The sequence below is a fragment of the Rhizobium sp. CG4 genome (assembly GCF_023701965.1).
Classification (GTDB): Bacteria; Pseudomonadota; Alphaproteobacteria; order Rhizobiales; family Rhizobiaceae; genus Agrobacterium.
The window spans coordinates 173,015-230,685 of sequence record NZ_JABAEG010000006.1 but is presented as its reverse complement, the minus strand read 5'-3'; the positions used below and the strand labels follow the sequence as shown (position 1 = coordinate 230,685).

Here is a 57,671-nt window from a genome sequence, read left to right as displayed (position 1 = left end):
ATGGTCGGCACGACCCGCTTTGCGGCCAATCGCGACTACCTGCAGATGAAGGGTGCTGACCATATTGTTGTTACCGATGGCACAGGCGCATCCGTTGCTGAACAACTCTTGGAAATGACCGGTGGCAAGGGCATCGATGCCGCATTCGATCCGGTGGGCGAAACCATGATTGCGCAATATAGTCCGGCATTGGCCCGAGACGCGCGGATCTATTTTTACGGCACGCTCGACACTAAGCCGCCTGTCTTACCAATGAAGGACATGTTCCAGAAAAACGCGACCTTTCAGCCTTATTCACTGTTCAACTACGTTGAAAATCCTGACATGTGCGCGCGCGGCAAGGCTTTTGTCTATCAGCATCTGAAAGACGGGCGCATCAAACCTTCCATTGACCGGGTCTACCCGATGGAAGAGTACATAAAAGCCTGGGATTATCTGCGCAAACCGCGCACCAGCCACGGCAAGGTGGTTATCAAGACAGGTCTTTGACCTGTCTCAGCCTGCCCGGAAACGATCAAAAGCGGTCAGACGCCGAATGGGAGGATCGGCCTCCCAGCGATAAATCTCGTTCCGCAGGAAATGCATCTCGTCGTCGAATTTCTCTTCCGGCAATTCCACCCACCAGGATTTCGGGCGACCGTCAGAGCCATCCGACCACCGGTAACCGCGTGCCTTGAGATGGTCCTTCATGTCGAAGGGCGAGTTTTCGGCATAGATACGAACACGCGACAACTGGCTGGCGGCATGAAGTTCCGAAAATGGTGTGCTCGCGGCGGGTGCGCGCTGCAGGGCAAGCACTTCAAGCAGGGCAAAACAGTCATCGACGGCACGGTGCCCATCGTGGAAGTAACCCGACTGTCCAATCAGATAGCCCAGTTTGCTGCCTTCGAAACCCCGGGCCGACCAGTCGACTTCAGCAACCGAACAGCCCCAGGCCTTATGAACAAAAACCGGTGAAAAGGCTTCACAGAACGGCCGATCAAAACCGGCATTATGCGCGATAATCAGATCAGCCGGTTCAATCAGAGAATTCATACGATCCCGGTCAATCACCTGGCCGGCAACCATATCGTCGGTGATCCTTGTCAGCCGTGTAATCTCTGGCGGTATCGAAACGCTCGGCTGTTGAAGACCGCCATAAATATCCGTGACATCGCCGATCTGGCCGTCATCGTTAAAGGTGAAAGCCACCAGCCCGATCTCGATAATCTCATCGGAACGGTAATTCAGACCGGTTGTCTCGGTATCGAGAACAATGCCACGACGCGGGAATTCCGGGCGCGGATGTTTAACGATCGGCGGCGCCTGAAGCTTGCGCAAAATGCGATAATCACCGGTGGATTCGAGATGTCGGGCCATGGCCTCGCTATCGACTGGAACCTCTTCCTGGCGTCCCCGCGCACGCGCCGGGGACCTGGCAATGCTCACGCTTGCAGTTTTGCCGGACGATGCAAAGAAGTCGAGTTGTGAAGTCATGCTGTTCCAATCCGTATACGGCAACCTTGGGGCTAACAGAGTCGCCATTGCAGGGCAAGCAACGCCAGGTTCTATCGGAAGTCGCGCGTCTTGACCCGGATTTCACCCCGATGGCTGTGAGGGGTAAGGATGGTGCCCGATTTTGGCCGGCCTCTTGGATCCGGCAGCGGCATGCCATTATGGAACTCATCCAACAACCTGAACCACCTCCCCCTCCCGCTGAATATAACCTTTGATGCCCATCATGCTAGCACCGAGGACGATACTGCACTGTTTCTCATACACTTTGGACCATACGACCACATTGGCGACACCCATTTCATCTTCTATAGTGATGAACATCACACCCTTGGCCGATCCAGGCCGCTGGTGCACCAAATATGATCCCGGCAACCTCGACCCAACGTTTGTAAGGAGACGCCACCGCATCTGCGCAGGGTCAGCCCGACATGACTGTAGTCTTCAACAACCTCACCGCCCGCCGATATTGATCTCAAAGCGACAGTCGGCTCATTCTGATCCACCACGGAAACCGCTTCCAGTCTTGTGGCAGCCAAAAAGTGGCAGCGGCTCATCGCGGTGCAGGCCACGCCTATAGTTCCAGACGAAGGGCCGCAAGCGGCAGACGACAATGCGATGGCAGGCTTCAACCTGATGACACAACAAGGGTTGTTCTGGTTGTGGAGCGCGCAAAAGCATGCGCCGCCCGTCTTGTGTCAGCAATGTCCGCACGCGCCTCTAGGCCGGCAGTTGCGAACCGCTGGACCATCGACGTCAGCAGGAGAAAACCCGCAACGCCCAAAAAGCAAGTCGCTCGAGCGCCTCACCATCTCCCCGACTGTCCGTATCCGCAACGACCAGCTCCGGCACAAGTGCCTGCGCTTTGGCCAGAGCCATGCCGACGGAAAGGCCAAGCCTTCAGGCATTGGCGTCGAGAGCCGCGACAGAACGACGTCGGCCGTCACGGTCAGCAAGCCACCAGCGGTTTATCGATTGGCGGCGTAGCGGTGCACGAAAGCCGTCTCAGACGGTCTGTTGGCCAACGGGGCGGGTACAACGACACAACCATGACCATAGCAGACATGGGCAAGCTCTTGTGGCGCAAGGTCATGCCATCTGCCTGACCTTGGTTTTTTTCGCATGGCGGATCAAAATGCCAATTGCACTTTCATTGACTTTGTTCTGTCTGCGGCTGTTTCGAATGCGGTGACGGCTTCGTTGAGCGGGAAAGTTCCGGTCAGAAGTGGTTTGAGATCAACACGGCCCTTGTTGATGAAGTCGACCGCAAGCCCGAACTCCTCATGGAACCGGAACGTGCCCTTCATTTCGATTTCCTTGGCAACCACCATGTTTTGCGGAATGGAGACATCGCCACCCAGCCCAAGCTGCACAACGGTCGAGCGCGGACGAAGAACCTCAAGCCCCGAGCGCACAGCGCTCTGGTTGCCCGACGCCTCGAACTGAACGTCAAAATATCCCTTGTTGGCGGAATAGGCAGAGAGCTGATCGGCATTGTCGGCAACATTGATCACCCGGTCAGCACCAACATCCAGTGCCTTCTTCAGCACCGCATCCATCACATCGGTTGCCACAATCTCGCGCGCCCCATGCGCCCGTGCTGCAATGATCGCCAGCGCTCCAATGGGTCCACAGCCGGTCACCAGAACCCGCTTGTCGGTCAAGGCTCCAGCCCGTGTCACCGCATGCAGTGTGACGGCAAAGGGTTCAGCCATCGCCGCTTCATGGATCGACACACCCTCTTCTACCCTGTGGCACTGCCAGGCCTGCGCCACCAGCCTCTGGCGGAACGCGCCCTGGATATGCGGCATCGGCATGGCGCTGCCATAAAACCGCATGTTGAGGCAGTGGTTCTGCTGCCCCTTCAGGCAATATTCGCAGTCATTGCAAGGACGGCTTGGCGAGACCGCAACACGATCACCCACGGAAAGCCCCGAGACACCCTCACCCAGCGCCTTGATCGTACCGGCCACCTCATGGCCGAGGATCATCGGTTCGCGGATGCGCACGGTGCCAAAACCACCGTGATTATAGTAATGCAGGTCAGAGCCGCAAATACCGCCCGCTTCAATGGCAACCTCTACCTGACCCGGACCAACAGGTTCGACGTCTCTCTCCTCGATACGCAGATCCTTTGCGGCATGTATGACGACGGCTTTCATGGCTTCTCTCACAGAACAGGCGTTAACAGGGCAGACCCGGCAAAATGCGCGGCGAGATTGTCTCGTACCAGCTTGCCCATGGCCTTGCGGGTCTCAATGGTTCCAGACGCATGGTGCGGCTGAACCAGTACATTGTCGAGTTGCAGAAAACGTGGATTGAGCTTTGGCTCACCCTCAAACACATCAAGCGCTGCCGAACCAAGCGTCCTGTTCTCCAGTGCTTCCAGCAGTGCCTCCTCATCGATGTTCGAGGCCCGTGAGATGTTGATCAGCATGCCCTCAGGTCCAAGTGCGGCAATCACATCCTTTGAGACAATATGGCGGGTGACAGCAGAAGCAGCCAGTGTGACGAACAGGCAGTCGGCATGCCGGGCCAGTTCCACCGGATCGGCAATATAAGTTAAACCTTCCGCATAGGATTTTGCCTCGACATCGCTATAGGCGATGTCCATATCAAAGCCACGCAGGCGCTTTGCGACTTCAAAGCCGATACGGCCAAGGCCCAGCACACCGGCCTTGCGGCCCCAGACGCGGCGCTTCAGCGGATAAAGACCTTTTTCCGCCCAGCTTCCGTCCTTGACCCAGGTCTCTGCGCCAATGATGCCACGTGACTGCACCAGCATCATTGCCACACCAAGGTCGGCCACATCATTGGTCAGCACATCAGGTGTATTGGTAACGCGAATGCCGCGAGCCCGGCAGGCTGCCAGATCAACCGCATCAAAACCGACACCGTAGACGCAGATCACTTCGAGCTTCGGCAGCTTGCCGATCAGTTCGGCAGAGGCACCCAGTTCACCACGGGTGGCAATCGCACGGATCTTGTCGCCATGCTGGTTCAGGAATGCATCGCGGTCGGCGGCTTCAAACAGCTTGTGCACCGTATAATGTGCATCCAACTCCACCTGATCCCATTCCGGGTATGGACCCGTCATCAGAATGTCCGGTTTGCTCATGGTTTCCTCCAAAAGATAAACACCGCTCACGCGGTTATGGTCAGTGGGCATGATCAGTAGTCATGGCCGATGGGCACGCATCCGCCATCACCGCCATCATGGGATGTCAAAAAGGCTCTTTGGCTCACGGAGCCAAAACTCAAAGGCTGGTGGTAATCCCGCCATCGACATAAAGCGTATGGCCATTCACAAACGACGATGCCTTGCCCGACAGGAACACAGCCGCGCCCACCAGCTCATCGACATTGCCCCAGCGGCCAGCCGGTGTGCGCTTCTCAAGCCAGGACGAGAACTCCTCACTATCGACCAGTGCCTGATTGAGCGGTGTCTTGAAGTATCCAGGAGCAATCGCATTGATCTGCAGGCCATATTTGGCCCAATCGGTGCACATGCCGCGTGTCAGGTTCTTCACCGCACCCTTGGTGGCCGTGTAGGGCGCAATTCCCGGACGGGCCAGTTCACTCTGCACCGAGGCGATATTGATGATCTTGCCACGACCACGGCCGATCATGTGACGCGCCACCGCCTGACCAACATAAAACACGCTGGAGATATTGGTCTTCAGCAACTGTTCCCACCGGTCAGCTGGAAAATCCTCCAGCGGTGAGCGGAACTGCATGCCGGCATTGTTGATCAGGATATCGATCGGTCCGATATCCCGCTCGATCGCCTCGACACCACGGTTGACCGCGTCAGCATCCGTCACGTCGAAATCTGCCGTATCGACAGCAACGCCCGTTTCAGCCTTCAGCGCTGCCGCCGCTTCGCCAAGCCGCACCTTGTCACGGCCATTCAGCACAACAGATGCACCATGCTCGATAAGACCCTGCGCCAAAGCAAGTCCAATCCCCTGCGACGAACCCGTCACCAAGACACGCAAACCGGACAAATCAAATAGTCGAGACGTCATCAGACCTTGTTCCTTAAAAGGAGGTGTCATTTCATTCAAGGGACGAACGGTATCGGACACCCAGCACACCGTTCCTCTTTTCTCATGGGATCACTGGCGATGGCGCGAAACAGCAGATCTGCCTCGCAACACCACATGATCAGATATCGACAACCAGACCCTTGGCCTTCAACACGGCCTCGAGATTGCTGACTTCGACAACCGATTTGCCCTGCTTGTAGGCTTCAATGTAACCAGCTTCGGCATCTTCGCGGATTTGCGACAGACGCGCCGATTCCTGGGCGTCTTCACGGCGCACGACAACCAGACCATCGGCATCACCAACGATAATATCGCCGGGATTGATGATTTCGCCGCCAACGATGATGCTGTCATTCACCGCGGCAATCGTTTCTTTCACAGTGCCCTTGATGCAGACGCTGAGAGAGAAAACCGGGAAACCGAGGTCTCTCAGTTGCAATGTGTCGCGCACACCGGTGTCAGTGACCAGACCGCCGATACCCTTTGCCAGGCAGGCATTGGCCAGCACGTCACCGAAAGAACCGGCTTCTTCATATTCACCAGCCGAAACAACAATGATGTCGCCGGGCTTGGCATAGTTGATGGCCAGCTGCAGCATGATGTTGTCGCGCGGGGCGCTTTTCACCGTGAAGGCAGGGCCGCACAGCTTCATCTTGTAGTCGACAGGCTTCAAACGGGAGGAAAGTGCACCTTTACGACCCTGTGCCTCATGGATGGTTGCAGGCGAGAACTTCGAAAGCGCTTCGATGTCTTCTTTGCTTGGCCGTTCTGCGATATCTTTAATGTGGATCATAAAAACCTCCCACGGTAAGGCATGCGGCGGGAACGTCCCGCCGCTCGCATTGATGTTGATGTGTGTGTTTCAATGGTTGCTGAGGGGCCTTAGCCCGGCAGGATCAAGGAATCGGGTCGAACTTCAGTTCGGAAAGTGGAACCACCTTGTCGGTACGGGTCATCTTGTATTCGGTATCCGGGCCAAGCCACTTGTCCCAAATCTTGTTGATCTCGCCGTCTGCATCGAGCTTCTTCAGCACTTCGTTGATCTTGGCTGTCAGAGCTGGATTGTCCTTGGCCATGCCAATACCGATCGGTTGATAGAGCATTGGCTCCTCAATCATGCGCATTGGCTTGCCCTTGGTCTTGGATTCGTTGACAAACTTCGTCGTTGTCATGGTGTTGGCAACCATGCCACGGGCTTTACCCTGCTGAACGGCGAGATAGGCAGACGCAGTGTCCTGGAAGGTCAAAGGATCGGACTTGTTGAGCTTGATCGACATTTCAGAGGTCGAGCCCTTGGTGGAGGCAACGCGCTGACCTTCATAGTCGGCCTTCTTCTGACCGGCATCATCAACCGGCACGATCAACATTTCCTTGGCAAGGTAATAGGGATCGCTGAACTGGATCTGCTCTGCGCGGCTCTGTGTATAGGCAAGGTTGGCAACCGTGATATCAACGCGGCCGAGCTTGACCTCTGGTACGCGGGCTTCAACCGACACAGGCTTGACCTCAGCCTTTACGCCGAGTTCCTTGGCAATGGCATTGCAAAGATCAACGTCGAAACCAGCCATTTCGCGGGTCTTTGGATCGGGAGCAGCAAAAGGAACAACGTCTGCGAAGGTCGCGCAACGCAAAACCTTGTTGGACATGATCGTATCCAGCTGATCCGCAGCGGCAGGCGTCGCAAGGGCTGTACCAGCGAGAATGGCGGTGAGTGTAAGGCATTTCCAGTTCATTGCAGTTCTCCTCTTATGATTTTGCTTGGTATCAGTGACGCAGATCGGACAGGAACCGCTGCGCGCGCGGATGGCGTGGTGTGGTGAAAAACTCTTCAGGCGTTGCCTTTTCGATAATTTCACCAGCATCGATAAACCAGATGCGGTCGGCAACTTCGCGGGCGAAGCCCATTTCATGCGTGACACACATCATGGTCATGCCTTCTGCGGCCAATCCCTTCATCACGGCCAGCACTTCGCCAACCATTTCAGGATCGAGCGCGCTTGTCGGCTCATCGAACAGCATGACCGGAGGCTCCATGGCCAAAGCGCGGGCAATCGCCACACGCTGCTGTTGACCGCCGGACAATTGAGCCGGGTAAGCGCCAGCCTTGTCGGCCAGACCAACTCGATCCAGAAGTTTCAATGCCTTGTCGCGGGCTACATCAGGTGCAACACCTTTGACGCGGATGGGCGAGATCGTCACATTTTCCAGCACCGACAGATGCGGAAACAAATTGAAGCTCTGGAACACGAAACCAACCCGGCTACGCAGCAGGTTGAGTTCCTTCGTTTTTGTCGCCGCATGAATGTCCTGGCCATCCAGCGTGATCGAACCGCTGTTGATTTCCTCAAGACGATTAACGGTGCGGATCAGCGTCGACTTTCCGGAACCCGAGGGACCACAGATGACCACCACTTCGCCACGCGCCACCTCAGCGTCAACATTTTTCAGAACCTGATAGTCGCCATAGCTTTTGCAGACATTCGAGATACGGATCGTCTGCTCTTTCGATGATGATGTCGTGGTCATGGCTGCTCCGTTATGATTTTGGCCTGCGCCAGCGTTTCCGGTTGCGGGCGGGCAACCACACCCGCGCGACGCTTGGCAATACGGCGCTCAACAGCATTGGCGAGATAGGTCAGGCTCCAGCAGATGGCGTAATAAACGATTGCCAGAATGAGGAAGACCTGGAAGGGCTGCGTCAGAAGCTGGTTGTTAACCTGACTTGCCGCGAAGGTAAGGTCCGGCACGTTAATGACATAACCAAGCGTCGTATCCTTAATCGTCGCAACGAAGGTCGAGATCATGCTCGGGATCATGTTATAGAGCGCCTGCGGCAGGATGATAAAACGCATGGCGCTGAGATAGCTGTGACCCAGCGCTCTTGCTGCATCCATCTGGCCTGCCCCTAGGGCAACAATACCAGCCCGGACAACCTCGCTAAGGAATGCGCCCTGATAGACAACGAGCGTCACCAGCATAATGGCGAAGCTTGGTACATCAGCGCCCGTCCACAACGGGATGAGGAAGTAGGTCCACAGGATCAGCATCAGCAACGGTACGCCGCGTGTGACATAAACAAGCGCTGTGATCGGCCACCGGACCATGCGCCATTTGGACAGGCGTGCCATGGCCATGAGAATGCTGACCGGGAACGCAAAGGCAATAGCGAGCGCTGACAGAATAAGCGTGTTGGCAAGGCCACCAAGCGGGCCATTCGGGTACTGACCGATCAACAAAAGCAGCCAGTAGTCTTGGATGATGGTGATCATATCTCCGATCATGTCCGTGCCCTCCATACAGGATCCAGACGCATCGACAGATAAGCTCCGGCAGCCATGATCAACAGCGAGAAGAAGAGATAAAGAACAGTCCCAACCAGATAGATTTCAAAGGTCTGGAAGCTGAGATTTTCAATTTCCTTGACCGCATGGGTCAATTCGGACGCACCGATAACCAGAGCAAGACTGCTGTTCTTGAACAGGGAAACGCTGTGGTTGATGAGCGGCGGCAATGCATTACGCACACCTTGCGGCATGATGATGAAGCGCATGGCCGACAGATAACCGTGCCCCAGTGCTTTTGCCGCCTCCATCTGCCCAGGACTAACCGAGCGCAAACCTGACCGCAAATCCTCACTGAAATAGGCGGCCTGACAAAGTCCAAGCCCTACCACGGCAAACACTGCTTCGGCGTTATGATCCGTCAGCCAGTTTGTCAGTCCCGACGGCAGCAACGTAAAGATACCGAAGTACCACAACATCAACTGTACCAGTGTCGGCACATTACGATGGTAGGAAACATATGCCGCAACAAGACGATCACCGAATTTGAACGGCGAAAAGCGGATGCACAACAGCACCAGCGCCAGTGACATGGCCAGCGACCACGAGCCAAGGAAGATAGCAAATGTGATCTTGATGCCGTGGAGCAGCATCCCGATGTACTCCTGATTGCTCAGGACGGACATCAGATCAAAGCCGCTCACGGCTTTGGCTCCTTGGTGGCATCAGACTGCGCGGCAGTTTGTGGCTTGGCAGTTTGAAGACCGCCCATCACCTGCAAGGTCGGCGTAATTTCCATGTGACCAATATTGACAGCTACCGGTGCTGCGATGGCAAAGGCTATTGCATCGGCGATGTCTTCGGCCTTCGGCAATTCAAAACCGTCGATAAAACGTTCACGTACGCTCGGGTCATTGCCGTGAACGTGATTGAAGATATCCGTCGCAACCCGGCCCGGGCAGATTTCCGTCACACGGACACGCTTGCCAAATGCATCCAGCCGCAACTGGTTCGACAGCATGGCAACACCAGCCTTGACGGCGTGATAGGTGGAGTTTCCTCCAAAGTTGTAATTGCCGGCAATCGACGAAATGTTGATGACGTGACCGCGGTCGCGCTCCACCATGCCCGGAACGATCAGGCGGCAGATATGCAGAACCGCACGCAGGTTCACATCGACAAGAAGATCAATGTCGTCGGCATCAGCCTGCAGAAATTTTTTCGGCCTGTCGACACCGGCATTATTAACCAGAATATCGAACTGAACCTTCTCGGAGAGAGTGGCAAGCGCTGCTCGATCGGTAACATCTATAGCATGCGCTATGCAGCCAGTACGATTTGCAAGTTCATTCAACGCATCCGCACTGCGGGCAACAGCATGAACTTCAATATTTTCGCGACGGAGCCGCTCTACAACTGCTGCGCCGATACCGGATGAAGCGCCGGTGACCAAAGCGGTCTTGTAATCGGAGAATGGCATTCTGATCCCCTTTATTTGTTGCCATGAACATTAGCTAAGCTTTGGGCTCTTGCCTAAGACCGATTACTTTTGGAGTAATAAGGAACTTTTATGGAGGGCAGAAAACAGCTTTTCCGTACGGGATTGGCGAAAATCCACCACAGCGAATTACGAAATTCATACAAGGGCCTGCATTGCAAAACCTGGCCGAGCCTGTAATCTGCGCGCCACCCAAAACCATTTGAAAAAACATGGATATAAGACGTTTAAAATCGTTCATCGTCATTGTTGATAGCGGCAGCATCACGCGTGCGGCAGATATTCTGCATCTCGCACAGCCGGCCCTCAGCCAGCAGCTCGCAGCGCTTGAAGAACATTTTGGCCAGAAGTTGCTCATCCGTAGCCAGCAGGGTGTGACGATGACCGATGCCGGCCACGCTGTTTACCGTCACGCGCAGATCATTCTGCGCCAGATGGAACAGGCACAGGTGGATGCATCGGCGGCTGGAAACTCGATTGCCGGACGGGTTTCCGTCGGTCTCGTACCCTTCAGCAGTGCAGCAACATTGTCGGTCGATCTCCTGGCCGAAACACGCAAACGTCATCCAGGCATTCTCATTCATCTGACCGAAAGCGTCGGACAGACCTATAGCCAGATGATCATGAACGGCCGCCTTGAGCTGGCCCTGATTCATGGCGTCGGCCCGATCAAGGGCGTGCGTTTCGAACCACTGCTGAGTGAAGAGTTTTATCTGGTGGCGCACCGGGATTTTGCCATCGAGGCGGACTCAAAACCGGTGCCGATTGCCGCGCTGGACGGTATGCCGATGCTGATGCCGCCTGCGTACAATTTTGTACGCCGTGCTGTCGATACGGCCTTTACCCGAAGCCGCATCAACCTCAAGGTTGTCGCAGAGGTAGAGATTGTCAGAACTCTCGCACGTGCCGTTGCCAATGGTCTTGGCGCAACCATCATGCCGAAGGCGATCGCCGACCGTATCGTCTCAGAAACAAGCGAACCGCTGATCTGTCGTATCTTGTCTCCTCGTATCGAGGAAACCCTGTCCTTATGCACATCCGACCAGAACTCTTTGTCGGAACCGGCATTTGCCGTGAAGGACATTCTGGTCGAGCTGACCGAAAAGTTGAAACTGTAAGGAAGTTACCTGCCGGCCCGACATTCAGGCCGGCAGATCAAATTTATCAGCGCATATCCTTGCAGTACTGCGCGATACGGGCGCAACCTTCGTTCAACATTTCGACGCTAGTGGCATAGGAAATGCGGAAATACGGGCTCATGCCATAGGCCGCGCCCTGAACGGTGGCAACGTGGTGTTCTTCCACCAGCCCCATGACAAAATCGACGTCACCTTCAATCTTGCGGCCACCCTTGGTGGTCTTGCCGATCAGCCCGGACATGTTCGGGTACAGGTAAAATGCACCTTCCGGCTTGTGGCAACGCAGACCCTCAATTTCCGCCAGCTTGCCCAGCACAAGATCGCGACGCTCGCGATAGATTGCAGCGCGTTCCTTCAACAGATCCTGCGGTCCATCCAATGCTGCAATGGCTGCGGCCTGCGTAACCGTGGCGATACCACCGCTATTTTGACCGTTCACGTTGCTGATCGCCGCAATCAGTTCCTTTGAACCGCTGGCGCAATAACCGAGACGCCAGCCGGTCATCGCATAAGCTTTGGAAACGCCATTCATCGTCAGAACACGGTCATAGAGACGTGGTTCGACATCAGCAATCGTGCCGAATTCAAACCCATCATAAACGAGATGTTCATAAATATCGTCGGTCAAGATCCAGACATCCGGATGACGCAACATCACCTCTGCAATTGCGGCCATTTCCGACCGTGAGCAGGCAGCACCGGTTGGATTGTTCGGGAAGTTCAACAGCAGCCATTTGGTACGCGGCGTGATTGCCGCTTCAAGATCTTCTGCACGCAGCTTGAAGCCGGTCTCTTCAACACAGGGAACAGGAACCGGCACACCGCCGGCAAACTTGACGATGTCGGCATAGCTCACCCATGACGGCGTTGGAATAACCACCTCATCACCCGGATTACAGGTCGCAAGCATGGCATTAAAAATAACCTGCTTGCCGCCGCCGGATACGATGATTTGGCTTGCATCATAGGTGAGGTTGTTGTCGCGCTTGAACTTTCTGGCGATAGCAGCCTTCAGCCCCGGTGTGCCATCCATAGGCGGATATTTTGTCTGGCCCCCAAGAGCAGCTTCATGGGCGGCCTCAATGGCATGGGCAGGTGTCGGAAAATCCGGTTCCCCAGACGACAGGCTGACAACCTTGATACCTTGCGCAGCCAGTTCTCTGGCACGCTGTGTCATGGCAGCAGAAGCGGATATGGAGACGTTTTTCAATCTGTCAGCGGTAGAAGGCATCGGAATGATCTTTCTGTGAGATGAAGGAGAAGGCCGATGAGCGGCCTGTTAAGACGCAAGTTCTGCGGCTGGCGCGAGGGTCGCACCTGAAGCAATGATTTCGCTGTGCACGATACCGGCCAATTCCAGCGAACCCGGCGTATCGCTATGCACAAGAATTGACCGAGCCGGCATGGCAAGAATGGCGCCATCGATAGCCTCAACTGTCCCATCGGTCAGAAAACGGCGAACCCGGGCACGCACGGATGGTTCATCTTTGACCAACGCACCTGGAAGACCACGGGCAACAAGGTTACCCTTAGCGTCATAGGCACGGTCGGCCAGGAACAGGGCAAGGGTTTTCAAACCGGCCCGTTTGGCGGCTTTTTCAATTTCACTTTGCGGGGTTACAAAGACCACCAGCTTGGGATCAACAGCCGAAATGGCGTTCATCATCATGTCGGCAAGCACCGGATCACGATTGACCATGTTGCCCATCGCCGCATGGAAACTGAAGTGGCCAACCTCAACGCCTTCGCTCTTGGCAATCGCGATCAGTGCGCCCAGTTGGTAGAGCATCTGGTGGCGCAGTTCATCGGGTTGAAACGGCAATTCACGCCGGCCAAAACCGGCTCGATCTGGCAGACCCGGATGCGCACCAATACCAACGCCATTCTGCTTGGCCAAACGCACCATGCGCGCCATTGTATCGGGATCACCGCCGTGAAAACCGCAGGCAATGTTGGCGGACGACACCAGCTTCATCATGGCGTCATCGTCACACAAGCGGTAGGGGCCGAAACCTTCACCCATGTCGGAATTGAGATCGATTTTCATCAGTTCCTCCCTCTTGATCCGGTTGCTGCTCAGGCCATCGCCTTCAAAGCGCGCTTGACCATGTCTGCAGTCCGTTTGATGTCCTCTAGATAGGTTTTTACCGCTTGCTCAACCTGGCGTGCCTCTTCGTGGCTGGTCCGGACGAACCTGATCTTTCCGCCGGGATTTGCCTGTCCAAGCCGCCACAGATCAGCCTCGATCACACCGGCTATCTTCGGATAACCACCAGCGGTATTGGCATCGCTCATCTGAATAATCGGCTCCCCACCAGGCGGAACCTGTACAACGCCTGGAACGACGCCGTGCGAGCGCATTTCTCTGGTCTCGGTCGGTTTGATGGGCTCGCCGGAAAGCCTGTAACCTGTGCGGTCACTGCGCGACGAGATACGCCAGACCTGCCCCCAGAAGGCTTCACCATCATCGGCAAACAAATGATGTTCGCCAGCCGGAATAGCGCGAACCTGCAACACGCCCTCAACGATGTCAGGAAAGACATTGGCCAAAGCTTGTGATGGCTCCACCACCGCCAAGCCACTTGCAGGCAGTGGCAAAATATTCTCCTGCGTGCCAGTTTTCAGATGATCACCCTTCGCAAGCGGCCTTCCGTCATTGCCGCCGAAATTGCCGCGCAGTGCCGTGCTGCGTGATCCCATCAGCACCGGGACATCCAATCCGCCGGCAACAGCAACATAAGCGCGGGCGCGTTTAACCGGTTGTCGCAATTCCAGCACATCACCGCCCTTGGCCAGATGAGCGCACCATGGCAACACGTCTTTGCCATTCAGAAGAACCAGGCCATCTGCACCGGTTACCGCAAAAATCATCGGCATAGAAACACGCAATTTGAACGGAAAGGTCTGCACTTCAATGACAGCCGCATCCGGCTCATTCCCGACAAGAATATTGCCGGTTTTTACAGCAAGCGAATCCATGGCGCCGCCAGCCGTGACACCAATATTACGAAAGCCCGGACGTCCGAGATCCTGAACAGTATTAAAAGGGCCGGTTTCGAGGATTTCGATCATAGCTCTACCCTCGCTGGCACAAAACGGACAGTGTCGCCAGGTGCCAGAAGCGCCGGTGTCGCTGACGTTGGATCGAACATTTTCAAATCCGCATAGCCGATTGAGTTCCAGCCATTGGGACCGGTCAGCATGGCAACACCGGTCTGCATGCCACCAATTGTCACGCAACCCTTTTCCATCTTGATGGACGGCACCGTTTTGCGTGGCATGTAAATACGGCCATCAAGTCCGTGCAGATACCCAAAGCCGGGCGCGCTACCGAGCGCAAATACCCTGTATGTCGCTTCATGATGAATGCGTACAATCTCACGGTCACTTAAGCCGGAAAAGTCGCATAATGCGGCAAGATCCGTTGCGTATTCACCGCCGTAGTGAACCGGTATCTCAACCGTTTTTCCCGAGAGATCGATACTTGCGGCATTGTCCCATGCTTCCAGCAGACGGCCGACGACAGCATCGGGGTCTGCAGGCGTTTCCTTGAAAAGGGTAAGAAGGTTGGTCATGCCGGGAATGACTTCCGCGACATCAGCCCATGCACTTACAGTTTGCGAAAGCGCCCAGATAAAGCGCTGTGCCGGCAAATCGAATTCACCCGGCGCTTCTAGCAGGAAGGAGCGTGAGCCGATGAAGGAAATATTTGCCCGACCTTTAACGACAGGCTGAATTTCATGGTGCGTCGCAAGGATACTTGATCTGGCAATCATGATTGAGGCCCGAGTTCGAACAAAACATCACCGAAGCCAACCAGAGCATCCTGCTCGGCGAGCTGACGGGTTAACAAGCCAGTGCGGCCGGCAAGGACGGGCACGAGAATTTGGCCGATACGGATAAATCCAATCACATCGGACGCAACAACCGAGCGGGGGAATTGACCCGCCCCAGAGGCAAGAGACGGATGTGACACATGGAAATGCCCGGCAATCGGTGCCTTCACCGTCGTGCTGGATGTCGCATTCGTCGGTTTCAAAGCCACGGCAGACGGAGACGTTCTCACGGTCTCTGGCACGGAAATAACCAGCCGCAACTGCGCATTTGGCGTGGAGATTTCCAAGCCTTCGACACCGGCAGCCGACAACATCTCCGTCAGAGCTTCAAGAGAGGCGGGATCGGTGAAATCGAGCCTGCTCATGCCGCTCTCCATGCTTTCAGCCACTTTTCTAGATAATGAATGTCCGTTTCGCCTTGGGCAAAAGCCGCGTCTTCAAACAGGGCACGCAGGAAAGGCAGGTTGGTTGAAATGCCTTCAACGCGTGTCCCGGCGAGCGCGGTTCGCATCTTGGTGATGGCCTCAGCCCGCGTCGGCGCATGCACGATCAACTTGGCGATCAGGGAGTCGTAATAGGGCGACACCCGGTAACCGGGATAGATATGGGTATCGAGCCGGACTCCTTCGCCTTGCGGCCAGGCAATGTCTGTGACAGCCCCTGCCGATGGCAGGAATGTATCGGGATCTTCGGCGTTGATCCGGCACTCGAAAGAGTGTCCATCACAGACAACATCATCCTGCTGAAGATCGAGTCGTACACCTTGCGCCGCCTTGATCTGGGCCTGCACGATGTCGATACCACTGGTCATTTCGGTAACGGGATGCTCGACCTGCAAACGGGTATTCATTTCGATGAAGTAGAATTTTCCATCTTCATACAGAAATTCAAACGTGCCAACGCCGCGATAACCAATCTGCTGGCAGGCTTCCACGCACGCCAAACCCACAGGCTCAATGATATCGGCTGCAATACCCGGGGCCGGGGCTTCTTCGACCACTTTTTGATGGCGCCGTTGCATTGAACAATCGCGATGCCCAAGCCAAACCGCATTTCCATGGGTGTCGCAAAGCACCTGTATCTCAATATGACGGGGATGCTGGAGAAACTTCTCCATGTAGAGCGCTGGGTTGCCGAAGGCCTGTCTCGCCTCTTCACGCGTCAGGGTCATTGCTTCGATCAGCGCAGATGGTTCCTGAACCACCCGCATGCCACGCCCACCGCCGCCGCCTGCGGCCTTAATGATGACAGGATAACCAATGTCACGGGCAATCTGCTCAACCGTGGCATGGTCATCTGGAAGCGCCGTATCCGGCCCTGGCACACATGGCACACCCGCGGCAATCATCGCCTTCTTAGCGGTAATCTTGTCACCCATGGTGGCAATGGACCGTGCATCTGGACCGATAAAGGTCAGTCCGGCATCCTCTACGGCTGCCGAAAATGACGTGTTCTCGGACAGAAAACCGTAACCGGGATGAATGGCACCTGCACCGGTTAACCGGGCGGCCAGAAGAATGGCATCCTGATTGAGATAGCTTCTGCGCGCATTGGCAGGACCAATACAGACAAAATGATCTGCCGTTTCGCCATAGGAGGCTTGCCTGTCAGCCTCAGAGCAAATCGAAACTGTCTTCAGGCCAAGCTCGCGGCAGGCGCGCTGTATGCGCACAGCAATCTCACCACGATTGGCAATCAGCACCGTATCAAAGAGTGGATCAGAGCTGGCGAAATTCTCTGCCATCACGCAATCTCCGCCAGCAAATTGTTGGTTTCGACCTCTCCGCCATCAACATCCGTAACGAAGGTGATACGGCCAGCACAGGGCGCGGCGATCTTGTTGAATACTTTCATGGCCTCGATAATAAAAAGTGTCTGCCCCTCTTCCACCACATCGCCAATATTGACGAATGGCGGCTGGCCCGGTGCAGATGCACGGTGCAAAACACCGAAGATCGGTGCACGGACGGATGTGCCAGAACTGTTGTTGTGAGAGGGTGCCGTTTGCGTATCCGGCAGAGTAGCGTGAACGCCGTCAGTCTGTGTCGTGACCGTTGCAGCAGAGATTTCGTGGCCAGTTCGGAAAATTCGAACGGTGACGTCCTTTTCCGTGACCTTCAGTTCGGTAACGTTGGTTCGCCCGACAAAATCAATCAGCGCTTTTATCTTCGGCAGGTCCATGAGCACACTCGGCATTGTTCGAAGCCGCACTACGATCCCGCAAAGGCCGGACCATCGTCGACTGAACCAGACCTAGCACGATAGGTTGTTTGATGGGGTCAGAAGAACTTTTGATATAGCCCGGTTTGCTCCAGATTTCCCCAAACACCTTCACACGGAAAACCCGCATCAACGGCGCATAAACCTTGAATTTTTTAAAGAGATTTTCAGATCAATCTTGATTGACCAGTTGCGTATCTCCAAATGCCGGCAAAGCCACAGCACCACCGACATGTCCAAACACCGCCATGTTGATACCACGAAGTTAAGCGGTCAATGCCTTTTGACTTTTTGCAATTTTCGAAAATGCGCCAAAGGCTTGGCCCTTTTTGAGATGTGAAAATTTATATTGCGTGGCGCCACCAAGCCGTTTGACATGGCTCTCAAGAGGGTGTTCATTTCCTCAACCCTTAATGCATAGTCACGAAAACCATAAATCGGATTAAGTGTAATGTTCAAAGCTGCAAGAGGTTGGGTTTGGGGCGTCATCGCCGTTATTGCCATCGGCGTCGGATATTACGCTTGGACCGTTCTGCGGGGTGATAATTTGCCCGCAGGCTTTGTCTCCAGCAATGGTCGTATAGAGGCCGTGGAGATTGACATCTCCACCAAAACAGCTGGCAGGCTCAAGGAGTTGATGGTTCGCGAAGGTGAATTCGTCAAGGCTGGCCAGCCACTTGCACAAATGGACACCGCCCAGCTGGAAGCCAGCAAACGACAGGCCGAAGCACAGCGGCGCCGCGCGGAGATATCGGTCGATACGGCCCATAGCCTCGTTGCCCAGCGTGAGGCAGAACGAAAATCTGCACTAGCCGTCATCGAACAGCGCAAAGCCCAGCTCGATTCCGCAGTGAAGACCAATGCCCGCTCGCGGCAACTGTTGACCAACAATACCGTGTCACAGCAGGTCGCCGATGACAGCGAAGCGGCCGAGCAGGCTGCAAGGGCAACACTTGCTGCGGCAGAAGCGTCGCTTGCTGCCTCTGATGCAGCCATCAATGCTGCTAAGGCGCAAGTGGTGGATGCCGAAGCAGCTGTTGATGCGGCAAAGGCACAAATTGACAGTATCGAAACCGATATTGCCGACAGCACTTTGACGGCACCCCGCGACGGGCGAATTCAATACCGAATCGCACAGCCCGGCGAGGTTCTGTCTGCCGGTGGCCGTGTCTTGAACCTCGTGGACCTTGGCGACGTCTACATGACCTTCTTCCTGCCAACGGCAGAAGCTGGCCGGACCTCAATTGGTTCAGACGTACGTCTCGTGCTGGACGCGGCTCCCCAGTTGACCATCCCTGCCCAGGTGTCCTTCGTTGCCGATGTGGCGCAGTTTACGCCCAAAACGGTTGAGACTGAAGAAGAACGTCAGAAACTGACGTTCCGGGTTCGCGCCCAAATACCGCAGGAATTGCTGCAAAAATACATCCAGTACGTCAAAACCGGCTTACCGGGCATGGCGTATGTCCGGCTGGATGCGCAAGCAACATGGCCGCAAAATCTCGAACAGAACCTTGTAAAATAACGGCGCCGCGATGAACGAGGCTGACACAAACAACAGCACTGCCTCGAGTTCCGCCAAAAGCGGTCAGAACGCTGTGGTACGGCTCCAAAACGTCACTCTCACCTACAAAAAAACGATTGCCCTGAGCGAGGTATCGCTGGATATCCCGTCAGGCTGCATGGTGGGACTGATCGGCCCTGACGGCGTTGGAAAATCCAGCCTTCTGTCACTCGTTTCCGGCGCACGGGCTGTTCAGAAGGGCAAGGTCGAAGTTCTCGATGGCGACATTTCCGATGCGAAACATCGCAATGCCACCTGCCCCCGCATTGCCTACATGCCGCAGGGACTGGGCAAAAACCTATACCCAACACTTTCTGTTTTCGAGAATGTCGATTTTTTTGGCCGCCTGTTCGGCCAGGACAAACAGGAGCGTGAAACCCGTATTCGCGAACTGCTTGATAGTACCGGTCTTGGCCCTTTTGCTGACCGGCCGGCAGCCAAGCTTTCCGGTGGTATGAAACAGAAACTCGGCCTTTGTTGCGCGCTGATCCACGATCCGGATTTGCTGATCCTCGATGAACCCACGACTGGTGTCGATCCGCTGTCACGGCGGCAGTTCTGGGAACTGATTGACGCGATCCGTGTCGGACGGCCGGGCATGAGCGTTATCGTCGCGACAGCCTATATGGAAGAAGCCGCAGGCTTCGATTGGCTTGTTGCCATGAACGCCGGCAAGGTTCTCGACACTGGCACACCTTCAGAACTGCTTGAACGCACAGGGGCCGCCAATCTTGATGCCGCCTTCATTGCCATGCTGCCAGAGACGGAACGCCGTAATCATGTCGATGTCGTTATTCCGCCTCGAGAAACCGGCGGCACGCAGGAATATGCCATCGAGGCCAGCCATCTGAGCATGCGCTTTGGCAGTTTTACCGCCGTGGACAATGTCAGTTTCCAGATTCCACGCGGCGAAATCTTCGGCTTTCTCGGCTCCAATGGCTGCGGCAAATCAACAACCATGAAAATGTTGACCGGCCTTCTGGCCGCCACCGAAGGCGAGGCAAAGCTTTTCGGCAACAAGGTCGATGCGAGTGACATGGCGGTGCGCCGCCGTGTCGGTTACATGAGCCAGGCTTTTTCGCTCTACAGCGAATTGACCGTTCGCCAAAACCTTGATTTGCACGCTCGCCTGTTCAAACTGCCTGACGAAACCATTCCGACACGCATTGATGAAATGGCGCAACGGTTCACCTTGCAAGACGTGATGGATACGTTGCCGGACGGGCTGCCGCTTGGCATACGCCAGCGCCTGTCGCTGGCCGTTGCCATGATCCATTCACCAGATGTGCTGATCCTTGACGAACCCACCTCGGGTGTTGATCCAATCGCGCGTGATGCATTCTGGCAAATCCTTGCCGATCTCTCCCGCAAAGACAATGTAACGATCTTCATCTCCACGCATTTCATGAATGAAGCGGAGCGTTGCGACCGCATTTCATTAATGCATGCAGGCAAGGTGTTGATAAGCGACACGCCAGCCGCCATTGCCAAAAGCCGCAATTCTCCCACGCTGGAAGATGCATTCATCGCCTATCTGGAGGAAGCCTCGGGCATCACGGCTTCGGACAAGACCGATAAGGCAAAAACCTCTCAGACGGCTGATATAACCAAACTTGCCGCTGCCAGCCATCCGCAGGCGATGAGCAAGAAACGCTTCTTCGATATCAGGCGCATGTTCAGCTACACGCGGCGCGAAGCACTTGAACTTCAGCGCGATCCCATTCGTGCCACGCTTGCGGTGCTGGGCAGCGTCATCCTGATGTTTGTGATCGGTTACGGCATAAATATGGATGTCGAAGACCTGACATTCGCTGTACTAGACCGGGACGATACCACCATAAGCAGGGATTATGTCCTCGACATTGCCGGATCCCGCTACTTCATCGAAAAAGAGCCCATTCGCGATTATGCCGACATGGACAAGCGGATGCGTGATGGCGAGATAAGTCTGGCCATTGAAATTCCGCCGGGTTTCGGGCGCAAGGTGCAGCGTGGCGATGACGTCGAAATCGGCGCCTGGATCGACGGCGCCATGCCGCAACGGGCGGAAACTGTGAGCGGCTACGTCCAAGGCATGCATGCTGATTGGCTCACCCGAAAGGCAAGACAACTTTACGGCACGGAGGCAACCCGCGGCACATTTTCCATCGAGACACGCTTTCGCTACAACCCTGATGTCAAAAGTCTGGTTGCTATGGTGCCAGCAGTCATTCCGCTTCTGTTGATGCTCATCCCGGCCATGTTGGCAGCCCTCAGCGTGGTGCGAGAAAAGGAACTCGGATCCATCATCAACCTCTATGTGACCCCCGTCACACGGCTGGAATTCCTGTTCGGCAAACAGATCCCCTACGTTGTTCTAGGCGTGATGAATTTCCTGCTGCTGGTTGCCTTTGCGACGCTAGTCTTCCGCGTTCCCTTCACAGGCAGCTTTATTGCCTACGCGGCAGCGGCCCTTCTTTATGTGATCATTGCGACCTCGATCGGCATTTTCATGTCGACATTCATGTCTAGTCAGATCGCAGCAATCTTCGGAACTGCACTGCTGACACTTATTCCAGCCACGCAATATTCCGGTATGACCGACCCGGTCTCATCCCTTCAGGGTGCGGGTGCCTTCATCGGCGAAATTTACCCCACCACCTATTTTATGACCATCTCACGCGGCGCCTTTTCCAAGGCGCTTGATTTTGCAGGCCTTGCCGGTTCCTTCATTCCCCTGCTGATCGCCATACCAATCCTTGCGACACTCGGTGCCGTGCTTCTTAAAAAGCAGGAGAGCTGAGCTTTGTTTTCATCCAACATCTTTCAGCTAGGTTTAAAGGAATTGCGTGGACTGGCACGCGATCCGATGCTGGTGCTGCTGATCCTCTACGCATTCAGTCTGCAAATCTATACCGGATCAAGCGCCCTGCCCGAAACGCTCAACAATGCCGCAATTGCAATTGTCGATGAGGACCAATCGCCTCTTTCCGGCCGCATCAGCACGGCATTCACGCCGCCCTATTTCGTGCCGCCGAAGCTGATCGACATCAGTGAGATGGATCGCAGAATGGATGCGGGGCTTGATACATTCGCCCTCAACATTCCCCCGGATTTCCAGCGCCATGTGCTGGCAAACCAGCATCCGGCAATCCAGCTGAATGTTGACGCAACACGTATGAGCCAGGCGTTCAGTGGCAGCAGCTACATCCAGTCGATCGTGACGAGTGAGGTCAATGAGTTTCTGGAGCGGTATCGCGGCCACACCAATGTTCCCGTGGACCTGACGCTGCGGGCACGTTTCAACCCGTCACTCGACAAATCGTGGTTCGGCTCCATCAACAACATCATTACTTCCATCACCATGTTGTCGATTATCCTGACGGGCGCTGCACTGATCCGTGAGCGTGAGCACGGCACCGTCGAACATCTACTGGTCATGCCGGTAACACCCACGGAAATCATGCTCAGCAAAATCTGGTCGATGGGCCTGGTGGTGCTGGTTGCTGCAGGTTTTGCCCTGTTCGGGGTGGTCAAAGGGTTGCTTGGCGTACCGATTGAGGGCTCTCCTTTCATCTTCCTGCTGGGAACGGCACTGTTTCTGTTTGCAACGACATCCATGGGGATATTCCTTGCGACCGTCGCGGGCTCGATGCCGCAATTCGGTCTGCTGCTTATTCTGGTACTGTTGCCGCTTCAGGTGCTTTCAGGTGCAATGACACCGCGTGAAAGCATGCCTGACATCATCCAGCACATCATGCTGCTTGCACCCAACACCCATTTCGTCATCCTCGCACAGGCGGTGCTGTTCAGGGGTGCCGGCCTTGATGTTGTGTGGCCGCAGTTGCTTGCCCTGCTGGTTATTGCCGTCATTCTCTTCACTTTGGCATTGCGCCGGTTCCGCAACTTCCTGCGATAAACCAGGCACGTTTTTGAGTGCTTTATCTGGCGTGAAACCCTTGTGAATCAGGGGATCGAGCAAAGCCGCCGCACGTTGACAGTTAAGACTTCATTAACCATGCTTGGTTACGAGTCGTTATCTGCCCGCCGATGGTTGTCGGCGCTCGTTAGCATCGGTCGCTAAATGACACATCAACTGCTTCCGGTATTGGCTCGACGTCTCGGGCTTTTCACAGCATTAGCCTCACTGGCCTTTGTCGTGCCGTCGTTTGCGCAGTCGGTGTGGACCGGTAATACGGACAATGAATTCAGCAACGGAACGAACTGGACACCTGCTCTGCCGGGCGCAAATGATGCAGCGGCTGTCAACACTGGTTCCCCGCAGGTCACCAATAACGTCACCGTCAATCAGCTTGGTGTAAATGGCGGCGATGTTACCATCACCAATACCGGGACACTTACGGTGACCAGTGGCAGCACGATCAACTCCGGCAGCCTCGGCATCAATGCTGGTGGCGTCGTGAATTCCGATATCGACCTGAATGGCGGCAACCTGTTTATTGATGGAACGCTCAACGGCAAACTGCAATTGAATGCAGGCAACGTTGCGGTAAATGGCAGCCTAGGTAGTGCTGTGGTGGAAGCGACCACTGCACTTTCCAACAGCGGAACTGTGGGCGATGTTTCTGTGTCCTCCGGCGGGACCTTTACCAATAACACAACTGGCACTGCAGGTGCACTCACCAATGCCGGTACGGCGTCGAATGCCGGCACGCTTGGCTCATTGACAAATACGGCAGGCAACTTCACCAACAACAACCTCGGCGTCATCACCGGAAAGACGATAATCTCCGGCGGAACGGTGACCAACAATTTCCAGATGACAGATGCAGATGTCGCCGCGGCAGCAGATTTCGTCAACAACAACGGCGCAACGGCTGGCAACATCAGAAACTCCGGCACAGTCTCCAATGCCGGTACCATCGCATCCCTGCAAAACGATGCGGGAAGTTTCGCCAACAACTTCGGCGGTGCTGTCTCTGGCACAACAACCGTGGCCGGAGGCACTGTCACCAACAATGCAGAGATGAATGCCGTGAGTGTTGGGGCTGGTGGCATCTTTACCAACACAACGGATGGCACGGCCGGTGCCGTTACTAATGCCGGCAACAGTTCAAATGCCGGCGCAATCGCCTCGCTGACCAACACGGCCGGAGACTTCGTCAACAATGCCGGTGGCACAATCACTGGACAGACCACCATTACTGGCGGGACAGTCACCAACAATTTCGAGATAACCGACGCCGACGTTGCAGCCGCTGCAGCCTTCATCAACAACTCGGACGGCATCGCGGGTCATATCAGAAATTCCGGCACGGTGACCAATGCCGGAACCATCGCATCCCTTCAAAATGACGCTGGCTCTTTCACCAACAATAGTGGTGGCGAGGTTACGGGCGCAACGACAATCAATGGCGGCACGGTCGTCAACAATGCAACGCTTGCTTCCGTCGAGATCAGCAATCAGGGCACATTTACCAATAACAGCGGTGCAACGACAGGCGCGGTCACCAATTCCGGCACTGCGTCGAATGACGGTACAGTTGCGTCATTGACCAACAGTGGTGGTTCCTTCTCAAACACCGGCATTATCAGTGGTGCGGCGAGCGTCAGCGGCGGTGAATTCATCAATGAAGGAACAGTCACCGGAACGATTGATGTTTTTGACGGCGGCTTGCTGTCCGGCAGCGGTGTCTCCGGCGGATTGGTGATCAATGCCGGTGGCATTCTGTCCCCCGGTCCTGGCCTGCAAACCGTTTCCGTAAATGGTGACCTGACCTTCCGCATCGGATCGACCTACCAGGTGGATATTACCTCAACCGGTTTGTCGGATCAGGTCAACGCCATCGGCACAATCGATATCGAAGGTGGTACGCTCGATATTCGTGCAGCAAGCAACACCTATGGCCTGTCCACGGCCTACACGATCCTGTCGGCCGGCAGCATTACCGGTAATTTCGACACCATCGCCAGCGACTTTGCGTTTCTTTCCCCGACACTGACCTACAATCCCACCACAGTGGATCTCAGACTTGATCGCAATACTGTGCGTTTTGCTGATGTTGCCCTGACACAAAATGAACGCGTAACCGCAGCAGCCGTTGAGAGTCTGGGATCGACAAATGCACTGTTCATGGCGGTGTTGCCTCTCAATATAGAAACCGCCGAGACCGCCTTTTCACAGCTTAACGGCGAGGTTCACGCATCTCTCAAAAGCGCATTCCTCTGGGAAAGCCAATTTCCCCGTGACGCGATCATGGATCAGATGAACCCGCTGATCGCCAGACCCTGGGCAGATCAGGAAGAGCTGTCGTTTTGGACAACCGGCATATTTGCCCAAGGTAATTTTTCTGAAAATGGTGTAGCCAGCGGCCTTGATACCCGTGTCGCGGGCTCACTCATCGGCGCTGATTTTTCCATTTCAGAACAATGGCGTCTCGGCGGCATTCTCGGATACAGCTCTCTTTCCGCAGGTTCTGAGGCCACTGCGGACAGTTATCATGCAGGCCTATATGCTGCCGGTGACTTCGGCCCTCTGGATATACTCGGCGGCGCCATCTACTCGCGCAACGATATCTCGACCAAACGTGATATCGCATTCGGCTCCTTTACCGACCGGCTGACGGCCGATTATGGCAGCGATACTCTTCAGGCCTTTGGCGACATTTCCTGGACGCTGCAACTGGATGATGTCAAGTTGCAGCCCTTCGCCAATCTTGCCTATATCAATCTCAATACGGATGATTTCCGTGAAGATGGCGGTGTCGCAGCCTTGTCTGTTGCCGGCGGCTCCGACAACCTGACCGTCTCCACCATAGGCATGCGCTGGGCTGCCAACCTGCCAACTGATATGCCGGTGATAGTATCCGGCATGCTGGGCTGGCGCCACGCAATCGGTGATCTTTCGCCCACCTCATTTTTCGCATTTGAGGGTGGCTCACCTTTCATTCTGGAAGGCGTGACCATGCCGCGGGATTCACTGTTGGTAAAAGCTGGCATTACCGCCAGACTTTCCAAATCCGCACGTTTGACACTGAGTTATGCTGGCGAGTTTGCCAGTGGTTTCCAGTCCAATGCGGCCCATGCCAACCTGCAGGTCAATTTCTAGCGTCGACAATAGTTGTCCGGCAAACATCCGCACAAAAGAACAGTGCCCCGAAGTTCTTCAACTTCAGGGCACTGTGCTTCTGGTCAAATCTTAGTAGTGGACCGACAGGCTATCGATCGGTGTGGTCTTTGGCGGCGCGAACTTGGTCAGGTCGATGCCGTCAACTGCACTGCGGTACTCTTCAATGCTTGGCGTGCGACCAAGAATTGCCGACAGCACCACAACCGGGGTCGACGCCAGAAGCGATTCACCCTTCTTCTCCGAGGTGTCTTCTACAACGCGGCCTTGGAACAGGCGGGTCGAGGTTGCGAGAACCGTGTCACCCTTTTCAGCCTTTTCCTGGTTACCCATGCAAAGGTTGCAGCCTGGACGCTCAAGATAGAGAATGTTCTCGTACTCGGTACGGTTGGCAGTCTTTGGCTTCAGGTCATCAAATTCGAAGCCGGAATACTTCTGCAGGATTTCCCAATCCCCTTCAGCCTTCAACTCGTCAATGATGTTGTAGGTCGGTGCTGCAACCACCAGAGGTGCCTTGAACTCAACCTTGCCTGCAGTTTTTTCGATGTTCTTCAACATCTGGGCAACAATCTTGATGTCGCCCTTATGCACCATGCATGAACCAACGAATCCAAGGTCAACCTTCTTGGTGCCGCCGTAGTAAGAAACCGGGCGGATCGTGTCGTGCGTATAGCGACGGGAAACGTCTGTATTGTTGACGTCAGGGTCAGCGATCATTGGCTCGTTGATGATGTCGAGATCCACGACGACTTCTGCGAAGTACTTTGCGTTGGCATCCGGGCTCAGAGCAGGCTTTTCACCCGAACGGATTTCGGCAATGCGCTGATCCGCCTTGGCAATCAGGCTCTTCAGCGTACCAACAGCATTGTCCATGCCCTTGTCGATCATGATCTGGATACGCGACTTGGCAATTTCCAGCGACTCGATCAGGGTCTCGTCCTGCGAGATACAGATCGACGCCTTGGCCTTCATTTCAGCCGTCCAGTCGGTGAATGTGAAGGCCTGGTCAGCGAGAAGCGTACCGAGGTGAACTTCAATGATGCGGCCCTGGAAGACGTTGTCGCCATGCTGCTTGAGCATCTGCGCCTGTGTGGCATGAACAACGTCGCGGAAGTCCATGTACGGTTGCATCGTGCCCTTGAAGGTCACCTTGACCGACTGCGGGATTGGCATTGTTGCCTCACCGGTGGCCAGTGCCAGCGCCACGGTGCCAGAGTCTGCACCAAACGCAACGCCCTTGGACATGCGGGTGTGGCTGTCGCCGCCGATGATGATTGCCCAGTCATCCACGGTGATGTCGTTCAACACCTTGTGGATGACGTCGGTCATCGAGTGGTAAGCGCCCTTCGGGTCACGCGCAGTGATAACGCCGAAGTTGTTCATGAAGGACATCAGCTTTGGAATATTGGCCTGTGCCTTTTTGTCCCAAACGGAAGCCGTATGGCAACCGGACTGATAAGCACCGTCAACCAGCGGCGAAATGACGGTTGCCGCCATCGCCTCAAGTTCCTGCGCAGTCATCAGACCGGTGGTGTCCTGCGAACCAACAATATTTACAATTACACGGACGTCGGAGCCAGCATGCAATACCTTGCCTGGCGTCACGCCAACAGCGTTGCGGTTGAAGATCTTTTCAACAGCCGTCAGGCCCTGGCCTTCGATTGAAATTTCCTTGTTTGGCGCAAAGACCGCAGTCGGCTCAACGCCGAGGGTCTGGGCGGCAAATGTCTGGAGCTTCTTGCCGAAAACGATAGCGTAAGAGCTACCGGCCTTCATGAACTCCATCTTCTGGGGTGTGAAGGCCGCAGCAACATCAACCAATTCGTTGCCATTTTCATCACGAAGTTTTTTACCCTTCGCGTCGATTTTCAAAACAGTGCCGGTTTCTACCGAGAACTGCTGTTCCAGGATCGGGTTGCCATCATTGTTGAGGATCGGCTTGCCATCGTCACCGGTCTTTTTGGTCCAGTTCTTCAGGTTGATACCAATACCACCGGTCACGTCGACAGTGGTCGCGAAGATGGGCGAGATACCGTTGGTACCCGCAACGATTGGCGCGAAGTTGACGAAAGGCACATAAGGGCTGGCCTGCTTGCCGGTCCACAGCGCAACGTTGTTTACGCCGGACATACGCGACGAACCCACGCCCATCGTACCCTTTTCGGCGATCATCATAACCCGCTTGTCAGGATGCTGCTTCTGCAGCGCAACGATCTCCGCCTGTGCTTCAGGCGTGATCATACACTGACCATGCAACTGGCGGTCGGAACGCGAATGGGCCTGGTTACCCGGCGACAGAAGGTCAGTCGAAATGTCGCCTTCAGCTGCGATGAAGGTCACAACCTTGATTTCGTCTTCTACGTCAGGAAGCTTGGTGAAGAATTCAGCCTTGGCATAGCTTTCGAGAACGCTCTTCGCGACTGCATTGCCTGCCTTGTAGGCATCACGCAGACGGAACATGTCGGCATCATAAAGGAAGACCTGGGTCTTCAACACATCACCGGCCTTGGTTGCGATTGCAGCATCGTCACCGAGCGCGATATCGAGCAGAACCTTGACCGAAGGACCACCCTTCATGTGCGATAGGAGTTCGAGAGCAAACGTTGGCGTAATCTCGGGTACGACCGCTTCGCCAAGGATGATTTCCTTCAGGAACGCGGCTTTGACACCTGCAGCACTGGTGGTGCCTGGCAGCGTGTTGTAGATGAAGAATTTGAGGGCATCGGCGCGGTGTTCGCTTCCTGCATCCTTGATCAGCGCAATGATCTCACCGACGAGAGCTCCGTCATCAATCGGTTTGGGAGCGAGCCCTTGAGTTTCTCTGCTTTTAATCTCAGCCAGGTAATCCAAATAAAGGTTCATCGTAATCCCAACGTCATAATGTGTATGGCGCTGAAACGCAGCGCCACCAAACGGTATTGTTAATCGGCCCAAGGGTCGTGCAGGTTTCGAGTACGTCAACAAAGGCCGACTTGCAAGATACTGCATTTCAGTAAAAAAAATTACTTCGGTTTCAGCGAAAAGCTTTAAAAAAACGCGCTGCGAAGGGTGGTTAAGCCGCAAACCTCTAAATGCTTAAAATCGTGCCGTTTGATGCCAGCGATGTAATCGGAAACGGGCACTTAACGAGGCAGATCCGAGACCTATCATTAAGGAAATCTAAACCTGATAACAGCGCCTCTTCAGTTGGCAAATTTAACGTCCGGTAAAGACATAATCGTAAGTGCCGGAAAAACAGTTGGCAGATGTGGCTGGCAGTTGCTAGCCAGACAATTTCCGCACCAGCTAATCAATACATTGATAATAAACAATTTTACCCCGCAAGATCCCCCAAATTCTCGATAAGTGATTGTACTACATATTCAATTTCGCCCGGTAGTTATTCGGGTTCGGAATTTAAGAATTTGTTAACCCAATCTAAGCGAACATTAGCAAGTTCTTATTACTCGTTATTGGAGTATTCGTTCATTGCCCGGCGCCGGCCAACTTGCGGTGCAATGGCACAGGGAGAGAGCATGAAGTTCGCACCAATACGCTATTTTGTTCCGTTTGTTTCGCTGATGTTTTTGCCCGCCGTCACCTTTGCGCAGACATCTACATCGACGAACTTCACGGTGCAGATCACCATTCAGGCAGCCTGCCAGATTAACTCTGCCGCCAATCTCAATTTTGGCACCAATGGTGTTCTCGAGGCCAATGTAGATGCAACCAGCCAGATTATCGTGCAATGCACGACGGGCACGCCATTTAGTCTAGGTCTAAGTGCGGGCGCTGGGACTGGCGCAACAGTTGCGACACGTTTAATGACCGGACCCGCCTCGGCCACAATCGCTTATAGCCTCTACAGAGATGCCGCACATTCACTTGTTTGGGGCAACACGGTAGGCACGGACAGGTTAACCGGGACAGGAACCGGCGCGGCACAGCCTTTTACTGTGTATGGGCGTGTTGGGCCCCAAAACACCCCTGCTCCTGGCACTTACACGGATACCGTGACGGCCACACTCACTTATTGATCGCCAAAGGGAGGATCGCATATGCGTCTTTTTACTTTAGCGGCTGCGTTACTTGCCGGTTTGTATGTTTCACCTTCTTACGCAACTTCGCTGCGGGTATCCCCCGTCATTCTGGATCTCAGAGCACCAGCAGCAACGTCCACTCTGCGCATACGCAATGATGCTAAAACAGCGATCAATGTTCAGGTCCGGATTTTCCGCTGGACCCAGCAAAACGGCTCGGATGTTTTAACGGCGGTAGACGATGTTGTTGCCAGCCCGCCGATCACGCAACTCAAACCCGGAGCGGAAAATCTCGTCCGCATCGTGCGGCTCTCCAAGGCGCCTGTGAAGGCTGAAGAGAGCTACCGCGTCATGGTCGATGAATTGCCAACACAGGGTAAACTTCGATCCGGCACGATCAATCTCGTTGTCCGCCATTCCATCCCTGTCTTTTTCTCGAAAGACGATGCCAGCGAGGCGCAGCCAACATGGTCTGTGACACCCAAGGGCAATGGCTACCAGGTTACCGTCTCTAATAAAGGCTCCAAGCGCCTGCGCATCGCAAATATCAAGCTGCTCAACGGAAGTGGTCAAGCGGTTGCCCAGCAACAGGGACTTGTTGGCTATGTCCTCGGAAAATCCGGGGCAAGCTGGCTGGTGCCGGCAGCGGGCGGCAAGCGAGGCGGCGGCACACTGAAAATTTCCGCAGATAGCGAAAGCGGCACTGTCAATGCGACGGCGCGCGTTAAAGGCGGTTAGCCTTGCCGTTTTGACGATTGCAGGTTTGACGATCATTTCATCGCGCAGTTTTTCCCAGGATCAGGATTTACCTCCTGATGCTTCACCCCCCTCTGTTGCCGCCGAGGAGGTGAGAGAGTTACAACTTGAAGTCTATATCAACGATGTTTCAACAGAACTGATCGCCACCTTTCGTCAAAACAGCACCGGCTCGCTCCTGATTGAGCCGGTTCAATTAAGAAATGTCGGAATTATCCCGGTTGAAACTGCTGCCGGTGCCGATGGTTGGGTTGATATCGCCATGCTGCCGGATGTCAGCTGGCGTTACGACGAAAGCAACCAGTCCATCTATTTTTCGCTTTCGACGGAAGCCCGCGCCAGCAAGGTCATCGACGCCTCCGGCCAACCCGATGCGCAAGAGGACGAAGAAAAAAAAGAACGAGCCACGAGCGATCTGGGAGGTTTGGTGAATTACACGATCTACGGATCATCCGGCGGTAAAAGCTGGTCGGACATTGTCGAATATAACGGCGTCTCGGCCTTGCTGGAAAGCCGTGTTTTGGGCCCACTCGGTGTCTTGTCATCCTCCCAGGTCCTGAGCACCTCAAAGGTCGAGCAGTTTGACAGCAAACGCCTCGACACCACTTGGAGCTATTCCGATGAAGATAGTATGACGACTTATCGAGCAGGCGACCTGATTACCGGCGGGCTGACATGGACACGCCCGATGCGGATGGGTGGAATACAGATACGTCGCAACTTCGATCTGCGTCCGGATATTGTCACGATGCCAATGCCGGATTTTTCCGGCTCTGCTGCGGTGCCTTCTACCGTTGATGTCTATGTCGACAATATCAGACGTATCTCGCAGGAGGTGCCCGAAGGCCCATTTTCCATTACAAACCTTCCCGTGGTCAGCGGTGCTGGCAATGCACGGCTGGTGGTGCGCGATGCGCTGGGACGGGAGACCGTGTCGGAAACACCGTTTTTTGCATCGGCAGATTTGCTGGCACCCGGCCTCATCGACTTTTCCGCCGAACTCGGTTTTGCCCGCAACAATTACGGCATCTCCTCATTTGACTATGACGAGAATTTTCTCGGCTCCGCGACCGTCCGGTACGGCTTGACCAACAAGTTGACCGTAGAAGGCCATGCCGAAGGCGGCGAGGAATTTTATAATGTCGGGCTTGGTGGTGTTTTCACACTCGGCGCATTCGGATTGGGCACCGTTTCGGGTTCCACCAGCCACTTCCGGGAAGACAGTGGCTATCAGCTATCGGCTAGCGTCGAAGCAGAATTGTTGGGAATGCAGGTTTTTGCGCGCTCGCAGCGGGCGTTCGGCGATTATCATGACATGGCATCCGTCGCGGCAACCAGATCGAAAAATGCAACGGCTTTGAATTTGGTGAACGCCCGCCCGGCGCGTTCGCTTGATCAGATTTCCCTCTCCACCCAACTCAGCTTCGATGAAGCAAGTCTCAACTTTTCCTACACGCAGCTGGAAACTTTTGATGAAAGAAAATCCCGGCTGCTCGGCCTTTCTGTCACACGGCCTATCGGCGAAAACGGCAACGTCTTTATCACCGCCTACAAGGATTTGGCGGATAAAAAGTCCTATGGAATTTTTGCCGGTCTTTCCTGGTCATTCGGCGGTGGCATTTCTACCGCTGCAGGCTTCTCGTCCAGCGCCGATGGTTATTCCGTCACGGCGGATGCGGTCAAATCCGAGCAGCAGACCGAGGGCAGTTATGGGTGGCGGTTGCGCGGCTCACGCGGCAACAATGATATCATTTCGGCCTCGGCCAGTTATCGCGGCAGCGCTGCACGGGTTGCAGCCGGTGTCGATCAATTCAACGGCAGCACCCAAGGCCACGTACAACTGGATGGATCGGTTGCCTTGGCTGGTGGTGACGTCTTCTTTGGCAACCGTATCGATGATGCCTTCGCCGTCGTTGATGCCGGCGCGCCGGGTGTCGAGATTTCGCTGGAAAACCGCCCCATCGGCCAAACCAACCGCCGCGGCAAGATCTTGCTTCCGAACTTGCGGTCTTATGATGCTAACATGATCACGCTCGACCCGGCCAACCTGCCAATCGATGCGCGAATTGACCGAACCAAACAGACGGTGATTCCGACGGAAGGCGGCGGTTCCGTCGTTGATTTCAAAGTGGAGACCGGCGGTCACGTCGCGCTGGTGACATTGAAATCAGAAAGCGGAGATGTCATCGAAACAGGGTCTTCCGGCACCATCGATGGCAATGACGAAAGTAGTTTTGTGGTCGGCTACGACGGACAGGCCTATCTCGAAAACGTCTCGAACAAGCACCGACTTCTTATTCATCAGCCGACCAAAGGCGACTGCGAGGCGCAGATCGTTATTGGATCGACCACGGAGACCCGTGCAACCCTTGAAGCGACATGCAGGAGCGTTCAATGATGATGCTGACCCGTGCAGGCCTTGCCATCGCAGCCTTTCTTTGCGCCGCACCGGTGCTGGCGCAAACATGCAGCTTCAGTATGACGGATATGAATTTCGGTTTCGTCAATCTGGCAAGCGGCGCGGCCGTGGATACAACGGCCACATTAAATGTGACCTGCACCAACCCGTTGGCACTGGGCCTGTCGGTGCGCATCTGCCCCAATATCAACGCAGGCAGTGGCGGCCAATCCGGCGGCATCCGCCGCATGCTTCAGGGCAGCAACATACTCAATTATCAACTGTATCAAAATGCCGGAAGAACAACACCTTGGGGTTCCACCACACAAACGGCACTGGGTTCGCCACCGCCTATCGACCTGTTGCTACCCATTCTGCCGCCACTGCTTGGCAGCACCAGCCGCACCGTCTACGGCAGAATTTTAGCCAGTCAGGCATCTGCTGCGCGCGGTATCTATCTCTCGAGTTTCGCTGGCGCGCAAACCAGCTTCACCTATACGACCTATACGTTGCTGGCACCGAATTGCTCTGACGTTACTCAGAATCCAACACTGGTCCCGTTTAACGTAACGGCGGCTGTGGAACCGGCGTGCCTTGTGTCGGCGCAGTCGATCAACTTCGGCAACCATGGCGTTCTCAATAGTGCAGTCGATGCAAACGGGGCGATCACACTGACCTGTACTGCGAACCTTGCCTACAGCATTGCCCTCAATGGCGGATTGAGCAATAGCCCGCCTGCTGCGCGGCAGATGGTCTTGGGAAGCTCATCGGTTATTTACGGGCTCTACAGGGACGCCGCTCGATCCAGTGTCTGGGGCAGTGCCGCTGGACAGGTGGTCACCGGCACAGGAACCGGGACATCACAGAGCGTAACCGTCTACGGTCGCGTTCCGGCACAAAACACGCCGACGCCGGGGCAATATAATGACACGGTTGTTGTGACGGTCAGCTATTAGCCGATGGCCACCGTATCAAAAGCCTCCTGCCACGCATAAGCGGCAAGAGGCTTTCAACTCAACCAGCATCAGACAATCTTGCCACGGGCGGCAACAGGCCATTTCTCAACGCCGGACACACCAGCGCCGGTTACGAAAACAGCATCCACCATGTTCGTTACCACGCAAACGTGGTTCGGCACGATTCGCAGGCGATCGCCGACATTCAGACCGATGGAACCGGTACTGACAAGACGACCATGTTCCTCGGACAACTGATCAATTGTGATGTCATCACGACCGAGCACATGACCATAGCCTGTCAGCCCAAGAAGGTCAGATGTTAGCGTCTTGGAACCAGCATCGATGATCGCACGGTTTGGTGCTGGCACAGAAACAACCGTCGCAAGCACCGTCAGGGCGCAATTATCCCACGTCGTCACGCCGCGTGATACGAGCGAGCGGTCATTATAGATATAGGTTCCCGGACGATACTCTGTCGTGACAGGCGCCTCGGCAGCATGCATCATCGACGGCGTGCCGCCCGATGTGATCACCGGAACAGCGATGCCCTGCGCCTCGATAAGCGACTTCGCTTCTCCCATAAAGCGCTCCACCGATACCTCCCCACCAGCGGGCGGATAGGTCATCAGACCGCCAAACACGAGCCCCGGCGCCGCATCAATATAGGCTGCAAGTTTCAGAGCCGCATCAGGCGCCGGAACACCACAACGGTTGGCACCGGTGTCGCATTCCACCAGAACGGCAAGCGGCTGCGCCTCACCAGCGAACGTCGCAGACAGCCCATCCACAATCTCTGCGCTATCAGCAACAACCGATAGCTTTACCTTTCTGGCAAGCGCCTTCAAGTGCTCCAGCTTTTCGCTGCCGATGATGTTGTAGGTGATCAGCACATCGGTGATTGCGTCGCTGCCTGCAACCATCGCCTCTGCTTCCGACACTTTCTGGCAGGTGATACCAATTGCTCCGGCAGCAAGTTGCATCTCTGCCAATGCAGGCAATTTGTGTGTCTTGATATGCGGTCTTACCCGCAATCCATTTTGATCAGCATAGCTCTGAAAACGCTCGACATTCGCCTTTGCGATATCAAGGTCAACGAGGATTGCGGGCGTGTTGGTTACGTCAATGTCGCTGGTCGAGAAGGGCATAAATTCCTCTGTCTTCGCAAGTACGGAGCTGCCGCAAAATACATCACTTTGCGGCGCCGAACCAATTATCACCTACACCTATTGACAATACATCTCCCATGATACTTGATATGTCAATCCAATAAAACAGACACGTGTCCATTATATTGGAATAAAAGGAAACGTTCAGTTCATAGGGGAACGCCATGACCATTTCTTTCCGCACCGGCATCATGTCTCTGGTCGCCGCCACATTCCTTTCCACCACTCCGGTTCTTGCCGACGGCAGCAAACTCGATGAAGTTCTTGCACGCGGCCATCTTGTGCTCGGCACAGGCAGCACCAATGCGCCATGGCACTTCAAGAGCGCCGACGACAAGCTGCAGGGTTTTGACGTTGATATGGGCCGCATCGTTGCCAAGGCGCTGTTTGGCGATCCAGACAAGATTGAATACGTCAACCAGTCGTCTGACGCCCGTATTCCAAACATCACCACCAACAAGGTTGACCTGACCTGCCAGTTCATGACGGTAACAGGCGAACGCGCGCAGCAGATCGCCTTCACCATTCCTTATTACCGTGAAGGCGTAGGCCTGATGCTCAAGGCAGACGGCAAATATGCTGATTATGAAGCTCTGAAGGCCGCTGGTTCGTCCGTGACCATCTCGGTTCTGCAGAATGTGTACGCTGAAGCCATGGTTCATGCCGCTCTGCCGGATGCGAAGGTTGACCAGTACGAATCCGTTGACCTGATCTATCAGGCTCTGGAATCCGGCCGCTCCGACGCTGCCGCAACCGACCAGTCGTCACTTGCCTGGTACATGACCCAGAACCAGGGCCGCTACAAGGATGCTGGTTACGGCTGGAACCCACAGACCTATGCTTGCGGCGTCAAGCGTGGCGACCAGGACTGGCTGAACTTCGTCAACACCGCCCTGCATGAAGCCATGACCGGCGTCGAGTTCGATTTCTATGCGAACTCGTACAAGACTTGGTTCGGTAAGGAACTTGCACCGCCACAGATCGGCTTCCCGGTCGAATACAAATAAGCTCACCGGCTTGTCTCATATGGACGGAGGGCACAGCCCTTCGTCCCGCTCACTCTACTATGGCAGGATGACGCCATGGGCTACACGCTCAATTTTGCCGCCGTCTGGCGCAGTTTCGACCAGCTTCTCGAAGGTCTGTTACTCAGTCTTGGCCTTGCTTTTGTTGCCATTCTGATCGGTGCGCTAATCGGTCTGCTTGTCGCTTTCGCGCTGATCTCTAAGAATGTCTGGATCAAGGCTCCGGCTGCGACCTATGTCACTATCATTCGCAACCTGCCGATCCTCGTGCTGGTGCTGTTTGCCTATTTCGCATTACCGCAACTTGGCGTGCGGCTTGGCAAGATCGAAAGTTTTGTCGCCGTTCTAGCGATCTATTCCGGTGCCTATCTGGCCGAAGTGTTTCGGGCCGGCTTGTTGTCGATCCCGCGCGGTTTGACGGAAGCAGGTCTCGCCATCGGCCTGACGCCGATGCAGATCCGCATATCGATCATTGCACCGCTGATGTTCCGCAATGTGCTGCCATCGCTGTCCTCTACGATCATTTCACTGTTCAAGGACACATCACTTGCTGCGGCTATCGCCGTGCCGGAACTGACCTTCGAAGCACGCAAGATCAATGTCGAGACGTTTCGTATCGTCGAAACCTGGATCGTCGCATCAGGTCTCTACGTCACCACCTGTTTTGTGCTCGCCGCGCTGATGCGTTTTGTCGAGCGCCGTCTGGCCGTTCCGAGGTGATGTCATGATGGATTTTTCCGCTTTTTTTGATCAGGTCTGGCTGGCGCGTTACGTCATCCTCAAAGGCCTTGGCGTCACGGTATCGATCTCGCTTCTGTCGATCCTCGCAGGCTCAGTACTCGGTGTGTTCGTTGGCCTGTCCCTCGTTTACGGTAATCGTGTGCTGCGCTTCTTTGTCCGCGCCTACACTGACTTCATCCGTGGCACACCGGTTCTCGTACTGGTTCTCGCCAGCTATTACGTGCTGTCAGCTGTCGGCATCGAACTTGGACCGTTTCAGGCGGGCGTGTTTGCCCTCGCCATCTTCTGTTCCTCGCATGTCGGCGAAATCGTCCGTGGTGGCCTGCAGGCCATTCCCAAGGGACAGACCGAGGCCGCCAAGGCAATCGGCCTGACCTTCAGCCAGACCTTTGCCTATGTGCTGTGGCCACAGGCGTTGCGGCAGTTCCTGCCGGCCTGGGTCAATACGGCAGCGGAGATGGTCAAGGCATCGACCCTGCTTTCAGTGATTGGCGTTGCCGAGCTTTTGCTGCGCACGCAAGAGATCATCTCCCGCAATTTCATGAGCCTGCAGTTCTATTTCTTCGCCGGGCTTCTCTACTTCGTCATCAACTACAGCATCGAGCGTTTTGGCAAATACGTCGAACGCAAGACGGCTGTCCCGTCCTGAGGCCGCATGTCATGAGCAAGGTACTTCTCGAAATTCAGGGGCTGCGCAAGCAATATGGCCCGCTCGAAGTCTTAAAAGGCGTCGATACCACCATGCACGAGGGCGAAGTCATCTCGATCATCGGCTCTTCCGGCTCCGGCAAGACGACAATGCTTCGTTGCATCAACATGCTGGAAGAATTCCAGGGCGGACATATCCGCCTAGCGGGAGAAGAGATCGGTTACGAATACTCCGGCAACACCCGCAAACGTAAAAGCGAAAAGGAAATTGCCCGACAGCGCGCCATGACCGGCATGGCCTTCCAGCAATTCAACCTTTTCCCGCACATGACGGCGTTGCAAAACGTCATGCTCGGTCTCGTCAAGGTGAAGAAAAAGAGCCGTGACGAAGCCCGCGCCATTGGCGAAAAGTGGCTTGAGCGCGTCGGCCTCGGTTCGCGTGGCGGCCATTTCCCCGGCCAGCTCTCGGGCGGCCAGCAGCAACGTGTTGCCATTGCCCGTGCCATTGCCATGTCACCGCAACTGATGCTGTTCGACGAAGTCACCTCGGCCCTTGACCCCGAACTGGTTGGTGAAGTGCTGCAGGTTATCAAGGGCCTGGCCGCAGACGGCATGAGCATGTTGCTCGTCACCCACGAAATGCGCTTCGCTTATGAGGTGTCCAGCCGTGTGATCTTCATGAACCAGGGCGTCATCTGTGAAGAAGGCGATCCCAAGGAAATGTTCATCAAGCCGAAAACCGAGCGGCTTGCAGAATTCCTCAAGACATCCAGTTTCAACTAAAAGAAAAGAGAGAATGCAATGACTATCAAGCGTTACGGTGCGGGTGAAACCGGTGCAGGCGGACAGCCCCTTCCCTTCGCCAGAGCAGTTGAAGCCAATGGATGGCTGCATGTTTCCGGTCAAGTGCCGATGGAAAATGGCGAAATCGTACGCGGCGGAATTGTCGCCGAGACCCGCAAGGCAATCGAAAATCTGATTGCCATCCTGCATGAGGCCGGTTACGGCGTGGAAGACGTGGTCCGTGTTGGCGTCTGGCTGGACGATCCGCGCGACTTCTGGAGCTTCAACGGCGTTTACGCAGAATACTTCGGCGCCAACCCACCAGCCCGCGCTTGTGTTCAGTCGAGTATGATGGTCGATTGCAAGGTAGAAGTCGACTGCATTGCTTACCGCGCCGACCGCGGCTGACAAGATTTGGAGAACAGCATGACCGAGGCGCCAGCCGATACGGTATCGCGACGCACAAGGGGACTGGATCGCGCATTCGAGATCCTCGAGTTTCTGCGCGTGAAGCGACAACCCATGCGGCCAAACGAGATCGCCTCGGAAATCGGGGCACCCCGATCGTCAGTTTATGAGCTGATCAATCTTTTGTTGCGCCACGGCATGCTCGACTACGAAGGAGGAGACGGCCGCGTTTATCTCGGCCGCCGCCTCTACTTCCTCGGCACAGCCTATGCCGAACAATTCGATCTGATGCGCGAATGCGACCGCATGCTGATCCGCCTTGCGGAAGAGACCCGCGAAACCGCACAGATGTGCTTGCTTGAAGGCCGCAAATATACCGTTGCCATGATGCGTGAAGGCATTCGTCCGTTCCGCATTTCATCCAATATTGGTGAACTGGTTTCCATCGCCTGGACGGCGTCCGGCCGTCTGCTTGTTTCGCATTTAAGCGACCAGCAGATCCTTGATCTGATCCCGGCGGAAGATTTCGTTCTACCAAATGGCAGACGTATGGAACCGGCGGAATTCATTGCACAAGTGCGTCAGGCCAGCCGCGACGGCTTTTTTACCTTCAACAGTGAAGTCGAGAACTTCACCCATTGTTTTGCCGTGCCGATCTATCAGGCGGATGGCGCGTGCATCGCCACCCTTTGTCTCGTTGCGCCACGAGAAGACGGTTTGCGTAATCGCACCGCCTATCTCGAGAGCTTGATCAAGGCAGCAGACGAGATATCCGAGAAGCTTGGTTTCCATAAAGTGAGAAACCAGGCCACTATCGCCGGATAACCCTCCGCTACACGTTACTTCGCTGCAATCGCAGTCATTTCCACCAGCAGGTCCGGGCGGGCAAGACGTGCCTCTACCGTTGCACGGGTTGGTGCGTGGCCCTTCGACACCCAGGCGTCCCAGGCTTCATTCATTTCATCGAAACCGGACATGTCAGCCAGATAGATATTGACGCTGACCAGATTGTCCTTGGTCACGCCAGCCTTTGAAAGCGTGTCCTCCATATCGAGAAGCACCTCTTCAGTCTGGATTTTGACCGACTGGCCACGGGTCTTTTCAGCGATATGACCGGACAGGAAAATCAGGTTTCCGACAACGACTGCGTCACTCCAGCGATCAGTCAGTCCAATTCTCTCAATCATAACAATCTCCTTTTCGCAGTGACACGTCACTCGCAGAGGGTGACGGCATGAGGCCGGTTTATTCGACTGTCGCCAGTGAAGCCTGCTCCGTTGCAAGGGCTTGCCTGACCGCGATCTCGGCCATGGCCAACGCGGCCTCACGGGTACGGGCGGCGGCGACAAAACGGCCATTGTGGCAGAAGCTTGCGCCTTCCACACCACTTGCGGCTTCCAGATCGCCATTGGTCAGGCCCGCCCATGCGGCAGGCAAATCAGCGCGCACTTCAAAGCCTTCATCGGCGCGACGAATGGTCGTCAGACACCAGTCCTTGTCACGTGGATGCACCACGAACAGCAAATGATCGGCACCGGCCTTGATGATCGTTGGGCGGAATGGCATGCCCATTGGCAATTCCAGAACGCGCCCTTCCCCTGCGTTGTTGATTGCCTGAAGAACAACCGCCTCCGCACGCATTTTGGAGGCGCTTTGGGCAATTCTAGCTTCGACAAAGCTGCGCGCTACGCCAAGTGCTGCGTGGAAAGCGCGATCGCTTGCGTCAGGATCAGTGTCGTCAAACACAGGCTTGAGCGTCTCAAGCAATACAGGGAGTGTTAGCCCGCCCAAAATGCCTGAGGGGCTGAGTGCGCCATTATCGACCAGATCAATCGGCAGCACGAAGTTTTCGTCAAATGATGCGTGAACCTTTTCAACATGTTCTACCGGCAGACCGGAAGCAACCAAGTAGTCGCGACCGTAATGCTTCCACACCAGACCAAAAGAGCTGTAAGGCTGGCCATCCTCGCGCAATGGCGCGCCGCGTTGGTGATGGTCGAAAATGTTCTTGTCGGCGTCATACGCACCGCCGACATCGTAGATGATGCGATCTTCGCCCGACGCGATCCACTCAGGCGCCCTGCTGCGGACAATACGTGCCTTCGGAAACAGCCGGGTCAGGATCACGCTGGACAGAAGTTCATCGGCATGGAAGCCACCGGAATGGGTGACGAGAAAGTCCGGGATCATACGGGAGACGTACCTTGTATTGTGGAAGATCAGCTTTGGGTGTGCACCAGATAGCCTGTGTTGAGTTTGATCTCAACCCGCCAATCATCTGTCATGCCGTCGCGTGAACGTTTATGCGATTTCGATGATCTCGATTTCCTGATTTCCCGACTGCACCACATCACCGACAGTCTTGCCGATAAGAAGCCGGGCCACAGGAGAGACAAAGGAGATAGAGCCTTTTGTCGGATCAGCCTCATCTTCGCCGACAATCCGATAGGTTTGCACACGTCCGTCATCCCGACTGAAGGTAACGGTGTTGCCGAAGGCAACCTTGTCGGTTGATGACGGCACCTGCATCAACTGAGCCGTATGAACTCTGGCCGAGTAGTAACGCAAATCCCGCAAGGGATTGCCCGCCTGACGTCGGCGTTCGTTGACATCCTCGATGGCATTGGCGACAGCAAAGGCTTCACGCGCCTGTTGCAACTGCAATTCAAGCGCCTTCAATCCCGCCTCTGTCACGAGATTGGGATGAGGTGAAATGGGGCGATCAGGAAGCAGGGTTTCCGAAGCTGCTTCGGCACTTTCTTCCTTGACAAAGGCAACACTCAATTTCCAACTCCGTCTGACATCAGGCTTATCTTTATCTGTAAGCCATTCTACGCCTTTTAGGTTCCGTAACCACAGCTGTCATCCCCCTCACGGTTTAAGCGCAAGCGCCGCTCAACAACCAAGCCACCGGATAGACAAAATACAAAATTCCATTCATGATTTTGTCGGAGAGACATTTTATACGGAAAATGACGGGACGTAACTCCAACCGCAGCCTTTCCCATAGTCTGCGCGGGCAGCGTTCACGCAGACAGTTGACACAGCCGCAAAATCTATCGCGCATTTCTATTTTTTATATTGAACACCAACAGTGCAGCTTAATCCGTTCGCATTAGGACCAATTGCTGAGGTTTCGCAGTGGAAGAAGAACTGCGTTTTGCATCCTTTTCGATCGTACCTGCCAGGCGCAGCCTGAAGCGGGATGGAGCGAATGTTGCGTTGGGAAGCCGCGCGATAGACATTTTGCTTTTCCTTATCTCAACCCCCGGCGCACTCAAGACCAACGACGAAATCGTAAAACACGTATGGCCGGACACATATGTTGATGAAGCCAATTTGCGGGTGCATTTGTCTGCACTTCGGAAAGCCCTTGGTGACACCAAATCAGAACCACAGTTCATCGCCAACATTCCCGGCAGAGGTTACACATTTGTTGGCGAGGTGATCCGGGATAGGAAGAACACCCAGCGCGAACCCATCCGACCACCCACGCCTGACGATGGTGGTCAAAGGGTCTTTGGTCGTAACCAGATCATCGAGGGAATTCTTGAACAGCTTCCCAAGAGTCGCCTTTTCACAATTACGGGGCCTGGCGGAATTGGAAAATCAACCGTGGCCAAAGCCGTCGTCAGCCAGTTGGCAGGCGAACTTGAAATCATCAAAGTCGAACTTTCGGATATCGCATCCGGCGATTTGGTGCCTGCAGCCGTCGCCTCCAGCCTTGGCATCAAATACCGTTCTGACAATGTGTTGGCGACCATCTGTGCCACGCTGGAAACAAGGCCTGTCACAATCTTTCTGGACGGATGTGAGCATCTGATCGACGATGTAACGGACTTCGTAGAGGCTGTGCTACAACGAACGTCAAACACACGTTTTTTGGCAACGAGCCGTGAGCCTCTTCGTGCCAGCGGTGAGAGGGTTCATCGTCTTCTGCCGCTTGATGTCCCAGTATCAACAGTCAAACTCGAAGAAGCACTCGACTCTCCTGCGGTCCAGCTTTTTGTACAACGCGCAGATGCCTGTCTCGGTGGATATCAACTGACAGAAATGGACGTGCCTATTGTCATCGACATCTGTGCACGGCTTGACGGAATAGCTTTGGCGATTGAGTTGGCGGCAGGCAGGCTGGAATCGATGAGTATTTTGTCGCTTGCAGCATCGCTCCATGATTGTTTCAGGGTCTTGAGCCGTGGTCGACGCACTGCTTTGCCACGGCACCAAACACTGCGCGCAACACTCGATTGGAGTTACCAGCTGTTAGCCGTGGACGAACAACGGGGTCTGAACGAACTTTCCATCTTCAGAGGACGTTTTTCCATATCTGCCGCAACTGCGGTACTGAGTGATGACACTTACGATCTCGTGGCCGCCCTTGTCGCAAAGTCACTCGTGGTGGCGGAAACCTCGGCTTCCACCCAGCTGTACCGTTTGCTTGACACCACGCGCATCTATGCTGCGGAAAAACTGGCTCAAACCCACGGCGTTAGCCCTGCCATGGAAAAGTTCGGCACATATCTCCTGCAATTGTTCGATACATCTTCAGCCAGAATTTACAGCCAAACCACCGAAGAGGCCGTCGAGGAATTTGGCCATATTGTTCTGGGTCTGCGCGCATGTCTCGACTGGGCACTGTCGACGGGTGGCAACAAGCTGCTGGGTGCAAGACTGACTGTTGCGGCATTGCCGCTATTTTTCAAGCTTTCGCTTTACGACGAATGCATCTCGGCCGTTACAGCGTCGATCGATTACCTGAACGCAAATCCCGGTATTGATGAGGCGAGCAGGATGAAACTTTATACTGCGATGGGGTGGCCGCAGATCATCACGGCGGCTTCACCCGGTCGGGGTGTGGAAGCGTGGAATGAATCTGCCGATATCGCAGAAAGACTCGGCGACGTGGACCATCAACTGCGCGCAATATGGGGATTGTGGGTCGATGCCATCAATCGGGCGGAACCTAAGACTGGCCTTCATCTGGCAACGCGGTTTGCCGAACTTGCAATTTCATCGCCCGATCCTGCCGATATAGTCATCGGCAATCGGATCAGAGGTGCGACATTACACTGGCTCGGGCGCCATGCCGAAAGTGAAACATACCTCGCGACCATGTTGCGTGATTATCAGGGTCTGCCATCGACGGGGCACGTTATCCGTTTTCAGTTCGACCAGCGGGTAACTGCTCAGATCATATTGTCGCGCTGCAAATGGTTTTTAGGACGACAACAGGAGGCCATGGCGGATGTTGTATCAACCCTGGAATACGCCCAATCCGTTGGCCACTACGCATCGCTGACCAATGCCCTTGCAGAAGCGGCATGCCCACTTGCTCTGATGTCTGGACAAGACCGTCTGGCCGCTGAGTACATTGCTCTACTCAAAGAGCACACCAAAGCCACGATGCTTGATGTCTGGCGAACATATGCGGTGTGTTTCGAAGCGGAACTTTTGCGGCGGCAGGGAGACGACAGAACTGCCCTGTCACAAATACAATCCGGTCTGCAATCGCTTCGCAATGCCGGTTTCAACCTTTTTGAAACAATGTTCATCACAACAGAAGCAAGAGCATTGTCCGGGCTTGGTCGCAACGTCGAGGCCATGAATGTAATCAATACCGCAATGGAAAAATGCGCCGCCGCTGGCGTGGCATGGTGGCAGCCTGAAATGTTGCGGACCAAGGCAGAAATCCAGCTCAAAACATCAGACCTGGGCGAAGCGCGCTCGACCCTGGCACTTGCTTATGAGTCTGCTCAGTCGGCTGGTGCCATTCCTCTGCTAAAATCGGTGGAAGATAGCGTGTTTGCGTGTGGTCTCTATGAAAAGCAGCTATCGACTAGACAAAACGCCTCCTAACTGGCCTCGTTACCGACAAGCAGTATCCCGTCCTTCCTTTACACCAATTTACAACTCTCAACTCGTCAACGCCGGTCAGTCGAGCGATCATCTTCTTCCAGGTTGAGGAGATCGCAATGGAAGGCATTCAGCCGACCCGTTTTCTGGTTATCCTTGCAGCGAACGACAGTGACCAAGCAGCAAATTCGAAGATCACATTAAGCGATTTTGCACCGGTCTATTATCTTTTCAAGGATTTTGGCGCTGACATTGTCCTCACCACGCTGACAGGTGAATACCCAGAATTGTCAGATGTCAGGGAGAAGGCATCGCAACACCAAGCAGTGCGGCGATTTATGGATGACAGAGTGGCACGCGAAGAACTTGCGGACACACTTAGTCTCGAGCAGATCGACCTTGAGGATTTCGATGCGATATTCTGTCTCGGAATGTCGCGACACCTTTGGGATTTTGAAAACAGCAAACCACGGTCTTTCCTTGCGTCGTTCCTCGACAGTGGAAAACCAGTCGCCATATTCCCAGCCCATATTGTAACACTTCGCCTTCAAGACGACAGGCATAACAGGCTCATTACTGAGGGTTCCGACGGGTCACCCTTGACGACGGCACTTGCACTCCTCGAGGCCGCAGGCCGGCGCTCTCTTGATATTAACACAGATAGAACAACGACATAAAATGACCGTGTCGGGCGTTTGCATCATTTTACGACGCTTTACTCGCCATAGCCCCGTCTTCGGCTCAATCTGTTTTCCGTGAACGATCAATCATCAGGGAGGGCGTTATGAGTGAATTCACAGCCGTAAACGTTGCGTCGCGGCTAACCCGCCGTGAGGTCATTATGGCGAGCGGTATCGTCGCCGCCGCCATGGCTCTGCCCAACCAATCCCACGCCACAACACACTTTTCCACACATCCATCGGAGAACCATGTCATGTCATTTGTAAAAGTAAGCGACGGAACCGAGATCTATTACAAGGATTGGGGTCCAAAAGACGCGCAACCAATTGTCTTCCATCATGGCTGGCCACTCAGCGCGGATGATTGGGATGCCCAGATGATGTATTTCCTCGACAAGGGCTACCGCGTCATTGCGCATGACAGGCGTGGCCATGGTCGCTCAACACAGACCTGGACCGGAAACGAGATGGACACCTACGCCGCCGACGTTGTAGCGCTGACGGATGCCCTTGATCTCAAGAACGCCATCCACATAGGCCATTCAACCGGCGGCGGTGAAGTCGCCCATTACGTTGCCCGCGCAAAATCTGGCAGAGTGGCAAAGGTGGTACTGATCGGTGCCGTGCCACCAATCATGGTCAAATCGGACAGGAACCCGGCCGGACTACCGATTGAGGTGTTTGACAGTTTCCGGGCAGCATTGGTTGCCAACCGCGCCCAGTTCTTTCTCGATGTCCCTGCCGGCCCCTTTTACGGTTATAACCGGCCGGGCGCCAAGGTCAGCCAAGGCGTCATCGAAAATTGGTGGCGGCAAGGCATGGCTGGCGGTGCAAAAGCGCACTACGATTGCATCAAGGCTTTTTCCGAAACCGATTTCACGGAAGATCTGAAAGCCATTACCGTCCCAACACTCGTGATGCATGGCGATGATGACCAGATCGTGCCTTATGCGGATTCTGCGCCACTTTCCGTCAAGCTGCTCAAGAACGGTACTCTGAAGACCTATGCTGGTCTGCCTCACGGCCTGTGCACCACCCATCCTGAAATCGTCAATCCCGATCTGCTTGCCTTCATCAAGGGCTGATCTGCGTGGTCGGGAGCAATGTATGTGCGTTGCTTCCGGCACCAAAACGAACGGATTATTTACATCTCATCGTCTCAGGGAAGGACAGAACATGACAAGGAAAACTGCTCTTGTTACCGGTGCGTCATCGGGCATTGGCGCCGTATATGCCGAAAAGCTCGCTGAGCGAGGTTTTGATCTCGTCGTCGTCGCCAGAGATATCGACCGGCTTAATCAATTGGCTGACACACTCTCAGAAAAACATGGTGTCTCGATTACGCCACTTGCCGCAGACCTCTCCAAATCCAATGACATCAAGCGCGTGTTGTCAGCCATCTATGAGGACAAGTCATTGGAGTTGCTCGTCAATTGTGCAGGGATAGGGCCGAAAGGCTCGGTCCTTTCATCTGATGCCGAGGATCTCTCCGGCATGGTCTATCTCAATGTTGACATTTTGCACACGCTGACGGTGACCGCTGCCAAGACATTCGCAGATCGTGGCAAGGGTGGTATCATCAACATCGCTTCCGTAGTGGCTTTGATGCCGGAACGCTTCAACCCGACCTACGTTGCCAGCAAGGCATTTGTTCTTGCACTGACGCAAGCCCTCGCCGTTGAACTTGAACCTCGCGGGGTTCAGATCCAGGCTGTACTTCCCGGCTTCACCCGCACGGAAATCTTTGATCGTGCAGGTATCGATATCAACGTCATCCCAGCAGACATGATGATGGATGCCGACGAAATGGTAACGGCAGCACTTGCAGGGTTTGACCGTGGTGAGACGGTCACGATCCCCTCCCTGGAGGAGGCCAGCCTCTGGCAAAAAATGGAAGAGGCTCGACTTGGCCTGGCACCATTTTTATCCCTGAAACATTCAGCCACACGTTACGGGGTCGGGCAGAAAACCTGAGATCAGGTTTGAAGGGGGCATGACCATGGTATGGACATTGGGAAGAGGCGCCATTTTTACGGGCGCGCTGCTGTTTGCCAGCACATCTGCACAGGCGCATGTCAAATGGTTCGCACCCTATATCGTGGGTGCCCCACCACAATCATTGTCCATTGTTCTCAAGGATACATGGTTCTGGATCGGCATTGCACTTGTCGTCGTCTTTTTTGTGCTGACGCGCCTTGTTGAAATCAGTCCGCTCGGCAACAGGGTTCATGACGCGCTGGACCGCAGTACTGATGTTTTGTGGAAAAGGCTCGACGACTATGTGCGCGTTACGGTCGGGGCATTTTTTGTAGCTATATTTTCGGTGGGCGGCGTATATTTAACACCTGACCTGCGGACGCCGGCAGAGTGGTTTTCATGGCTGCAACTGGCCATCGCCGCCTGTATTTTTTCGAATAACAATGCCGTTGGCGGGTATCGGAATTCTGGCCTTATGGCTTTTGGCGATCCGCGACTATGACCTCTTCCATCTCTTCGATTATCTGGCGCTTGGCGCTGGCGTTGCCGCCTATCTCATCTTGGAGCCATCAAAAAACGAAAACCTCCGCTCACATCGGTTCGAGGCATTGCGATGGGGGCTCGCAATCGCCCTGATGTGGTCCAGCCTTGAGAAATTCGCCTATCCCGACTGGTTTTACCCCCTCATCCTGGAAAAGCCGTTCCTGACGTTCGGACTGCCGCGCGATGTCTTTATTCCGATGGCCGGCGTTGCGGAATTCACCATGGGGTTTGGTCTTTTGTGGACCCCTCTGATTCGGCGTCTTTCGGCCATTGCCCTCATTATCATTTTCACCGCTGCCGTCTGGCCTTTCGGACGCGTCGACCTGATCGGACACGGTCTGATAATGGCCATTCTGGTCGCCGTGGCCTGTGATCAATGCCGGGTGACCCACTTTCTGCCATCGTTGAAAATCCATCTGTCTGCCATACCCGGCGGCATTGCTGCGGCACTTGTGGTGTTTGCCACGGGCTATTGGGGGCTGCATTTCGCATTCTACGGTGCGAGCAGCTTTACAGGACCTGCAACGATTGAGAAGGCCACCCACTCACATAATCCCGAACAGCCACATGGCCCGATCTCCGATACCGGTATTGGCGCGCCACCAACAAAGTAAATAATTATTGGCCTTGAGCAAAATAGGACTCCTATATATATTCACTACATGGAAACAACACAGAACCCAGGCTCGGTCAATCATCGCATTCGGGAAGGCCTTGCCCGCATCGCAACGGTCATGCGCAACGAAGACTGGAGCCGAGCGAAAACATCAGGCCTGAACCCGACCCAACTCTCTATTCTTGAATTGCTGGAAGGGCGCGCGGCTGGGCTGTCTGTGAAGGATATTGCCGCCAATCTTGGTGTATCTCAACCGACGGCAACAGATTCCATCACCGCGCTTGAGCGTAAAGACCTGGTAGCAAAAAACAGTGACGGAATCGACAAGCGCTCGGTAAAAGTAGAGATCACAACCAAGGGGCGTGCGGTTCTTGACGTAGCAGAACCTGTATCAGGGGCGGCTGGGGATGCGGTTGATGCCCTGGCATCTCATGAGCAGGAAGACCTGCTGATCACGCTAGTCAAGATGATCAGTCATTTACAACAAAATGATGCGATCCCCATTCAGCGCATGTGTGTCAGCTGTCGATATTTCGCACCATACGCACATTCCGATGCGGCTCGCCCGCATCACTGTCATTTCGTAGACGCAGCATTCGGCCGACGGGAAATCCGTGTCGATTGCCGCGAACATGAGATCGCCGATCCGGCCGTCCAGGCTGCCACCTGGACCGCTTTTAACAAAGGATAGGTGAAAACCCTCCAGGCAACACAAAAAAGGAGACTATCGATGTTTGGTAAAACCGCAGCCGGCGCACTCATCGCCGGAACGGCATCGCTATGGCTGGCAACAGCATCCGCCCATTCGGTCACGGCAAAGCCAACCGAGGCTGTGCAGGCATCTTTCGACATCATTGAAACAACGATCACAGCCAAGGGCGACACTGCACTCTTTTCAACCCGCGTGCGTGGCGAAGCAGGCAAGGACAAACCCGATGCGACAGGCAAGTTCGAAGGGTCGAGCGTCTATGCCTATGTCTGGCCAACCAGTCTCGATAGTGGCGAAATCGGCTTTGAGAGCAAGCAGGGAATTGTCGCACTCGCGGTAACCTTCCATCCCGACTTCGACGACGCAGCCAATGGCGGCAAGAACCGTCATATCTGGCATCCGCACTGGGTGGTTCTGGCGCAGGACAAAGCCTGTGGCGGTGGCTTGAAAGTGATTGACATTCCCGAAGGTACGAAACCAAAGGTTCCTGCAACCTGGCCCGGCGTGCCATTGCTGATTGACAGTCCAGAGTATCCTACAAATTTCAAGGGCGATCGGGTCGACGTCGAAATCCCGCTATCCCTGATCAATGGCATTGTCGGAGCGTCTTTTGATGGTGTGACAGCCGGCCTGAAGGTGAACGGCAATCTGCACGCCCCACTCTTATGCGTCAGCAACGTCTTCAAGGTTGCATCTGGCGATCTCAGTCTGCCCGGCAAGGTCATGCCTGGCGAGTAAAACAAGCGCCGGTTCAGTGACTGCCATCACCAAACCGGCAATCCCTCCCCTCCAGGCATTGAAAGGAAAGAACATGACAAGAATTACTCTTATTGAACCATCGAGCGCAACAGGCACGACGGCTGAAAAGCTCTCCGAGATAAAGGCGGCCTTCGGCATAGTGCCAAATATGTTCAAAGCGGCGGCAAATTCGCCGGCAGCGCTTTCCAGCATGTGGGGCTCGTTTGCCGCACTCGGCGGCGGGCGACTGGGTGCCAAGCTCGGTGAACAGATTGCGGTTGCCATAGCTGATCGCAACAACTGCAACTATTGCCTTGCCGCACATACAGGTCTCGGCCGTAAAGCTGGTGCGACCACGATTGAGATGTCTGAAGCACAGGCAGGTAGAGCGCCAGATCCCAGAACGCAGGCCGCGCTCGATTTCTCGATCAAGGTTGTTGAGAACCGGGCGGACATCACCGGGGACGATGTTGCAAGCCTTCGCAATGCTGGTTTCGATGATGAAGAAATTGTCGAAATCCTTGCACATATCGCACTCAACCTCTTCACCAACTACCTCAATGTGGCGCTGGATGTTCCGGTCGATTTCCCGGGTGTGAAGCTTACGCGAGCCGCCGCGTAATACCCATCCGGCGGGCGGGTCGTTCCCTCACGGCCCGCCTTCCCTGAAAGGATCAAACTTATGGCTACTTCCAATCTGATTTACGCCCCGGAACTGGCAATCAGCGAATGGTTCAACGTTTCCCATCCTCTGACATTGGCCGAATTGCGTGGGCGCCCGGTGCTGTTGCACAGCTTTCAGCTTCTTTGCCCTGGCTGCGTCAGCCAATCGATACCGCAGGTTCAGAAGATTGAACGTATCTTTGCCGATACCGATCTCCAGGTCATTGGTATCCACACCGTGTTCGAACACCATGCCGCAATGTCCCCGGTTACCCTCAAGGCATTTCTTCACGAATACCGCATCAAACACCCGGTGGGGGTAGACTTGCCCGACGAACAAACCGATACGCCCATCACCATGCAGCGCTTTGGCCTGCGTGGCACGCCCTCCTCAATCCTGATCGGAAGAGATGGCGCGATCAAGCATCATATCTTCGGGGTTGAGGACGACATGGCTGTAGGCGCCCGAATTGCCATGGCGCTCGCGGAGAAAGTGCCTGACCTGTCGCCAGCCTCCAAAGCAGATGACACTGTTGGCTGCGCCGAGGGGCGTTGCGAAATTTCCAAGCACATCGCATCCTGAGAGAGAGCCCTCTCGGGCTTTGTAAAGCTTTCGGCGGTAACGCCGAGAGCCGCTGCTTCAGCCGTCAGAAAACGCCCGGATAACCGGCACCATCGCTCAAGATGTGTTGGCCGGTCAGGAAGCCCGAATGCGCAGAACACAGGAACACGCAAAGGGACGCAAATTCCTCAGGCGTAGCAAACCGATTGGCTGAATTGGTTGAAGAACGCTCCGCCCATATCTGATCAAAACTCTTGCCCGCCGCTTCCGCCAGATCACGGCCGTGCTGAAACTGCGTTTCCGTGGCAATGATGCCCGGCAGGGCAGTGTTGAGGGTCACGTTATGAGCTGCATATTTCCGCGCCACCCCGGTGATAAACCCCGACAAACCAAGCCGCGGACTGGTCGACAGGGCCAACTCCGCACTTGGCTCTTTGACGAAGCGGGAGGTCACCGCAACAATGCGCCCAAACTTGCGCTCTGCCATACCATCAATCACGCCGGTGATCAGTTCAACCGGTGCCAGCATCATCAGGTCGAGTGCGCGCAGCCAGTCGTCATTGCTCCACTTACGGAAATCCCGCTCAGTGCGCGGCCAGCCACCATTATGGATGAGGATGTCAGGATCATTGCAATAGGAGAGCACTTTGGCGCGCTCTTCCTTATGCCCGAGATCTGCCGCCACATAATCGACATTGACGGCATGAAGGTCTTTCAATGCCGCCGCTGCCCGTTCCAGCTTTTCTTCATTGCGCGCTACGAGAACCAAATTGACGCCTTCCGACGCGAGGAGTTTTGCAGCGGCATAGCCGATACCTTCACTTGCCCCACATACCAAGGCCTTCCGGCCGTTCAAACCAAGATCCATAGTCGCAATTCCCAAATGCTGTTTCGCTGTTGTCGTGCGGACTGTCTCAGTCTGCCGAGAGTGCCTCGTTGAGGAAACTCAGGCGGTCTTGCCCCCAGTAAGGCACATCCTTGTAGAACCATGTCGGCGTGCCGAATACGCCACGCTCCTTGGCTTCGTTTTCACTTTTTTCCCACGCGGCAATGATCTCCGGGCTTTCTTCCATTGACTGTAGCAGCTTGCCATCAAGGCCGAGACTATTGGCTTTGGCGATACGTACTTCGGGATCCTTGACGTCGAGTTCTTCCGCCCAGACTGCGCTCAAAAGCGCGTGGCTGAGGTCAAGCGCTGGCAGGCCAAGGCTGTCAGCGGCCAGAACCATACGTGCGGAAAAATGCGGAATGGTGGGATAATATTTAGGCTTCAGCACCAACGGCATGTTGAGACGCTTGCGCCAGCGATCCAGCTCAATGGCATGATAGTCCTGACGTGCGACTGGGCGCGTACGAAGCGGAACACCACCGTTTTCCGGCACAACAGTCGTGGTGCGAACAACAACGTTCAGATCGTGTTTCTCGATCAATGCCTTGAACTGCGGCCAACCAAGATAGGCCCATGGAGAACTTAGCGAATGAAAATAATAAACGGTCTTCTTTGTCATGATAACTCCTGATGGATCTGTTGATTATTTGGTGGCGCGACGGTGTTCGCTTGCGGGCTCGTCCGCATCTGTCCATTCATCGCCAGTCAGTTCGCTTTTGTCGTAGCTGTGGAACTGCGCCAGCAGCTGCTCGCGATCCTCCACGAACAGCGACCGCGCGATACCGTTGGACAATGTGGTTGCACCCTCGTTGATCGAGGGTATGCCGCTGTTGATCTTGCCGTGCGACAGCAGAGACGGGAACGAGAAACAGTAGGCGTGGCTGATCCAGCGGTCCTGCTCAGCATCGGATTTCGGCATGAACTGAAAAGCAGCGCCGAGATAAGGTGACGCAGCAAGGCCAGCATTTCCAAGTGCTTCCGGTGGCGTGTAAGCCTCTCCCCATAACAGGGCATTGCTGGTAATGGCCTCAAATTCCGGACGCTTGGCGTAATCGATACCAAAGCCGGTGGCAAAGATGATGAAATCCACACCATAACGGCCTTTCGGCGTGGTGATCTCAACGCCGGCAGCCGTTTCGACAATGTCGTCTATCGGGCTGGAAAGATGGAAATGCGCATTCGGCCATTTTGACACCCGCAAAACGCTGTGTTTCGGCGGCGGTGTTCCCACCTTGCTGGCCTCGTGCATGATCAGCCACTTGTCCGCATCAGGCAGGTCGAAATAGCCGTATCGTGTACCCATGCCGGAAATTCCGGCGAGACGATCGACCTTAGCGAGACTGTTCTGGCGGGCAAACACATCAACCCGCGCTGCCCCTGCTTCGAGAGCGGCAGCCGCGTTGTCCATGGCGGACGAACCTGACCCGATGACGGCAACGGACTTGCCTTTCAGCGTCGCCATATCGATCATCGCGGCACCATGAGCCCGATATTTTTCCGGAACACGGTGCGCAACGGCGGGCAGAAAAGGTTCTCCCAAACCATCCAACCCGGTAGCGATGATCACCCGGCGGGCATATTTCACATGGTCGCCTTGTGGGTCGGTGTAGGCAATTTCGAACAGTCCGTCTGCACGCGGCGTGATGCCCTGCACACTCGCTTCATTGACGACATCCAGTTCAAGAACCTGGCGATACCAGATGAGATAATCCATCCACTGCGCCGTCGGGATCAATGACATTGCCTCGAATGCTTGACGGCCAAATTGCGCCTCATACCAAGCCCGGAAAGTCAACGCAGGCAGACCAAGCGCTAGGCCCGGCAGGTCCTTTGAGGTGCGCAAGGTTTCCATGCGGGCATAGGTGATCCAGGGACCTTCCTGTCCGGCCGGTGCGCGGTCGAAGGCACGCACATTCTCGATGCCATGACCTTTCAGCGCCGCCATTGCGATGAGGCCACACAGACCAGCGCCAATCACCGCTACATCCAGAACTTTTAGACCCTGATGCTCACGCGGCTTGACCCACGAAGACGCGGGACGGTTCAGCCAAAGAAGGTCTTCGGCAAGCCGCTCTTCAAGTTCTTCCAAGGTTTGGGGTCTAAGGCGGGTCATGAACATCTCTTGGAAAGGCGAGGATTGGTGCGAAAATGCGCTTGTATCAACATTGCTCAGGCCGATTGGCGAAGCGTTGGGATACTTGCCACCAGTTCCTGCGTGTAAGCGTGCTGGGGATTGCCGAATACGGTCTCGACTGGCCCGTGTTCGACGTCCTGCCCGTTGCGCATCACCGACACCGTGTCGGCAATCTGGCGGACAACCGCGAGATCGTGCGAGACGAAAATATACGTCAGGCCAAACTCTCGCTGGAGTTCAGACAACAGCGCCAGAATCCTGGCTTGCACGGTGACATCCAATGCCGAAACGGCTTCATCCAGCACCACGACCTCGGGCTGCAGGATCAGCGCGCGGGCAATAGCCACACGTTGCCGCTGGCCACCGGACAAGGTTGCGGGATGACGATCAAGTACATCCGCCGGCAAGCCAACGCGCGAGATCATATTCTGCACCCGTTTGGCACGCTCGTCGGGAGAAAGCGGTTCGAAATTTCGAAGCGGTTCATCCACGATCTGGGAAATCGTCTGGCGTGGATCCAGCGAACTGAACGGGTTTTGATAGACCAACTGGATCTTGCGTCGAAACTGGCGAAGTTTCTCGCCAGATAGCTCAGCGAGGCTCTCACCACCAATCACGATACGGCCAGTCGTCGGCTTCTCAAAGCCGGTGACCATGCGGATCGTCGTGGTTTTCCCACTGCCGGATTCACCAACAATCGCATGCGTGGTGCCACGGGCAACACGAAATGACAGATCGTCCACGGCAAGCAATCCGTCCGACTTGCCCGGCAAAGAAAAGCGCTTGCTGAGACTTTCAACCACCACGACATCATCCGCCAGGGTGCTGGTACCATCCAGATTGCGGACGCGGTTATTGTCCGCAAAGGACGGCGCATCGGAAAGCAGCCTTTGCGTGTAGGCCTCTTTGGGAGATGCAATGATCTCGGCAGTGGGGCCTTTTTCAACAATACGCCCTTGATGCATGACCACGATGGCATCGGCACGAGCCGCGACGCCCAGATCATGAGTAATCAGCAGGATCGAGGCATTGGTTTCCCGTTTGAGCGTCTCGATCAGATCAAGGATACGTTTCTGGACGGTGACATCCAGCGCGCTTGTCGGCTCATCGGCGATGATCAACTCCGGTTCAAGCATGATCGCCATGGCAATCAGCACGCGCTGCCGCATACCGCCCGACAGCTGATGGGGGTATTGGTCATAACGCAGTTCAGGAGACGACAGGCCGACCTTGGCCAACAACTCCAAGACCTTGGCCTTGCCTGCAGCCTTGCTTAGCCGATGTCCATGGATCTGGAACATCTCAACCAATTGTGAGCCAATGGTGCGGATCGGGTTCAGAGAGCTGCCGGGGTCTTGCGGAATAAGACCAATGCGCGAACCGCGCAAGCCATCCAATCGCCGGTCAGACCATCCGGCAATGTCAGTGCCATTCAGCAGAACCTGACCGCCATCAATACGTCCCCCGGACAACAGGCCAATAATCGATTGCGCGGTGGTGGTTTTGCCAGAACCGGACTCACCGACAATTGCCAGGGTTTCACCACGATTGATCTTGAACGATATGCCGTGCACAGCCCTGTTTGCGCTGCGTCCAGCCCCGTAAGAGACAGACAAATCGCGCACTTCCAGGATTGGCAGCGAGGCATCCACGCCATCAGGCGGAGTCGTTAGAACCGTCATCGTTGGCTCCTCATCGATTTGCTGATCTGGTTGGCGGCAAGCACCACGATAACCACGACAAGGCCGGGCGCGGCAGTCAGCCACCAAGCCGTTGCGACATAGTTGCGGCCTTCCGCGACCAGCAATCCCCACTCCGGCGTTGGCGGTGGTGCGCCATATCCCAGGAAGCTCAGCGTCGACAATTGCAGGATGGCCGAACCAAACTGCAGCGCGGAAAAAGCAACAACGGATGTCAATGCGTTGGGCAAAACATGCCGCCACAGAACCTTGGCCAGAGTGCCGCCACTGCCGATCGCTGCCTCAACATAATCGCTGGCCCGAACGCGGATCACTTCGGAACGCATCAAGCGCGCGAAGGCTGCGATCGCCGAAACACCAACTGCGATCGATGCATTCAGCGTGCCAAAACCAAGCAGGATGATAATGGTCAGCGCCAGAAGCAGCGCCGGGATAGACAGCAGAACATCGACAATGCGCATGATGATTTCATCGACAATACCACCCGCCGAACCAGACAGTAGACCGAGAGCGGTACCGACAACAAACCCGACAGCGGTTGCGATGAACGCACCGCTTAACGAATGCACGGAACCATGTACAACACGCGAAAACACATCACGGCCCAAGGCATCCGTGCCGAAGAAATGGATCAAGTTTGGTGCACGAAGCTGCTGGCCGGGCACGCTGGCAATAGGATCATAGCTGCTGAACAGTCCGGGGACGACTGCCCACAGCACAGCCAGGAGCAGAACCAGATAGGCAAGAGCCGTTGCAATAGTGATCGAGCCGAGCTTTTCTCGCAGTCCGGTAAATCTTTCCCGACTGTGCAGACCCGTGACCGGTTCTTCTACAGGAGACATCTCAGGCAGCCCTCATGCTCTTGCGCAGCCGTGGATCGAACACTGGATAGAACAGGTCCACGACAAGATTGATCGTAACGAAACATGCTGCTGACAGCAGGACGACGGCCTGCAGAACAGCGACATCGAGAGTGGCGACAGCGGCTTCGGTCAGTCGACCGATACCGTTCAGTCCAAAGACCGTTTCTGTGACAACCGCGCCAGCAAGCAGTTCACCGAACAACATGCCGCATATGGTCAATACCGGCAGCAGTGCATTGCCCAACACATGGCGCCAGAACGCAAAGCGCAGCGAAGCGCCCTTGGCTCGGGCAACGGCAACGAACGGCCGTGTCATCACGTCATCGATATTGCGGATCAAAATCTGGGCAATCGGCGCACTGATCGGCACCGCAAGCGTTGCCACTGGCAAGATCAGCCCAACCCAGGGACCGGGATTGATGACGGGAACAAGGCCAAGCCTGAACGAAAAGATCTGGATCAGCATCATGCCCAGCCAGAAGGCGGGAATGGCGACAAACAGTGACGGCAGCGCGGTGATGAAGCGCCGCAACCACCAGAAAGGCGAGAAATAAGAGAGGAAGGCCAAGACGAAACTCAGCAGGACCGCACCAACAAAACCGAGACCAGCCAGTCTGAAAGTTGGCAACACGTTATCGGCAAGCAAAGCGCTGACGGGAACACCGGCATCAATCGAATACCCGAAGTCGCCGGACAG

Annotated in this window: 55 protein-coding genes and 1 pseudogene (2 of these 56 running past the window's edge); 27 read left to right on the top strand and 29 right to left on the bottom strand. The window is 55.1% G+C overall.

All coding sequences use genetic code 11. The annotated features are described in order from the left end of the window. Positions 1–489 carry the end of a zinc-binding dehydrogenase gene (locus tag HGO37_RS18045; RefSeq protein ID WP_250984525.1) on the top strand. 516 nt of this gene lie to the left of the window's left edge, so the window shows 489 of its 1,005 coding nt (coding positions 517–1,005); the start codon falls outside the window, past its left edge; it ends in the stop codon at positions 487–489. Positions 490–495: 6 nt separating this feature from the next. On the opposite strand, the gene HGO37_RS18040 is transcribed toward HGO37_RS18045, so the two are convergent. Continuing rightward, positions 496–1,476 (bottom strand): 3'-5' exonuclease, encoded by a 981-nt coding sequence (locus HGO37_RS18040; protein WP_250984524.1) that lies wholly within the window; start codon positions 1,474–1,476, stop codon positions 496–498. A 192-nt stretch (positions 1,477–1,668) separates the two neighbouring features. Further along, positions 1,669–2,055 (bottom strand): annotated as a pseudogene (gene dnaE2, locus HGO37_RS18035) (error-prone DNA polymerase); the annotation flags it as partial. Between the two features lie 57 nt (positions 2,056–2,112). On the opposite strand from dnaE2, the gene HGO37_RS18030 reads away from it, so the two are divergent. Beyond that, positions 2,113–2,481 carry a hypothetical protein gene (locus tag HGO37_RS18030; protein WP_250984620.1) on the top strand — a complete coding sequence of 123 codons (369 nt, stop codon included), beginning with the start codon at positions 2,113–2,115 and terminating at the stop codon, positions 2,479–2,481. Positions 2,482–2,624: 143 nt separating this feature from the next. On the opposite strand, the gene HGO37_RS18025 is transcribed toward HGO37_RS18030, so the two are convergent. From HGO37_RS18025 to HGO37_RS17985, 9 genes are all read right to left on the bottom strand, one after another. Then, on the bottom strand, positions 2,625–3,656 hold the full coding sequence (locus HGO37_RS18025; RefSeq protein WP_192489713.1) for an L-idonate 5-dehydrogenase: 1,032 nt from the start codon (positions 3,654–3,656) through the stop codon (positions 2,625–2,627). Between the two features lie 8 nt (positions 3,657–3,664). Continuing rightward, a complete protein-coding gene (locus HGO37_RS18020) occupies positions 3,665–4,612 on the bottom strand; it encodes a 2-hydroxyacid dehydrogenase (RefSeq protein ID WP_250984523.1) in 948 nt (315 codons plus the stop codon). Between the two features lie 139 nt (positions 4,613–4,751). Further along, positions 4,752–5,522, bottom strand: a complete 771-nt coding sequence (locus HGO37_RS18015) for an SDR family oxidoreductase (RefSeq protein ID WP_250984522.1) — start codon at positions 5,520–5,522, stop codon at positions 4,752–4,754. Between the two features lie 139 nt (positions 5,523–5,661). Continuing rightward, positions 5,662–6,336, bottom strand: coding sequence for a 4-carboxy-4-hydroxy-2-oxoadipate aldolase/oxaloacetate decarboxylase (locus HGO37_RS18010; protein WP_250984521.1), 675 nt, complete (start codon positions 6,334–6,336; stop codon positions 5,662–5,664). Positions 6,337–6,439: 103 nt separating this feature from the next. Further along, complete coding sequence (locus HGO37_RS18005; RefSeq protein ID WP_250984520.1) at positions 6,440–7,276, bottom strand: ABC transporter substrate-binding protein; 837 nt, start codon at positions 7,274–7,276, stop codon at positions 6,440–6,442. 31 nt (positions 7,277–7,307) lie between these two features. After that, positions 7,308–8,069, bottom strand: coding sequence for an amino acid ABC transporter ATP-binding protein (locus HGO37_RS18000; RefSeq protein ID WP_192489718.1), 762 nt, complete (start codon positions 8,067–8,069; stop codon positions 7,308–7,310). Then, entirely contained in the window at positions 8,066–8,824 is a 759-nt protein-coding gene (locus tag HGO37_RS17995) for an amino acid ABC transporter permease (RefSeq protein ID WP_192489719.1), read from the bottom strand. The genes HGO37_RS18000 and HGO37_RS17995 overlap by 4 nt, the downstream gene beginning before the upstream one ends. Continuing rightward, complete coding sequence (locus HGO37_RS17990; protein ID WP_250984519.1) at positions 8,821–9,528, bottom strand: amino acid ABC transporter permease; 708 nt, start codon at positions 9,526–9,528, stop codon at positions 8,821–8,823. The genes HGO37_RS17995 and HGO37_RS17990 overlap by 4 nt, the downstream gene beginning before the upstream one ends. Further along, on the bottom strand, positions 9,525–10,304 hold the full coding sequence (locus tag HGO37_RS17985) for an SDR family oxidoreductase (protein ID WP_250984518.1): 780 nt from the start codon (positions 10,302–10,304) through the stop codon (positions 9,525–9,527). Before HGO37_RS17985 ends, HGO37_RS17990 begins: the two co-directional genes overlap by 4 nt. 230 nt (positions 10,305–10,534) lie before the next feature. Here HGO37_RS17985 and nac point away from each other — a divergent pair, with 230 nt between their 5' ends. Further along, positions 10,535–11,440, top strand: coding sequence for a nitrogen assimilation transcriptional regulator NAC (nac, locus tag HGO37_RS17980; RefSeq protein ID WP_192489722.1), 906 nt, complete (start codon positions 10,535–10,537; stop codon positions 11,438–11,440). Between the two features lie 46 nt (positions 11,441–11,486). Here the strand turns inward: nac and HGO37_RS17975 are convergent, their stop codons facing one another. From HGO37_RS17975 to HGO37_RS17945, 7 genes are read right to left on the bottom strand one after another with little or no spacing between them, the layout of a single operon-like run. Continuing rightward, the gene (locus HGO37_RS17975; RefSeq protein WP_250984517.1) at positions 11,487–12,692 is read right to left on the bottom strand and encodes a pyridoxal phosphate-dependent aminotransferase; all 1,206 of its coding nucleotides are present in this window, start codon (positions 12,690–12,692) and stop codon (positions 11,487–11,489) included. Positions 12,693–12,740: 48 nt separating this feature from the next. Next, entirely contained in the window at positions 12,741–13,508 is a 768-nt protein-coding gene (locus HGO37_RS17970; protein ID WP_250984516.1) for a 5-oxoprolinase subunit PxpA, read from the bottom strand. Between the two features lie 29 nt (positions 13,509–13,537). Next, complete coding sequence (locus HGO37_RS17965; RefSeq protein WP_250984515.1) at positions 13,538–14,533, bottom strand: 5-oxoprolinase subunit C family protein; 996 nt, start codon at positions 14,531–14,533, stop codon at positions 13,538–13,540. Next, positions 14,530–15,237 carry a 5-oxoprolinase subunit PxpB gene (pxpB, locus tag HGO37_RS17960; protein ID WP_250984514.1) on the bottom strand — a complete coding sequence of 236 codons (708 nt, stop codon included), beginning with the start codon at positions 15,235–15,237 and terminating at the stop codon, positions 14,530–14,532. The genes HGO37_RS17965 and pxpB overlap by 4 nt, the downstream gene beginning before the upstream one ends. Then, entirely contained in the window at positions 15,234–15,662 is a 429-nt protein-coding gene (locus tag HGO37_RS17955; RefSeq protein WP_250984513.1) for an acetyl-CoA carboxylase, read from the bottom strand. Before HGO37_RS17955 ends, pxpB begins: the two co-directional genes overlap by 4 nt. Then, on the bottom strand, positions 15,659–17,041 hold the full coding sequence (gene accC, locus HGO37_RS17950; RefSeq protein ID WP_250984512.1) for an acetyl-CoA carboxylase biotin carboxylase subunit: 1,383 nt from the start codon (positions 17,039–17,041) through the stop codon (positions 15,659–15,661). Before accC ends, HGO37_RS17955 begins: the two co-directional genes overlap by 4 nt. Next, complete coding sequence (locus HGO37_RS17945; protein WP_250984616.1) at positions 17,041–17,478, bottom strand: acetyl-CoA carboxylase biotin carboxyl carrier protein; 438 nt, start codon at positions 17,476–17,478, stop codon at positions 17,041–17,043. Before HGO37_RS17945 ends, accC begins: the two co-directional genes overlap by 1 nt. A 490-nt stretch (positions 17,479–17,968) precedes the next feature. On the opposite strand from HGO37_RS17945, the gene HGO37_RS17940 reads away from it, so the two are divergent. The 4 genes from HGO37_RS17940 to HGO37_RS17925 all read left to right on the top strand — a co-directional run bounded on the left by HGO37_RS17940 (position 17,969) and on the right by HGO37_RS17925 (position 26,126). Beyond that, on the top strand, positions 17,969–19,039 hold the full coding sequence (locus HGO37_RS17940; protein ID WP_250984511.1) for an HlyD family secretion protein: 1,071 nt from the start codon (positions 17,969–17,971) through the stop codon (positions 19,037–19,039). Between the two features lie 10 nt (positions 19,040–19,049). Beyond that, positions 19,050–21,860 carry a ribosome-associated ATPase/putative transporter RbbA gene (rbbA, locus tag HGO37_RS17935; protein WP_250984510.1) on the top strand — a complete coding sequence of 937 codons (2,811 nt, stop codon included), beginning with the start codon at positions 19,050–19,052 and terminating at the stop codon, positions 21,858–21,860. A gap of 3 nt (positions 21,861–21,863) precedes the next feature. Then, the gene (locus HGO37_RS17930; RefSeq protein ID WP_250984509.1) at positions 21,864–22,976 is read left to right on the top strand and encodes an ABC transporter permease; all 1,113 of its coding nucleotides are present in this window, start codon (positions 21,864–21,866) and stop codon (positions 22,974–22,976) included. Positions 22,977–23,141: 165 nt separating this feature from the next. Continuing rightward, complete coding sequence (locus HGO37_RS17925) at positions 23,142–26,126, top strand: autotransporter outer membrane beta-barrel domain-containing protein (protein WP_250984508.1); 2,985 nt, start codon at positions 23,142–23,144, stop codon at positions 26,124–26,126. A gap of 90 nt (positions 26,127–26,216) precedes the next feature. On the opposite strand, the gene HGO37_RS17920 is transcribed toward HGO37_RS17925, so the two are convergent. Further along, complete coding sequence (locus tag HGO37_RS17920; RefSeq protein WP_250984507.1) at positions 26,217–29,006, bottom strand: bifunctional aconitate hydratase 2/2-methylisocitrate dehydratase; 2,790 nt, start codon at positions 29,004–29,006, stop codon at positions 26,217–26,219. Positions 29,007–29,659: 653 nt separating this feature from the next. Between HGO37_RS17920 and HGO37_RS17915 the strand changes: the two genes are divergently transcribed. Genes HGO37_RS17915 through HGO37_RS17900 form a run of 4 tightly spaced genes read left to right on the top strand, consistent with a single transcriptional unit; the run spans position 29,660 to position 34,273 of the window. Next, on the top strand, positions 29,660–30,160 hold the full coding sequence (locus tag HGO37_RS17915; RefSeq protein ID WP_250984506.1) for a Csu type fimbrial protein: 501 nt from the start codon (positions 29,660–29,662) through the stop codon (positions 30,158–30,160). A 21-nt stretch (positions 30,161–30,181) separates the two neighbouring features. Then, on the top strand, positions 30,182–30,901 hold the full coding sequence (locus HGO37_RS17910; protein ID WP_250984505.1) for a fimbrial biogenesis chaperone: 720 nt from the start codon (positions 30,182–30,184) through the stop codon (positions 30,899–30,901). Continuing rightward, the gene (locus tag HGO37_RS17905) at positions 30,873–33,317 is read left to right on the top strand and encodes a fimbria/pilus outer membrane usher protein (protein ID WP_250984504.1); all 2,445 of its coding nucleotides are present in this window, start codon (positions 30,873–30,875) and stop codon (positions 33,315–33,317) included. Before HGO37_RS17910 ends, HGO37_RS17905 begins: the two co-directional genes overlap by 29 nt. Then, a complete protein-coding gene (locus HGO37_RS17900; protein ID WP_250984503.1) occupies positions 33,314–34,273 on the top strand; it encodes a Csu type fimbrial protein in 960 nt (319 codons plus the stop codon). Before HGO37_RS17905 ends, HGO37_RS17900 begins: the two co-directional genes overlap by 4 nt. Positions 34,274–34,341: 68 nt before the next feature. Here HGO37_RS17900 and HGO37_RS17895 read toward each other — a convergent pair whose 3' ends face one another. Beyond that, positions 34,342–35,421 (bottom strand): D-TA family PLP-dependent enzyme, encoded by a 1,080-nt coding sequence (locus tag HGO37_RS17895; RefSeq protein WP_250984502.1) that lies wholly within the window; start codon positions 35,419–35,421, stop codon positions 34,342–34,344. 185 nt (positions 35,422–35,606) lie between these two features. Between HGO37_RS17895 and HGO37_RS17890 the strand changes: the two genes are divergently transcribed. From HGO37_RS17890 to HGO37_RS17865, 6 genes are all read left to right on the top strand, one after another. Continuing rightward, complete coding sequence (locus HGO37_RS17890; RefSeq protein WP_192489739.1) at positions 35,607–36,449, top strand: transporter substrate-binding protein; 843 nt, start codon at positions 35,607–35,609, stop codon at positions 36,447–36,449. 75 nt (positions 36,450–36,524) lie between these two features. Continuing rightward, complete coding sequence (locus tag HGO37_RS17885) at positions 36,525–37,187, top strand: amino acid ABC transporter permease (RefSeq protein WP_250984501.1); 663 nt, start codon at positions 36,525–36,527, stop codon at positions 37,185–37,187. A gap of 4 nt (positions 37,188–37,191) precedes the next feature. Further along, complete coding sequence (locus HGO37_RS17880; protein WP_192489741.1) at positions 37,192–37,857, top strand: amino acid ABC transporter permease; 666 nt, start codon at positions 37,192–37,194, stop codon at positions 37,855–37,857. 11 nt (positions 37,858–37,868) lie between these two features. Then, a complete protein-coding gene (locus HGO37_RS17875) occupies positions 37,869–38,639 on the top strand; it encodes an amino acid ABC transporter ATP-binding protein (RefSeq protein ID WP_250984500.1) in 771 nt (256 codons plus the stop codon). 18 nt (positions 38,640–38,657) lie between these two features. After that, the gene (locus tag HGO37_RS17870) at positions 38,658–39,047 is read left to right on the top strand and encodes a RidA family protein (RefSeq protein ID WP_192489743.1); all 390 of its coding nucleotides are present in this window, start codon (positions 38,658–38,660) and stop codon (positions 39,045–39,047) included. An 18-nt stretch (positions 39,048–39,065) separates the two neighbouring features. Then, positions 39,066–39,872 (top strand): IclR family transcriptional regulator, encoded by an 807-nt coding sequence (locus tag HGO37_RS17865; protein ID WP_250984499.1) that lies wholly within the window; start codon positions 39,066–39,068, stop codon positions 39,870–39,872. Positions 39,873–39,886: 14 nt separating this feature from the next. On the opposite strand, the gene HGO37_RS17860 is transcribed toward HGO37_RS17865, so the two are convergent. From HGO37_RS17860 to greA, 3 genes are all read right to left on the bottom strand, one after another. Next, positions 39,887–40,234: a RidA family protein gene (locus HGO37_RS17860; protein ID WP_192489745.1), complete on the bottom strand. Its 348-nt coding sequence runs from the start codon at positions 40,232–40,234 to the stop codon at positions 39,887–39,889. Between the two features lie 58 nt (positions 40,235–40,292). After that, positions 40,293–41,237, bottom strand: a complete 945-nt coding sequence (locus HGO37_RS17855; RefSeq protein ID WP_250984498.1) for an MYG1 family protein — start codon at positions 41,235–41,237, stop codon at positions 40,293–40,295. 111 nt (positions 41,238–41,348) lie between these two features. After that, positions 41,349–41,831: a transcription elongation factor GreA gene (gene greA / locus HGO37_RS17850; protein ID WP_250984497.1), complete on the bottom strand. Its 483-nt coding sequence runs from the start codon at positions 41,829–41,831 to the stop codon at positions 41,349–41,351. A gap of 357 nt (positions 41,832–42,188) precedes the next feature. On the opposite strand from greA, the gene HGO37_RS17845 reads away from it, so the two are divergent. From HGO37_RS17845 to HGO37_RS17800, 10 genes are all read left to right on the top strand, one after another. After that, positions 42,189–44,903: an ATP-binding protein gene (locus HGO37_RS17845; RefSeq protein ID WP_250984496.1), complete on the top strand. Its 2,715-nt coding sequence runs from the start codon at positions 42,189–42,191 to the stop codon at positions 44,901–44,903. 116 nt (positions 44,904–45,019) lie between these two features. Next, a complete protein-coding gene (locus HGO37_RS17840) occupies positions 45,020–45,577 on the top strand; it encodes a type 1 glutamine amidotransferase family protein (RefSeq protein WP_250984495.1) in 558 nt (185 codons plus the stop codon). 257 nt (positions 45,578–45,834) lie between these two features. Further along, positions 45,835–46,665: an alpha/beta fold hydrolase gene (locus HGO37_RS17835; RefSeq protein ID WP_250984615.1), complete on the top strand. Its 831-nt coding sequence runs from the start codon at positions 45,835–45,837 to the stop codon at positions 46,663–46,665. 91 nt (positions 46,666–46,756) lie between these two features. Beyond that, a complete protein-coding gene (locus HGO37_RS17830) occupies positions 46,757–47,554 on the top strand; it encodes an SDR family NAD(P)-dependent oxidoreductase (RefSeq protein ID WP_250984494.1) in 798 nt (265 codons plus the stop codon). A gap of 19 nt (positions 47,555–47,573) precedes the next feature. After that, positions 47,574–48,059, top strand: coding sequence for a hypothetical protein (locus tag HGO37_RS17825; protein WP_250984493.1), 486 nt, complete (start codon positions 47,574–47,576; stop codon positions 48,057–48,059). Next, the gene (locus tag HGO37_RS17820; RefSeq protein WP_250984492.1) at positions 48,001–48,714 is read left to right on the top strand and encodes a hypothetical protein; all 714 of its coding nucleotides are present in this window, start codon (positions 48,001–48,003) and stop codon (positions 48,712–48,714) included. The genes HGO37_RS17825 and HGO37_RS17820 overlap by 59 nt, the downstream gene beginning before the upstream one ends. 48 nt (positions 48,715–48,762) lie before the next feature. Beyond that, positions 48,763–49,407, top strand: coding sequence for a MarR family winged helix-turn-helix transcriptional regulator (locus HGO37_RS17815; RefSeq protein WP_250984491.1), 645 nt, complete (start codon positions 48,763–48,765; stop codon positions 49,405–49,407). 39 nt (positions 49,408–49,446) lie between these two features. Further along, positions 49,447–50,163, top strand: coding sequence for a hypothetical protein (locus HGO37_RS17810; protein ID WP_250984490.1), 717 nt, complete (start codon positions 49,447–49,449; stop codon positions 50,161–50,163). A 73-nt stretch (positions 50,164–50,236) separates the two neighbouring features. Next, positions 50,237–50,785: a carboxymuconolactone decarboxylase family protein gene (locus HGO37_RS17805; protein WP_250984489.1), complete on the top strand. Its 549-nt coding sequence runs from the start codon at positions 50,237–50,239 to the stop codon at positions 50,783–50,785. Between the two features lie 60 nt (positions 50,786–50,845). Beyond that, positions 50,846–51,409 (top strand): redoxin family protein, encoded by a 564-nt coding sequence (locus HGO37_RS17800; RefSeq protein ID WP_250984488.1) that lies wholly within the window; start codon positions 50,846–50,848, stop codon positions 51,407–51,409. A gap of 64 nt (positions 51,410–51,473) precedes the next feature. Here HGO37_RS17800 and HGO37_RS17795 read toward each other — a convergent pair whose 3' ends face one another. The 6 genes in view from HGO37_RS17795 to HGO37_RS17770 are tightly spaced (at most 56 nt apart) and all read right to left on the bottom strand, a layout consistent with a single transcriptional unit that may run on beyond the window. Beyond that, entirely contained in the window at positions 51,474–52,256 is a 783-nt protein-coding gene (locus HGO37_RS17795) for an SDR family NAD(P)-dependent oxidoreductase (protein WP_250984487.1), read from the bottom strand. Between the two features lie 46 nt (positions 52,257–52,302). Further along, complete coding sequence (locus HGO37_RS17790) at positions 52,303–52,896, bottom strand: 2-hydroxychromene-2-carboxylate isomerase (RefSeq protein WP_250984486.1); 594 nt, start codon at positions 52,894–52,896, stop codon at positions 52,303–52,305. Positions 52,897–52,920: 24 nt separating this feature from the next. Continuing rightward, positions 52,921–54,390 (bottom strand): NAD(P)-binding domain-containing protein, encoded by a 1,470-nt coding sequence (locus tag HGO37_RS17785; RefSeq protein ID WP_250984485.1) that lies wholly within the window; start codon positions 54,388–54,390, stop codon positions 52,921–52,923. 56 nt (positions 54,391–54,446) lie between these two features. Then, entirely contained in the window at positions 54,447–56,093 is a 1,647-nt protein-coding gene (locus tag HGO37_RS17780; RefSeq protein ID WP_250984484.1) for a dipeptide ABC transporter ATP-binding protein, read from the bottom strand. Next, the gene (locus HGO37_RS17775; RefSeq protein WP_250984483.1) at positions 56,090–56,953 is read right to left on the bottom strand and encodes an ABC transporter permease; all 864 of its coding nucleotides are present in this window, start codon (positions 56,951–56,953) and stop codon (positions 56,090–56,092) included. The genes HGO37_RS17780 and HGO37_RS17775 overlap by 4 nt, the downstream gene beginning before the upstream one ends. Position 56,954: 1 nt before the next feature. Beyond that, positions 56,955–57,671, bottom strand: the 3' portion of a protein-coding gene (locus HGO37_RS17770) for an ABC transporter permease (RefSeq protein WP_250984482.1). 231 nt of this gene lie beyond the right edge of the window; the window shows 717 of its 948 coding nt (coding positions 232–948); the start codon falls outside the window, past its right edge; its stop codon occupies positions 56,955–56,957.

Coding starts and splice junctions, on each gene's coding strand:
- HGO37_RS17780 (WP_250984484.1), bottom strand. CDS start 56,093: ATGACGGTTCTAACGACTCCGCCTGATGGCGTGGATGCCTCGCTGCCA.
- HGO37_RS17890 (WP_192489739.1), top strand. CDS start 35,607: ATGACCATTTCTTTCCGCACCGGCATCATGTCTCTGGTCGCCGCCACA.
- HGO37_RS17920 (WP_250984507.1), bottom strand. CDS start 29,006: ATGAACCTTTATTTGGATTACCTGGCTGAGATTAAAAGCAGAGAAACT.
- HGO37_RS17840 (WP_250984495.1), top strand. CDS start 45,020: ATGGAAGGCATTCAGCCGACCCGTTTTCTGGTTATCCTTGCAGCGAAC.
- HGO37_RS17800 (WP_250984488.1), top strand. CDS start 50,846: ATGGCTACTTCCAATCTGATTTACGCCCCGGAACTGGCAATCAGCGAA.
- HGO37_RS17815 (WP_250984491.1), top strand. CDS start 48,763: ATGGAAACAACACAGAACCCAGGCTCGGTCAATCATCGCATTCGGGAA.
- HGO37_RS18015 (WP_250984522.1), bottom strand. CDS start 5,522: ATGACGTCTCGACTATTTGATTTGTCCGGTTTGCGTGTCTTGGTGACG.
- HGO37_RS17810 (WP_250984490.1), top strand. CDS start 49,447: ATGTTTGGTAAAACCGCAGCCGGCGCACTCATCGCCGGAACGGCATCG.
- HGO37_RS17965 (WP_250984515.1), bottom strand. CDS start 14,533: ATGATCGAAATCCTCGAAACCGGCCCTTTTAATACTGTTCAGGATCTC.
- HGO37_RS17880 (WP_192489741.1), top strand. CDS start 37,192: ATGATGGATTTTTCCGCTTTTTTTGATCAGGTCTGGCTGGCGCGTTAC.
- HGO37_RS17925 (WP_250984508.1), top strand. CDS start 23,142: ATGACACATCAACTGCTTCCGGTATTGGCTCGACGTCTCGGGCTTTTC.
- HGO37_RS17795 (WP_250984487.1), bottom strand. CDS start 52,256: ATGGATCTTGGTTTGAACGGCCGGAAGGCCTTGGTATGTGGGGCAAGT.
- HGO37_RS17775 (WP_250984483.1), bottom strand. CDS start 56,953: ATGTCTCCTGTAGAAGAACCGGTCACGGGTCTGCACAGTCGGGAAAGA.
- HGO37_RS18005 (WP_250984520.1), bottom strand. CDS start 7,276: ATGAACTGGAAATGCCTTACACTCACCGCCATTCTCGCTGGTACAGCC.
- HGO37_RS17975 (WP_250984517.1), bottom strand. CDS start 12,692: ATGCCTTCTACCGCTGACAGATTGAAAAACGTCTCCATATCCGCTTCT.
- HGO37_RS17910 (WP_250984505.1), top strand. CDS start 30,182: ATGCGTCTTTTTACTTTAGCGGCTGCGTTACTTGCCGGTTTGTATGTT.
- HGO37_RS17885 (WP_250984501.1), top strand. CDS start 36,525: ATGGGCTACACGCTCAATTTTGCCGCCGTCTGGCGCAGTTTCGACCAG.
- HGO37_RS17855 (WP_250984498.1), bottom strand. CDS start 41,237: ATGATCCCGGACTTTCTCGTCACCCATTCCGGTGGCTTCCATGCCGAT.
- HGO37_RS17915 (WP_250984506.1), top strand. CDS start 29,660: ATGAAGTTCGCACCAATACGCTATTTTGTTCCGTTTGTTTCGCTGATG.
- HGO37_RS17785 (WP_250984485.1), bottom strand. CDS start 54,390: ATGACCCGCCTTAGACCCCAAACCTTGGAAGAACTTGAAGAGCGGCTT.
- HGO37_RS17835 (WP_250984615.1), top strand. CDS start 45,835: ATGTCATTTGTAAAAGTAAGCGACGGAACCGAGATCTATTACAAGGAT.
- HGO37_RS17995 (WP_192489719.1), bottom strand. CDS start 8,824: ATGATCGGAGATATGATCACCATCATCCAAGACTACTGGCTGCTTTTG.
- nac (WP_192489722.1), top strand. CDS start 10,535: ATGGATATAAGACGTTTAAAATCGTTCATCGTCATTGTTGATAGCGGC.
- HGO37_RS17865 (WP_250984499.1), top strand. CDS start 39,066: ATGACCGAGGCGCCAGCCGATACGGTATCGCGACGCACAAGGGGACTG.
- HGO37_RS17825 (WP_250984493.1), top strand. CDS start 47,574: ATGACCATGGTATGGACATTGGGAAGAGGCGCCATTTTTACGGGCGCG.
- HGO37_RS17905 (WP_250984504.1), top strand. CDS start 30,873: ATGCGACGGCGCGCGTTAAAGGCGGTTAGCCTTGCCGTTTTGACGATT.
- HGO37_RS17955 (WP_250984513.1), bottom strand. CDS start 15,662: ATGAGCAGGCTCGATTTCACCGATCCCGCCTCTCTTGAAGCTCTGACG.
- HGO37_RS17820 (WP_250984492.1), top strand. CDS start 48,001: ATGCCGTTGGCGGGTATCGGAATTCTGGCCTTATGGCTTTTGGCGATC.
- HGO37_RS17940 (WP_250984511.1), top strand. CDS start 17,969: ATGTTCAAAGCTGCAAGAGGTTGGGTTTGGGGCGTCATCGCCGTTATT.
- HGO37_RS17875 (WP_250984500.1), top strand. CDS start 37,869: ATGAGCAAGGTACTTCTCGAAATTCAGGGGCTGCGCAAGCAATATGGC.
- rbbA (WP_250984510.1), top strand. CDS start 19,050: ATGAACGAGGCTGACACAAACAACAGCACTGCCTCGAGTTCCGCCAAA.
- HGO37_RS17870 (WP_192489743.1), top strand. CDS start 38,658: ATGACTATCAAGCGTTACGGTGCGGGTGAAACCGGTGCAGGCGGACAG.
- HGO37_RS18020 (WP_250984523.1), bottom strand. CDS start 4,612: ATGAGCAAACCGGACATTCTGATGACGGGTCCATACCCGGAATGGGAT.
- HGO37_RS18040 (WP_250984524.1), bottom strand. CDS start 1,476: ATGACTTCACAACTCGACTTCTTTGCATCGTCCGGCAAAACTGCAAGC.
- HGO37_RS17900 (WP_250984503.1), top strand. CDS start 33,314: ATGATGATGCTGACCCGTGCAGGCCTTGCCATCGCAGCCTTTCTTTGC.
- pxpB (WP_250984514.1), bottom strand. CDS start 15,237: ATGATTGCCAGATCAAGTATCCTTGCGACGCACCATGAAATTCAGCCT.
- HGO37_RS18000 (WP_192489718.1), bottom strand. CDS start 8,069: ATGACCACGACATCATCATCGAAAGAGCAGACGATCCGTATCTCGAAT.
- HGO37_RS17970 (WP_250984516.1), bottom strand. CDS start 13,508: ATGAAAATCGATCTCAATTCCGACATGGGTGAAGGTTTCGGCCCCTAC.
- HGO37_RS18010 (WP_250984521.1), bottom strand. CDS start 6,336: ATGATCCACATTAAAGATATCGCAGAACGGCCAAGCAAAGAAGACATC.
- HGO37_RS18025 (WP_192489713.1), bottom strand. CDS start 3,656: ATGAAAGCCGTCGTCATACATGCCGCAAAGGATCTGCGTATCGAGGAG.
- HGO37_RS17860 (WP_192489745.1), bottom strand. CDS start 40,234: ATGATTGAGAGAATTGGACTGACTGATCGCTGGAGTGACGCAGTCGTT.
- HGO37_RS17790 (WP_250984486.1), bottom strand. CDS start 52,896: ATGACAAAGAAGACCGTTTATTATTTTCATTCGCTAAGTTCTCCATGG.
- HGO37_RS17830 (WP_250984494.1), top strand. CDS start 46,757: ATGACAAGGAAAACTGCTCTTGTTACCGGTGCGTCATCGGGCATTGGC.
- HGO37_RS17895 (WP_250984502.1), bottom strand. CDS start 35,421: ATGCCCTTCTCGACCAGCGACATTGACGTAACCAACACGCCCGCAATC.
- HGO37_RS17945 (WP_250984616.1), bottom strand. CDS start 17,478: ATGGACCTGCCGAAGATAAAAGCGCTGATTGATTTTGTCGGGCGAACC.
- HGO37_RS17985 (WP_250984518.1), bottom strand. CDS start 10,304: ATGCCATTCTCCGATTACAAGACCGCTTTGGTCACCGGCGCTTCATCC.
- HGO37_RS17805 (WP_250984489.1), top strand. CDS start 50,237: ATGACAAGAATTACTCTTATTGAACCATCGAGCGCAACAGGCACGACG.
- HGO37_RS18030 (WP_250984620.1), top strand. CDS start 2,113: ATGGCAGGCTTCAACCTGATGACACAACAAGGGTTGTTCTGGTTGTGG.
- accC (WP_250984512.1), bottom strand. CDS start 17,041: ATGGCAGAGAATTTCGCCAGCTCTGATCCACTCTTTGATACGGTGCTG.